Origin of the sequence: Nocardioides sp. URHA0020 (assembly GCF_000620705.1) — a bacterium.
Classification (GTDB): domain Bacteria; phylum Actinomycetota; class Actinomycetes; order Propionibacteriales; family Nocardioidaceae; genus Nocardioides.
Map to the genome: position 1 here is coordinate 256486 of NZ_KK211171.1, position 57671 is coordinate 314156.

The window sequence follows — 57671 nt, forward strand, 5'->3', positions numbered from 1 at the left end:
CCTGGCGGAGAGCGTCGACGTCAGCGGTCGATGACGGGCCAACCGCCCGCGGCCTCGATCGCCGCCACCTGCTCGAGCAGCCACGGGCTCAACGCCCACGGCGCGGCGGCGACGGCGGCGTGCAGCTCCGAGAGCTCCACCCAGCGGGACTCCGCGGCCTCCTCGGCGTTCAGGACCGGCTCGGCGTCGACCCGGACGGCGTACACCGGGCACACCTCGTTCTCCACGATGCCGCCCGCGTCGACGGCGCGGTAGCGGAACGACGGCACCAGGCTCACCGGGTCGGCCACCGTCAGTCCCAGCTCGTGCAGGCCGTAGCGCCGGATGGCCTCCGTCGTCTCCTCGCCGGGACGGGGGTGCCCGCAGAAGGAGTTCGTCCAGACCCCGGGCCAGGTCCGCTTCGTCACGGCTCGCCTGGTCAGCAGCAGCCGGTCGGCATCGTCGAAGACGTAGCAGGAGAAGGCGAGGTGGAGCGGGGTGTCGGAGGTGTGCACCGTCGCTCGGGGCGCCGTGCCACAGGGGCTGCCGTCCTCGTCGAGGAGCACGACGAGGTCTGCGGGTTCTGCCGGCATCTGGGGTCGATCTCACTTCCATGGGTTCGTCGCGAGGGCTGCGCCCAGCCTACGTCGGGCGCACGGCGCGGTCCGCAGTCCCCGGACGGGGCGGAGACCATGCTGCGGGATCGCTGCCGGGTCGGTCAGTCGAGGAGCTCACCGGCCGTGATCGGGATCGAGCGCACCCGCGTCCCCGTGGCGTGGAAGGCGGCGTTGGCGACCGCGGCAGCGGTGCCCACGATCCCGATCTCGCCGATGCCCCGGCCGCCCGCCGGCGTGAACACCTGGTCGGACTCCTCGAGCCACTCGGCGTCCACGTCGAGCACGTCGGCGTGCGAGGCGACGTGGTAGGTCGCCAGGTCCTGGGTGACCACGTGGCCGAAGCGGGCGTCGCGGTACGACGTCTCGAACAGCGCCGCCGACAGCCCCATCACCAGTCCCCCGACGAGCTGCGAGTGCGCCGTCATCGGATTGATCACCCGGCCGACCGAGTAGACGCCGAGCAGCCGCGGCACGCGGACCTCCCCGGTCCAGCGGTTGACCCGAGCCTCCGCGAAGACCGCACCGAAGGAGTGGAAGGCGAACTCCTCCTCGGCCGGGTTGTCGGCGGCCGAGGCGGTCGTCTCCACGCCCGCGTCGGGCGACGGGCCGTGGTCGGCGCGGAACCGCTGGGCGGCCGCCACGATCGCCGTACCCCACGAGCTGGTGCCGGAGGAGCCACCGGCGACCGAGGCCGCGGGCAGCCGGGTGTCGGCGATCGCCAGGTCGATCGCGGCCGGGGAGACGTCCAGCGCGTCGGCGGCGATCTGGGTGAGCACCGTGCGGGCGCCGGTGCCGATGTCGACGGCGCCGATGGAGACGGCGTACCGGCCCTTGCCCAGGGCCAGCACCCGAGCGGCGTTGCCCGGCGACCTCATCGCGGGGTACGTCGCGGACGCGACCCCGGTCCCGACCCACCAGTCGCCGTCGGCGGTCGTCCGTGGCTCCGGCGGCCTGTCCTCCCACCCGAACCGGTCGGCACCGCGGTGGAGGCACTCGACCAGGCGCCGCTGGTGGAAGGGCTTGCCGCTCTCCGGGTCGATGTCCGGCTCGTTGCGCTCGCGCAGCACGATCGGGTCGACCCCGCACGCGACCGCGAGCTCGTCCATGGCGACCTCGTGGGCGAACATGCCGGGCATCTCGCCGGGGGCGCGCATCCACGACGGGACCGCGACGTCCAGTCGCGCGAGCCGGTGGCTGGTGCGACGGTTCGGCGCGGCGTACATCATCCGGGTCGGGGCGGCCGTCTGCTCGGCGAACTCCCGGACCACCGAGGTCTGCTCCTGCACGGCGTGCTCGATCGCCACGAGCGTGCCGTCGGCCGCGGCGCCGAGCCGCACGTGCGAGATGGTCGCGGTGCGGTAGCCGGTGAGCGCGAACATCTGCTGCCGCGTCACCGCCAGCTTGACCGGTCGCCCGTGGGTCGTGCGGGCGGCAAGCGCCGCCGCCATCACGTGCGAGTGCGCCTCACCCTTGCTGCCGAACCCACCGCCGACGTACGGCGCCCGCACCCGCACCTGCTCGGGCTGCAGGCCCAGCATCGGCGCCAGGGCCTGGACGACGCCGTGCACGCCCTGCGTGGAGTCGAACATCGAGAGCACCTCCCGGTCGCCCTCCTGCCCCCACCACGCGAGCGTGGCGTGCGGCTCCAGCGGGTTGTTGTGCTCGTACGCCGTCCGGTAGTCCTGGTCGACGACCACGTCGGCGCTCGCCAGGGCCGCGTCCACGTCGCCCTCGTCGGTGTCGGTCTCCATGGCGGGGTTGACCTGGTCGGGCCGGTACGTCGCGTTGTCGACGCGCAGCTCGGCCTCGTGCGGCTCCTGGTCGTAGCCGACGGCGACGAGGGCCGCTCCCTCGCGGGCGGCCTCCGGGGTCTCGGCGAGCACCAGGGCCACGATCTGACCGCGGAAGCCGACGCGGTCGTCCTGGAGGATCGCCAGCTCGCCGTTGTCGGTGTCGTCGAGGCGGGGGGCGTTGGTGTGGTCGAGCACGGCCACCACCCCGGGGTGGGCCAGGGACGCCGCGCTGTCGACGCGCGTCACCCGCCCCTTGGCGACCGTCGACTGGACGAGCCAGACGTGCAGCGGGTCGATGACCCCGTCGGCCTCACCGTGCTCGACGGCGTACGCCGCCCGACCGGTGACCTTCTCCGGGCCGTCGACCCGGTCGTGGTGGCTGCCGATCGCGCGCGCCTCGACGGGTCGCGTGGCCTGCTCGGTCATCGGGCTGCCTCCTCGGCCAGACGCAGCAGGGTCATCGTGGTCGCGTTGCGCACCATCGGCACCTTGGAGGCCGTCTGGTCCGTGGTCGTCGCGTCGGCCAGCTCCTCGTCGATGGCCGCCCGCAAGGCGTCCTCGTCGAACGGCCGGTCGCGGAGCGCGGCCTCCGCACGGCGCGCGCGCCACGGCTTGTGCGCGACACCGCCCCAGGCGAGCCGCACGTCCTGCACCACGCCGCCGGCGAGGTCCAGGGAGGCGGCCACCGACACGAGCGCGAACGCGAACGAGGCTCGGTCGCGGACCTTCGTGTACGTCGCGTGCTCGTTCGCCGCCGCCGACGGCAGCTCGACCGCGGTCACGAGGTCGCTGGGCGCCAGGACCGTGTCGAGCTCGGGTCGGTCCCCGGGCAGCCGGTAGAGCTCCTCGATCGGGACCCGCCTCTCGCCCTCGGGCCCGAGGACCACCACCACGGCGTCCATCGCGGTGAGCGCGACGGCGAGGTCCGACGGGTGCGTCGTGACGCACTCGGGGCTCGCTCCGAGGATCGCGTTGTAGCGCCCGTAGCCCTCCAGCGCCGAGCAGCCGCTGCCGGGATCACGCTTGTTGCACGGGGTGGTGACGTCCTGGAAGTAGACGCAGCGGGTGCGCTGCAGGAGGTTGCCCCCGGTCGTCGCCTGGTTGCGGAGCTGGCCGGAGGCGCCGGCGAGGAGCGCCCGGGCGACCGCCGGGAACCGGGACCGCACGACCGGGTGCGCGGCGAGGTCGCTGTTGCGCACGTTGGTGCCGATGCGCAGCCAGCTGCCGTCGGGTCCGTCGTACGCCTCGACGTCGGTCAGGGGCAGCCGGCTGATGTCGACGAGGAGCTCGGGCGAGGCCACCCCGAGCTTGAGGTGGTCGACGAGGTTGGTCCCGCCGCCCAGGAAGCGGGCGCCGGGCCGGTCGGCCACCGCGGCCACCGCGGCGGCCGCGCTGTCGGGGCGGAGGTACTCCAGCTCCCTCATCCGCGCGCCGCCTCGCAGACAGCGGCGAGGATGCCCGGGTAGGCACCGCAGCGGCAGAGGTTGCCGCTCATCCGCTCGCGGACCTCGACCTCGCTCGGCTCGATCTCGCCGACGAGGTCCTCGGTGACGTGGCTGGGGTGGCCCTCCTTGAGCTCGTCGAGCATCCCGACGGCCGAGCAGACCTGTCCGGGAGTGCAGTAGCCGCACTGGTAGCCGTCCTGGTCCAGGAACGCCTGCTGCACCGGGTGCAGCCCGTCGGCGGCGAGGCCGTCAGCGGTGACGATCTCGGCGCCGTCGTAAGCCACCGCGAGCGCGAGACACGTGAGGTGGCGGCGGCCGTCGAGGAGGACCGTGCACGACCCGCACTGTCCGTGGTCACAGCCCTTCTTCGGCGAGATGACGCCCAGCCGCTCACGCAGCGCGTCGAGGAGGGTCGTCCGCGTGTCGACCGTGAGCGAGTGCACCGTCCCGTCGACGGTCAGCGAGAGTTGGGCGTCCATGGCGGGGGCGGTACCCACACCCGGTGCGGGCAACCGGTCGTCAGCGCCCGAATGACGTCCCGGCAGCCGGGTACCGGCAGGTCATGGGAGACCGACAGCACATCAGGAAGTCAGTCCAGGAGCACGGGCCGCTCTCGGTCGAGGGAGCGCCGGGCGAGGAGGACCTCTCGACTGCCGACGTGGCGGACCGCCTCGACCTCGACCCGGGCGAGCAGCTGAACCGTCCGGACCAGCCGGACGCGCGCCCCGACGAACGTGAGCGGTTCGAGCACCCGCCGCAGCGGTCGATCGCCGACTCCGACCACCCCGAGGATCGTTGACCCCAGCGGCGGGCGCGCGGTCGACGGCCTGAGCCGCGGGCCCGACCGCCGACCGGGTCCGGCACCCCACGCACAGACGCACCCGACGATCCGAGGAGATCCCATGCGCATCGGCTACTTCCTCTCGTGCGAGGAGTACTCACCCGCCGAGCTCGTCGCCCAGGCAGCGGCCGCCGAGCGGGCGGGCTTCACCGGTCTGTGGATCAGCGACCACTTCCACCCCTGGAACAACCAGCAGGGCAACAGTCCCCTGATCTGGAGCGTGATCGGCGCCATCAGCCAGGTCTGCGACCTGCACGTGACGACGGCGGTGACCTGTCCGACGACCCGGCTGCACCCCGCGATCATCGCCCAGGCCGCCGGCACCTGCGCGGAGCTGCTCGACGGGAGGTTCACCCTCGGCGTCGGCACCGGGGAGGCACTGAACGAGAGCATCCTCGGCGCACCGTGGCCACCGGCCGACGTACGCCTGGAGATGCTCGAGGAGGCGGTCGCCCTGATCCGCCAGCTGTGGACCGGTGACGTCGTGACCACGCGGGGCCGCCACTACTCCGTCGACCACGCCCGCATCTACAACGTCCCGGACACCCCGCCCGAGATCTTCGTGTCGGCGTTCGGCCCCAAGGCGCTGGAGGTCGCCGCCCGGATCGGCGACGGGTACATCGGGACGGCGCCCGACGCCGACCTGGTGACCGCCTTCAAGGACGCCTCGGGCGGCAGGCCCGCCCAGGCCGGCGCCAAGGTGGCCTTCGCCCCGACCCGGGAGGAGGGCTGGGAGCACGCCCATCGGCTGTGGCCGAACGCCGGCCTGCCCGGCGAGCTGGCCCAGGTCCTCCCCACCCCCGAGCACTTCCAGCAGGCCACCGAGCTGGTCACCATGGAGTCGACCCGGGAGTCGGTCGTCGCCGGCAGCGACCCCGAGGACCACCTGCGCCAGATCACGCAGTACGCCGACGCGGGCTACGACGAGCTCTACCTCGCGAACATGGGCCCGCACGCGCTGGAGATGATCGAGTTCTACGGCACCGACGTGCTGCCGAAGCTCGGCTGAGCCCGGGTCAGGGGTCGACGCGGCGCAGCGGCGAGGTCGCGGGACCTTCGAGGACCTCACCGGTGGCGCTGAAGCGCGAGCCGTGCAGCGGGCAGTCCCAGCTGGACTCGGCATCGTTCCAGTGCAGCACGCCGCCGAGATGGGTGCAGAGCGCACGACCGCACACACCTGGCCGTCGGTCTGCGCGGTCCCGACCGGCCGGACCCCGACCCGGCCGACGTCGGCCTGCCCCTCGTCGGGCGCCGTGTCAGGCGAGCCACGAAGCTCGGCGGCGGCCAGCCTCGCCGCGCCGGCCGCGACGACCTGCGCGTTGATCCGTCCGAGCTCCAGCGCGCCCCGCGCTCGGGTGACCCTGCGGTGGACCGGCTCGGCCCAGGAGGGCGCCTGCCCCAGGATCTGGCCGGAGAGGTCGAGGGCCGAGGCGACGGCGTTCGTCATGCCCCACTTGTCGTAGCCGGTGGCGAGGTAGATGTCGCCGCCTCCGCGCGGCAGTCGACCCACGAACGGAAGTGCGTCGTGCGAGGTGTAGTCCTGTGCCGACCAGGCATGGGTCTCGACGGCCTCCGGGTAGAACTCGTGGGTCCAGGCCCGCAGCCGTTCGACGTGGTCGGCCTCGCTGCGGACCCGTCCGACCGGGTGTCCCTCGCCGCCCACCAGCAGCTTGCGCGACGACCCGGGACCCGGAGCGTCTCGTACCGATCGGGTCGGTCCGCCGGCGGACAGCATCATGAGCCGGGGTGGCTCGGGGTGGTCGAAGGCCAGGGCGTAGGAGCGCTTGGGCTCGAGCTTGGCGAAGTACAGCCCCCGGTCGAGGGTGGGGGTGCCGGTGGCCAGCACGACGGTGCTGCTCTCGATGCGGCTGCCGTCGGACAGCGTGACGACGGGTGCCGGACCGTGGGAGACCTCCATGACCCGACGCCCCTGGACGACGTGGCCGCCGGCTGCCCGGAGCTCTCGCACCAGGGCGTCGAGGACGTCCATCGCATCGAGCTGGGCCTGGTCGGGCAGCACGACCGCTCCGACGTGCAGGAAGGGCACCGGCAGCCGTTCGTCCCACCTCACCTCGAGCCCGAGGGACGACGCCGCCTCCAGCTCCGCCCGTGCGTGGCGGATTCCCGGGCCGGCGTCGGGCGCGTAGGTGACGGCATCGCGGGTCTGCACGGGGACGCCGTGGCGCTCGCAGAAGCGGAGCAGCCACGCCTGGCCCTCACGGTTGGCCCGCACGTAGCTCTCGACCACGGGACGTGACTGGTAGCGCAGCAGCCGGGAGTACTTCGTCCCCTGCAGCAGCGAGACCTTGCCGGTGGTGTTGCCGGTGGCTCCCGCCCCGACATGGCGGGCCTCCACGACGGCGACGCCGCGGCCGGCCCGCGCCAGGAGCAGCGCCGTCGTGAGTCCCGTCAGGCCGGCACCCACCACCACGTCGTCGTAGCGCTCGGCGACCTCCTGGTCGGTGACGATGCGATCGCGGTCCAGCCACAACGACGACACGGGCGGCGCCTTCCGGGGAACTCTCAGCTGTCGGCGGTCGAGAACTGCGCGAGGAACTCGCGGTTGAAGGCAGGGATGTCGTCGGGCTTGCGGCTGGTGACCAGGTTGGTGTCGACGACGACCTCGCGGTCGACCCACGACCCACCCGCGTTGCGGACGTCGGTCTGCAGGCTCGGCCAGGAGGTGAGCTCACGACCCTTGACCACGTCGGCCTCGATCAGCGACCAGATGGCGTGACAGATGGCGGCGACCGGCTTGCCCGACTCGACGAACTCGCGCACGAACGTGACCGCCGCCTCGTTGGTCCGCAGGTCGTCACCGTTCGCCACACCGCCCGGAAGCACCAGCCCGTCGAACTCGGTGACGTCTGCGTCTCCGATCACCTGGTCGACCTTGAAGGTGTCGGCCGCGTCGAGGTGGTCGAAGGCCTGCACCGTGCCGGTCTCGATGCTGACCAGGACCGGCTTGCCGCCGGCCTCCTGGACGGCTTCCCACGGACCCGTGAGCTCGGCCTGCTCGATGCCTTCGGTGGCCACCAGGAATGCGATCGTCTTGTCGTTCAGGGTCGAAGTAGACATGGGTGAACCCTCCTTCTGTGTGCCTCTCCAGTGACCGATGAGGCAGCATCAGAAACCCACTCGTTGGGGTGGAGCGGCTGGAGCTCGCCCGCGCTCGGGCTCAGGCTCGCTCTCGATGAGCTGCGGGCCACGCCGCCATCGCCGTCTCGGCGATCCCCCGGAGGTCCTCGGTGGTGCCACCGTCGCGCGCACAGCCCGACATGCCCCGCATGACGGCCACCAGGAACGCCGCGAGCCGGTCGGTGTCGAGCGCGCTCGGCAGCTCGTGGTCCTGCACCCCACGGTCGAGCCGGTCCCTGATCCGCTGGTGCAGGACCTCGCGCTGCGCGTCGAGCCGAGGCTCGGTCAGCATCAGGCAGCCCGGCGGGGTCGCCGCGCCCGTGTGGGCACGGGCGGTGTCCTCGAGCATCCGCTCGATGGCCGCTCGTGCAGTCGGCAGCTCGACGGCACGATCCAGGCCCTCACAGGTGCGCGCGAAGTAGCGCGCCGACGCCTCCTCGAACAGGTGGTGCTTGTCGCCGAACGCCGCGTAGAGGCTGGGGGGCGAGACGCCCATCGCCGAGGTGAGCATCGCGACCGAGGTCCCCTCGTAGCCCGTGCGCCAGAACAGCTCGACGGCCGTCGCCAGCGCGGCATCGCGATCGAAGCTCCGGGGGCGGCCAGCCATGCCCGCCACCATACCGTATCGACCGCTACAGAAGTCTGGTACGGTCATCCCGCAATCAATAGCGGTCACTACACAATGGGGTTGGCATGGACATCAAGGACGCGGTGGTGCTGGTCACCGGGGCGAACCGAGGCATCGGAGCCGAGTTCGTCGAGCAGCTGAAGAAGCGGGGAGCGGGCAAGATCTACGCCGCCGCCCGCGACGTCACCACCCTCGAGGCCGAGGGCATCCACCCGCTGGAGCTCGACATCACCGATGCCGGTCAGGTCGCGGCGGCGGCCGCCGCGGCCGGGGACGTCCACGTGCTCATCAACAACGCCGGCATCTCGACCGGCACCTCGCTGGTGAGCGGTGACGAAGCGACGATCCGGCGCGAGATGGACACCAACTTCTACGGCCCGCTGCTCATGACGCGGGCGTTCGCTCCCATCCTCGGCTCCAACGGCGGCGGCGCGATCCTGAACGTCGTCTCGGCCCTGTCCTGGTTCACCGCCCCCGGCGTGGGCGCGTACGCCGCGTCGAAGGCCGCGGCCTGGATGCTGACCGACAGCACGCGACTCGAGCTCGCCGCCCAGGGCACCCACGTCGTCGGGGTGCACATGGGTCTGGTCGACACCGACATGGCCAGGGGCATGGAGGCGCCGAAGATCGCGCCGGCGGACCTGGCCGGCGCCGGTCTCGACGCCATCGAGTCCGGCGTCGAGGAGGTGCTCGCCGACGACTGGGCGAGGTTCATCAAGTCCGGCCTCGTCCTCAGCCCGCAGGAGCGCTACGAGCAGATCTTCTCCGCCCTGGGCACCTGATCGGTCCCCCTGGGTCGCGGGCGCGGCCGCCGGTGTTTCCACCGCGGTGACGCGGCTACCGGCGGAGGGCAGGGAGGTGCGGGGAGGTCCGGTCCGCCACCGGCCCGCCCGAGTCAGAGGAGCGCAGATGAAGCACCGAGCCGACGCCTCCGGCCCGAGTCTGCTCGTGGTGGGCGCCATGAAATGCGGGACGAGCGCCCTGCACGCGCTGCTGGATCGGCACCCCGAGGTGGCGATGGCCTCCGGCAAGGAGCTCAACTTCTTCTTCGGGCCCGATCGGCCGCCTCACGACGATCCCTCCGAGTGGTGGCGCGACGGCCAGTGGCACCGCGGATGGGGGTGGTACGTCGCGCAGCTCGACCCACGCGCACGGGTCCGCGGCGAGTCGTCGCCCGGGTACACGGATCCCTCCCACCCCGAGGTGCCCGCGCGGATCCACGCGCTGCTGCCGGAGGTCCGCCTGGTCTACCTCGTCCGCGACCCGCTCCAGCGGGCGGTGTCGCAGTGGCAGCACCACGTGCGCGACGGGACCGAGACCCGTCCGGTCGCGGACGCCCTGCTCGACCCGGGGAGCCAGTACGTCGCGCGCAGCCGCTACTGGGACCGGATCTCGCCGTACGCCGACCTCTTCGCGCCGGAGCAGCTGCTCGTGGTGATCCAGGAGCGCCTCCGCGCGCACACCGACCGAGAGGTCCGCCGGGTGCTCGCCCACGCCGGCGCCGACCCGGACCGGTGGGAGCCCGTGCGGCCGTCGCGGGCTCCGGGGAGGAGCGCCGTGCCACTGCCGGACGGGTGCGCCGAGCGGTTCGCCGAGCTGGTCGGCGACGACCTCGCGGAGCTCCGTCGATGTCTCGGCGACGAGCTGACCGAGTGGCCCACGTGCTCGCTGCTGGCCGCGACGCACCGCGAACGCGCATCACGGTGAGGTGCCCGCAGACAGCTGCTGGATCGCCGCCGAGCTAGCCGAGCTTGAGCACGATCGTGCGTCGAGCTGTCACGCCTCCGACGACCGTCGCCCGCGCCTGGGCGGAGAGGCGGGGCCCCTTGGTCTTCTTCACGAGCGCGCTGCCGGCCCTGGTGAGCCTGGTCCTGACGACCACGGAGGTCCCGCGGCTGGCCCGGTAGGCCCCGGTGGCGACCACCGTCCTGCCGCGGACGATCGTGATGGTTCCGCGGCACACGGTCGCCCCGGCGCAGCCGACGACGATCTTCGCCCGCCCGCCGGCGACTCTCGCCCGGGTGCTCCTGATCGTGACCCGTGCGGGGGTGATCGTGTAGGAGATCGACCTCGTGCGACTCAGACCGCTGGAGGACCGAGCCGTCACGGCGTACGTGTGGGCGCCGGCCGTGGTGGTGTCCAGGGTGCCGGTGCCACCGGCGAGCGTCGCGGCGCCGTGCGAGTCCTGGCACGACACCAGCCCCGGGCCGCCGCTGCTCTCCGCACACGAGAACGCGGTGCGCACCGGCATCCCCAACGGGTAGGTGTGGCCGGTGGACGGTGACGAGATGTGCGCCGACGGCGGCGAGTAGACGACCGTGTACGAGATCGAGTCGGTGCCGGTGTCCCCGCCCGACGACGCGGCGGTGACCGTGTAGGTGTGAGGTCCGACGGAGGACGTGTCGAGGGTCCCGGCACCACCGTCGACCGTGGCCGCGCCGTGGGAGTCGTCGCACGACGTCAGACCGGGGGCGCCGGTCCCCTCGGCGCAGGTGAACGCCGTCGCCACCGACTGCCCCAGCACGTAGGTGCCGCCGGTCGTCGGCAGGGAGATCTGCGCTGACGGCGGCGGGTAGACGACCGTGTAGGAGATCGAGTCGGTGCCGGTGTCCCCGCCCGACGACGTGGCGGTGACCGTGTAGGTGTGGGTGCCGGCCCACGACGTGTCCAGGGTTCCGGCGCCACCGTCGACGCTGGCAGTGCCGTGGGAGTCGTCGCACGAGGCCAGTCCGGGGCCATCGGTCGCCTCGGTGCAGGAGAACGCGGTGATCACCGACTCGTCCAGCAGGTAGGTGCCGCCGGTCGTCGGGGACGAGATCACCGCCCGGGGCAGGGGATACACGGGCGGGTAGGTGATCGTCACGGACGCGACGCTCGAGGTGGGCGCAGCCTCGCTGAGAATGTCGCCGGTGGGCGTCACATAGCTGGAGCCGCCGCCGCCGCCACCGGAGTAGTTCGTCGTACCCCCGCCGCCACCGCCGCCGAAGTAGCCACCACCGCCACCACCCCCGCCGCTGCCGTTGTTGGTGTCGCCGTGGCCGCCGGCGCCACCGAAGAAGGCCGACCCGTCGACCCCGCCCGTCGAGTTGCCGCCGAAGGGACTGCCACCGGCACCACCCGCGACCTGGGTCCCCGCGCCACCACCGCCGGCGTCTCCGTCCGCGCCCGGGGAGCCGGCATCTCCGCCGGCGATCCCATAGGCAGCGCCCCCACCGGCACCGGCGACGACCAGCGCGCTGGCCGACGTGGGAGCGCCGGTCCCGAGGCTGATCAGCGAGGCCCCACCGCCACCTGCACCACCGGTGGCACCGTGGTAGGGATCGCCGGGGCCGCCGGCGCCGCCGCCGCCGGGCGTCCCACCCGGTGTGCCGGCGCCCATGCAGGTCGCCTCGGCCGGACCGGCCTGGCCGACCCCGACGCGGAGCTGGGATCCGGCCGTCACCGAGACGACCGCTGTCACCGAGGCCCCGTGCCCGCCGTTCCCGCTGTAGCAGGTGCCGCCGGCAGCACCGACCGCTTCGACCTCGACCTCCGTCACGCCCGCGGGGACCGTGAACACGCTGACGCCCGGAGTGGTGAACACCTGGGTCGTCGGCGCAGCTGCGCCCAGCGCCGGTGGCGCGACGCCCAGGTCGACCCCCGTCAACCAGACGGTGAGCAGGAGCGCGGCGATCAGGGCGACGCTCCGTCGTGCGCGCGACGTACCCGGGTTGGCGAAGATCATCGGAGCTCGCTGCCTTTCACGACGGCACTGCTGCCGATGGCTGATGTGAGCTCCCGAAAACCCAGGTGATCATCTCGGGCCGCGCGGGCGATGGGAATAGCCCATCTGGAATCCCGGGACGTCGTGGCCGCACACCCGTCGACGGTGTTGCTTCCGGCGCCGCGGGTACTGGGAGCGCCTACCCAGGAGGCCGGATGGACCCGAGCACGCCCGCCCACTCGCTGACGGCGCCCGCGTCGACGGCCGCTCGGCTCGCCGCGTCGGCCGGCGGTGCACTCCTCGCCGCGGGCACCCAGGCCCTGGCCGCGTTGCGTACGGCGCGCAAGCCCCTCCACCCGGACGGGGATGTGCTCGCCGGCCGCGTCTACCGCACGGGGTCGGACGAGAAGACCGGCATCGCCTGGCTCGACGAACCGGGCGAGGACGACGTCATCGTGCGCCTCTCGCGGGCGATCGGTCTGCCCGACGGCCTGCCCGACGTCCACGGGCTCGCCCTCCGCGTCCCCGCCGGCCCCGACGGCGGCGACATCCTCTTCTCGACGACCGGCCGGGGACGGGTCACGCGCTTCGTGCTGACGGTGTGCCGCGACCCACGCGGGCGACCGCTGACGACCCTGCTGCCGTACGAGTCCGACACCGGTCCCCTCCTGCTCGCCGCAGACGGCGGTGGGCCGGGCGAGAGCTACGAGCTGTCCTGGGCGCGGCCCTCCGGTGACTGGCACCCGTTCGCGGTGCTGCGCCTGTCGACCCGGCTCAGCGACGATGCGAGCCTCTCCTTCGACCCGGTACGCCGCCAGGTCCCGGGCCTGCGCCAGTACGCCGCCGTCACCCGGCTGCGAGAGCCGGCGTACCGGCGCGCGCGCCGCTCACGCTCGGGCACCGCCGTGTCCCGTGGCTCGACGACGGAGCCGACATCCGGACGTTGACGTGGGCAACGCCGCCGCCGCCGGGGCATGACGGCGCCTCGGAGGGGTACCCAGGGACCGCTGTCAAGCAAGGGCAGCGCCGGGCATCTTGCCCTCAGTGTCGGAGTCGTACGTGTCTGCTCCCCCAGGGCCCCCGCACGCCGTGCCCCTGCGGCGGGCGACCCTGCCGTCGTTGGCCGGATCGGTCAGCGTGCCGTCGTACGACGCGCGTGACCTGCGTCCCGGCGTGATCCACCTCGGACTCGGCTCCTTCGCCCGAGCGCACGTGGCGGTCTACCTGGACCGGCTCGCCGAGAGCGGGGTGTCCCACGACTGGGGCCTCGTCGGGTCCGGCCTGCGCACCGCCGCCGCCGGGGCCGTCCTCCGCCGGCAGGACAACCTCTGGACGGTGGTCGATCCCGGGTCCGGACGAGCCAGGGTCGTGGGCGCGCTGCAGGACTACGTCGACGCCGCCACCGCCGCCACCCCGCTGCTCGACAGGCTCACCGACCCGCGCACGCAGCTCGTCACCCTCACGCTCACCGCCCCGGCGTACGAGGCCCACGGCGACACCGAGCACCGTGGCGCTCCGCCGGGATGGCGCGCCTTCCGCCTGGTCGCCGAGGCGCTCAGGCTCCGACGCGCCGCAGGGACGGCACCGTTCACCGTGCTCTCGTGCGACAACCTGGCCGACAACGGCCTGGCGACGCGTCGAGCCGTCGTCGCGGCCGCCGAGGCGATGTCACCGGGTCTCGCGAGCTGGGTGGACAGCAGCGTCGCGTTCCCCAGCTCCATGGTCGACCGGATCACCCCGGCCACCTCCGAGCTCCAGCGACGGATGCTCCGTCACAGCCATGGCGTCACCGACGACCTGGCGATCTTCCCCGAGCCGTTCAGCCAGTGGGTCGTGGCGGACGAGTTCTCGGGCGATCGCCCACCGTGGGAGGAGGTCGGTGTCCAGCTCGTCACCGACGTGCGGCCGTTCGTCCAGGCCAAGACCCGGATGCTCAACGGCGCCCACGTGATGCTGGGCTACCTCGGCGCACGGGCCGGCCACCACACGACCGCCGAGGCCATGGCGGACCCGCGAGTCGGCCGGCTCGTCGACCGGTTGATGCGCGACGAGGTCACGCCCACCCTCCGCGAGGCTCCCCTGGACGTCGGGAGCTACCGGCAGGCCGTTCGCGCCCGGCTCGCCGACGACCGCGTCGCCGACTCCCTGGAGAGGCTTCGCCGCCGAGGCTCGACCAGGATCGCCAACTACGTGGTCCCGACCCTGCGCGAGGCGCTCACGAGCGGCACGGAGTGCACCGTGCTGACCATGACGATCGCGGCCTGGATCGACCACCTCTGCGCCGTGGGCACGTCGCGCCCCGGGCTGGCCGCCCTCGTGGACCCCCTGGCCGAGGAGCTGGTGCCGTTGGCCCGGATCGCCGTGCTCGACCCACGCCCCCTGCTGGGCCGGTCCGAGATCTTCGGCGACCTGGGTCTTCACCCACGGTTCCCCAGCGCGCTCCGCGGCGCCGTGGCCGAGCTACGCGAAGGAGACCGCACCGTTGCGTCCTGACCATCACGACCCCTCTGCCCCGAACCTCGACGAGGTCACCACGCTCCTGTGCGACGCCGACGGCAACCTCTTCCCGTCGGAGGAGCCCGCGTTCGACGCCTCGGTGGGGGTGACCAACCGCTTCCTGTCGGCGCTGGGATCGAGTCGGGCCTACACGGCGGACGAGCTGCGGCGAGCATCGCTGGGGCGCAACTTCCGCAGGCTCGCGACGGACCTGTCCCACGAGCTGGGCACCAGGGTGTCGAGCGCCGAGCTGCAGGCCTGGGTCGACGAGGAGGCGGCGGTCGTGACCCGGCACCTCGCCACCGTCCTGGCACCCGACGAGGCAGTGACCTCGACGCTGTCCGCGCTCGCCTCGCGCTACCGGCTCGCGGTCGTCAGCTCGAGCGCGACGCCCCGGCTCGCCGCGTGCTTCACCGCCACCGGGCTCGACGACCTCTTCCCCGTGGCCGACCGGTTCAGCGCTCAGGACTCGCTGGCGACCCCCACCAGCAAGCCCGACCCCGCCGTCTACACGCACGCCCTGCGCTCCCTCGCTCTCGACGCCCGAGAGGCGGTCGCAGTGGAGGACGCGGTCGCGGGGGTCAGTGCCGCGGTCGGCGCCGGCATCGCGACCATCGGCAACCTGGCCTTCGTACCGGCCCTCGAGCGGCCCCGCCGGGAGCAGCAGCTGCTGGCCGCCGGTGCCTGGCAGGTCGTCACCGACTGGCAGGAGCTGCGGGACCTGATGACGTCCACGGCGGGCGCCGCGAGGTCCTGACCGCGCGGGCGGGGCGCTGACGCTGGATCGGTCGCGCAGCTCTCACGACGGCGTACCGGCGACCGGGTACTCCGGCCACTCGAACAGCTCCTGCTGGAACTCCACCAGCCAAGTGAGGACCCGCGGGTCGCGGTCCACGAGGTGCTGCCAGCCGCGAGCGAGGTCCGCGAAGAACCTCTCCGGCTCCGACTTGACCGCCGCCCCCTCGTCGTTGAACGCGCCGAACGACGTGTGCACCTGGCGACAGTCGAAGCGGTCCATGATGTGGTCCGACTCGTCCAGGACGCGCTTGGCGAGGTCGAGGTCCCTCATCCTGCCGACCGGACGGGTGTGCAGCACCGGCAGTGCGTCGATGACCCCGACGTTGCGGTATTCCAGGAGCTTGGGCCACAGGGAGTCCAGACCCCATCCCCAACCGGTCTCGCTGAGGTCCAGCGTGTGGACGAGCTGGTCGAGTGCCTGGCGGCTGAAGGCGGGGACCATGATCTCGACGAAGCCCGTCCAGCGCCCGAAGAAGCTGGTGTTGCGCATCGTGGAGAAGTGGGCGAAGTACGACGCCTCGTGCAACGCAGGCGCGAAGAGGTCGAGCCCGACGGTGCGCGCGACCTCGAACATCGCGGAGATGGTCCCCTGGGTGACGAAGATGTCGTCGTCCGGGATCCACACGTAGTCGTACTCGCGCCATCCGTCCCACGACCGCAGGTACTCGCGCACCCCCGCCCACTTCGGGCCGGGGATCACGTCGGCCACCACGACTCCCGGTCCCGAGGCGAAGGGCACCGGCTGGAACGGCACCAGGTGCAGGTCCCAGTCCCGAGGCACGCCGGCGGACAGCCAGGAGCCGTGCAACGAGGAGGCTCCGACACGGGCCAGCACCAGATTCCTGCTCATGCGGGTCTCCCTCCGATCGCAGCGCGACGAACGCCGTCGACTCCTGATGACGGGTGGCGGTACCCACGTGACCCCGCCATACGCCCCGTCGTCGGGCCGACGACCGAGCGCCGGTTGTTGGCTCGCCGGTGAGTGGGTACCACCCGGACGTGCGTGCACTCACCGTGGAACCGCAGGCCGCCGGCTCGGTCCGGGTCGAGGACGTGCCCGATCCGCGGCCGGGTGAGGGAGAGCTGCTGGTCCGCGGCGTCGCGGTCGGCCTGTGCGGGACCGACAAGGAGATCGTGCGCGGTGACTACGGCTGGTCGCCCCCGGACAGTGACCGGCTGGTGCTGGGTCATGAGTCCCTGGGACGTGTCGAGCAGTCGCCGGAGGGCAGCGGCTTCGAGCGCGGTGACCTCGTCGCCGGCGTCGTGCGACGCCCGGATCCGCAGCCGTGCGGAGCGTGCGCCCACGGCGAGTGGGACATGTGCCGCAACGGGCAGTACACCGAGCGGGGCATCAAGGAGCTGCACGGCTATGCCAGCGAGCTGTGGACGGTGCCGGCCGACTTCGCCGTCAAGATCGAGCCGCACCTGGGGATGAGCGGCGTGCTGATGGAGCCGACCAGCGTGGTGGCCAAGGCGTGGGAGCAGGTCGAGCGGGTGGGCGAGCGGGCGTGGTTCGAGCCGGCGACCGTGCTGGTGACCGGCGCCGGTCCGATCGGCCTGCTGGCCGCGATGCTCGGCGTCCAGCGCGGACTCGACGTGCACGTGCTGGACCGGGTCACCGAGGGCCCCAAGCCCGGACTGGTCGAGGCGCTCGGGGCGACGTACCACTCCACGAGCGTCGCGGAGGTGGCCCGGGAGCACCGTCCCGACGTGGTCATCGAGGCGACCGGCGTCGGGCAGCTGGTCTTCGACGCCATCGCCGCGACCGCGACGTACGGCATCGTCTGCCTGACCGGCGTCTCGTCGCGCGGGCACACGCTCGGCGTGGACGCGGGCGGGCTCAACCGGGAGATCGTGCTGGAGAACGACGCTCTCGTCGGCTCGGTCAACGCCAACCTGCGCCACTACCGGCAGGCCGCCGACGCGCTGGCGCGCGCCGACGCCGACTGGCTGGGGCGGCTCATCACGACCAGGGTGCCGCTCGAGGATGCGCCCGCCGCCTTCGACCAGCCGTCCGACGACGACGTCAAGGTCGTCATCACCCTTGACCGGGAGGACTCCCGGTGACCGGCAGCTCCTGCCACGGGTGCGGGTAGGCGACACGATGCCTGTCTGGCTCCAAGCCGGCCTGTGGGGCCTGCTCGCGGGTGGCGCCCTGGTGATCGGCGCGGCCGTCTCCTGGCTGGTCTCGGTCCCGCGCCACGTCATCGCCTCGGTGATGGCCTTCGGCGCGGGCGTCCTGATCTCTGCCCTCGCCTTCGACCTGGTCGACGAGGCCGAGACCACCGGCGGCCTGCTGCCCACGTGCATCGGCTTCCTGGTCGGCGCCGGGGCGTACGTCGCCGCCAACGTGCTGCTGGCCCGGCGCGGCGCCCGGCACCGCAAGCGCTCCGGCGACGAGCAGGTCTCCGACTCGCAGAAGTCCGGCAGCGGCTCCGCCATCGCCATCGGCGCCCTCCTCGACGGCATCCCGGAGTCGGTCGTGCTCGGGCTGTCCCTGTTGGGCGGCGGCGGGGTGGGAGTCCCGGTGCTCGCCGCGATCTTCATCTCCAACCTCCCCGAGGGCCTCTCCAGCGCGGCCGGCATGAAGCGGAGCGGGCGCAGCGCGAGCTACGTCTTCGGCGTGTGGGGTGGCATCGCCGTGGCCAGCGGTCTGGCCGGTGCGATCGGCTGCCTGCTGCTCCAAGGCGCCTCCGCCGGCGCGATCGCCCTGATCACGGCGGTCGCGGCCGGAGCGATCCTGGCCATGATCACCGACACGATGATCCCCGAGGCGTTCGAGAAGACCCACCTCTACGCAGGCCTGTTGGCCACCGTGGGCTTCCTGTGTGCCTTCGCGATCTCGCGTGCCGGCTGACCGTGCTACCCGGCGATCGGCAGCGGCCGTACGCCCCACCCTCCGAGGTGAGCGGCGGCCACGGCGGCGAGCTGGGACTGCAGGTTGAGCTTGGCGAGGATCGCCTTGACCTGGGTCCGCACCGTCGCCTCGGAGACGACCCGCACGACCGCGATCTCTCGGACGGTGCGCCCCGACATCAGGTGCCGAAGGATCTCCGCCTCCTGCGGCGACAACTTCTGCAGGCGCTCCTGTGCGTCTCGTCGCGTCATGTCCTGCTGGCGCGAGATCCCGATGAGTCGATCCCGTTCGGAGCGTTCGAGCACGGGCTGGTCCTGGCTGACGCGCCGCACGACGGAGAGGACGGACGCCATGGACTCGTTCTTCGACAGCACCAGCCGGGCCCCGCGTTCCAGGCACCAGCCCCACTGCGCCTCACTCGCGCTCTCGGTGATCACGACGACCGCGACGCCGGCACGCGTCATCGGTGCGATCAGCGCTCCTCCGTCGCAGACCTGCCCGAGCTCGGCGTTCAGCAGGAGCACATCGGGACGCACCGCCAGCAACCGGGCGAGGAGCCGGTTCGTCTGGCCGCAGCCCTCGGGCACCGGCACCACGCAGTGCGAGTAGTTCCGCCGATCCAGCACCAGCCCCAGACAGTCCGTGAACAGACGCTGCTCGTCGACTATCGCGACCTTGATCCGCCCGCTGCGATCCATCGTTCCCCCGAACGAGTTGAGCGCGCCACCCCGAGGTCGGGCCTCCCCCGAGGCCCGTGCCACTGCGAACGCCGGCCTGTCGAACAAGCCAGCACAGACCCGGAACGGGCCCCTAGTGCAAGTTGGGTCATCCGTGGGGGCAAATCGACCATCTGGTCCAGGTATCCCCAACATTGGGGACGCCGTTCCCCCCGAATGTCCCGCCTACGCGGTGCGAGCCTCAGCCGGTCGGGCGGAGCTCGCGCTTCATCAGCTCGGCCGCGTTCCGGAGCGAGATGATGTCTGCGACCAGCCGGTGCAGCTCACCTCTGCACTCGCGGATCGTGTCGCCGTCGTGTGCGGTCTGCAGATGTCCCTGCAGCTGTGAGGCGTGCTCGAGCGCTGTCGCCGCCGACGCGTCGACCAGTTCGATGATTCCCACGATCGTCCCCCGTTCGATTCCTCAGCGTCCGACCGGTCCCCCCGGACCCAGACGCTGCGTTTCATCCACGTTACGCACGTCAGCGGCAGCCCGATACGGCTGGCGCGCTTCTTGTGGAACCCTTGCGCAAGGGGCCGACGGGCTCGACTTGTCGGATGTCGCCGGCCGGGCGGGCGCCTGCGAGACCCACCGGGTGCCTACCGCCGGCAGGAGTCCTGCACAATCATGGGACTCATCGACTCGACTCGACAGATTCAGAGCGAGACCGACGCCTGCGCTCGGCGCTGCCCGGTTCGAGCTCCCGAGCTACCCAGAACGGACTCCCCGTGAGCCATCCCCATCCTGAACTCCAGGTCCCGCCGAAGCTGCCGCCGCGCGGTCTCCGGATCGTCCCGCTCGGCGGCCTCGGGGAGATCGGCCGCAACATGACCGTCTTCGAGTTCAACAAGAAGCTGCTCGTGGTCGACTGCGGCGTGCTCTTCCCCGAGGAGCACCAGCCCGGCGTCGACGTCATCCTCCCCGACTTCGGCTACATCCGAGATCGCATCGACTCCGTGGTCGGGATCGTGCTCACCCACGGGCACGAGGACCACATCGGCGGCGTGCCGTACCTGCTCCGCGAGCGCGCGGACATCCCGCTGATCGCCTCCAAGCTGACCCTCGCCCTGATCGTCGAGAAGCTCAAGGAGCACCGGATCCGTCCGGTGACCCGTGAGGTGAAGGAGGGCGACCGCGACAAGACGTCGTACGGCCCCTTCGACCTGGAGTTCCTGGCGGTCAACCACTCGATCCCCGACGGGCTCGCCGTCGCGATCCGCACCGGAGCCGGCACCGTCCTGCACACCGGCGACTTCAAGATGGACCAGTTCCCGCTCGACAAGCGGATCACGGACCTGCGCGGCTTCGCGCGGCTCGGCGAGGAGGGCGTCGACCTCTTCCTCACCGACTCCACGAACGCCGAGGTGCCCGGCTTCACGACGTCCGAGCGTGAGCTCGCCCCCGCCATCGAGCAGGTCTTCCGCACCGCGCCGCGACGGGTGATCGTGTCCAGCTTCGCCAGCCACGTGCACCGGATCCAGCAGGTGCTCGACACGGCGCACGCCCACGGCCGCAAGGTCTCCTTCGTCGGGCGCTCGATGGTGCGCAACATGGGTGTCGCCCAGGACCTGGGCTACCTCAACGTGCCGCCGAACCTGATCGTCCCCCTGGACCAGCTCGAGAAGATGGCGCCCAACAAGGTCACCCTGATCTGCACCGGCTCCCAGGGCGAGCCGCTGGCCGCGCTCTCGCGCATGGCCAGCCGCGACCACAAGATCCGGATCGGTGAGGGCGACACCATCCTGATGGCGAGCTCGGTGATTCCGGGCAACGAGAACGCCATCTCCAACGTCATCAACGGGCTCACGCGATGGGGCGCGAACGTCGTCCACAAGGGCAACGCCAAGGTGCACGTCTCGGGGCACGCCAGCGCCGGCGAGCTCGTCTACTGCTACAACATCGTGCAGCCCAAGAACGTCATGCCCGTCCACGGCGAGTACCGCCACCTCCGGGCGAACGCCGACCTGGCGATCAGCACGGGCCTGGCCAAGGATCGGGTGGTCCTCGCCGAGGACGGCGTCGTCGTCGACCTCATCGACGGCAAGGCCAAGATCGCCGGCAAGGTGCGGGCGGGCAACATCTACGTCGACGCCCAGACCGTCGGTGGCGTCACGGAGGCCAGCCTGAAGGACCGCCGCACCCTGGCCGAGGAGGGCGTCGTCACCGTGCTCGCCATCGTCGATGCGGACACCGGCAAGCTCGCCGACCCGCCGGACTTCCTGGTCCGTGGGTTCGTCCACGAGGACGGTGCCTTCGACCCAGCCGTCGCCGTCATCGAGAAGTGCCTGGCCCGCGCCGCCGCCGAAGGCATCGGCGACGCTCACCAGCTCGAGCAGCTCCTGGCTCGCGATGTCGCGCGGTGGGCGCACCGGACCTTCCGGCGCAACCCGCTGATCATCCCGCTCGTGATCGACGCCTGACGCGACGTCGCCTCAGCGGCCGTCGGCGTCGCCTCGGGTGTTGCTCGTCGGATCTTGCCGGCCGGCATCGGCCGCCGCTCAGGTGTCGTCCACTGACCGTCCCAGCCGGACCTGTCGACTCGCCGCGAGCGTCTTCTCACACTCGTCGCGGCGCAGGGTGGCGAGCATGCGGAGCTGAGCGCTGCATCGCCACAGCTCCTCGACGGCGGCAGCGTCCAACACGGCGCCCGAGAGTCGAGCGAGCCCCGGCGGCCGGCTGGGCCCCGCGACGGCGACCGGACCGTCACTCACCGTCCAGCTCGCTGTCCGCGGTCACCCGCGCGGCTCGAGCTGTCGACGAGAACAGCAGCAGCCGCACCACATAGGTTCGGAGAGTGCGGGTCATCTCGACAGGGCCAGGATGAGGATCACGGTGACGGCCGCTGACAACAGCAGCGAGCCGAGGCAGCCGAGTCGGTTGCTGAAGAAGAAGAACATGCCTGCAGGTCCCCCGTCGCCCGGCAGAGCACGCGTCCGACGGCCGTGGTGCTCGCCACGTCGTCACCGGCCGGGTCCGTAGCCCGACGGCCCGCGCAGCCGGCCGCCGTATGTCACGTCCTCGTCCGGTCGTTACACGCCCGTGTTGCGCTCTTCGCCACACGCGGGAGTCGGCATGCCGTCGCCGTGGCCCGGCTACCCATCGTGCCGCGCCAGCAGTGCGCCCAGCGCTGCCGTTCAGCCCTCACTGGAGGGCGACCAACGGGGTCGACGAACGGCCGCCACTACGAAAGGGAACCTCATGTCGAGCACCAGCACCCACGACAACGCCACCCACACCGCCACGCGCCGCATCAGCACCGAGACGAAGGCGTCGTTCAAGACCACCGAGCTCATCGCCTACGTCGTCGTCGCCATCGCGGTCCTGGTGGCTTCGGCCGTCGTCGACGGCGAGGACTTCGGCGCCCAGAACGCATGGTTCCTCGTCACGCTGCTGACCATCGGCTACATGATCAGCCGCGGGCTGGCGAAGTCCGGCAGCCGCGACTACTACGACGACAACGTCACCAAGCACGACCACCGCTGACACCGCGTCTCGGAGCGCCCCGCCACCCCGTAGGTGGCGGGGCGCCCGCGTCCGCCAGGCATCCGGGCGCCGTGGCGTCGTGGTGTCCGTAGACTGCGGGCGACCGGGGAGGCGACGTGGCAGGCAAGGACGAGGCGGTGGACGCCGATGCAGCTGTCGTCGAAGGTCAGGCGCCTCCGTCAGCGCGGGTGCCGCTGTCGCGAGAGCGCATCGTCGACGCCGCGGTCGCGTTCATCGACGAGCACGGACTCCCGAGCCTGACGATGCGTCGCCTCGGCGAGGAGCTCGGCGTGGAAGCCATGGCGCTCTACCGCTACGTCCCTGGTCGCGAGGACCTGCTCGACGCGGTGGTGGGTCAGATCATCGAGCAGATGCAGCGGGACGACGACGTCGTCGACGCTCCTCAGCACGGCTGGCAGGACTTCCTCCAGCGCATGGCCCACGGCGTGCGCCGCATCGCCCTGGACCATCCCCGGGTCTTCCCGCTGGTGGCCTCGCGACCGCCCGAGGCGCCGTGGCTGCGGCCGCCGCTGCGCAGCCTGGTGTGGGTCGAGACCTTCCTCCAGGGTCTGCGGCAGGAGGGGTTCTCGAACGACGCGGCGGTCGCGGCGTACCGCGCGTTCACCAGCTTCCTGCTGGGGCATCTGTTGCTCGAGGTCGCGGTCCACGGTGCCGACGTCGGTCCGCTCGACGTCCTCGAGGACGCCGAGGTCCCGGCAGGCTCGGAGCTGGCGCTCTACCCGGCCGTCGAGGAGCTGCGCAGCGCGCTGTCCGAGGACCGCTCGGCGGTCGAGTTCGAGGACTCCCTCGAAGAGCTCCTGAACCGGATCGCGCTCATCGCCTCCGAGAACCCGTCTGACTGACGAGGGCGGCCGCCGGCGCGGCGACCGCCCTCGATCCTGCGTGACGAGGAGGTGTCAGCGGCGGTTCTGCACGTCGCCCTCAGCCTCCACGTGCTCCTTGCGGACCTCCTCGGAGACCTGCTGCTCCTCGGTCGCGGCCTCGGTGGAGAGCCGGACGCGCTCGACGGGCTCGACGGTCGTGTCGACGACGGGGCGCTCCTCGTGGAGGACCACCTCGTGCTCCTCCTCGGAGATGGCCGGGCCGTCGGTCGCCCGGTCCACGTTCGCGTCGGTGACGGGCTCGCGCTCGAGCACGGCCCTCTCCTTGCGCACCGGCACCGTCTGGGTCTCCATCTCGGTGGTCACGTACTTGCGCAACCGGGCCCGACCGGCCTCCTGCGTGGTGGTGGAGACGTCGAGTCGCTCCTCCGAGCGCGTCATCGCGTCATCGGTCTCGGGACCCGAGGTGTCGTGTCCCACCGATGCGTCGGCGAAGGACTCGCGGCCGGCGGCAGAGGAGTCCTCGCCGTCGTCCCGACCGTGGCGGTCGTCGCCGGCACCGGCGTCGTAGCTGCGGCCGTAGTACCCGTAGAGCCGCCGCTCCTCGGCCTCATCGAGATGGTCCCCGTCGAGGTCGACGCTCGGGGCATCCTTGATCTTGTCCTTGCTATACGGCAGGACCACGCGATCGCCGTCCATCGAGGCGTTCTCCACCGGCACGAACGTCTCGCTCTTGCCGAACAGGCCGGTGTTGACGGTGATGAACTCCGGCTGTCCGGTCTGGTCATCGAGGTAGAGCTGACCGACCTTACCGATCTTGCTGCCGTCGCTGCCGTACGCCGTGTTCCCGATCATTCGACCGGCTTCTGCTTCGCTCAACATGCGCTTCCCTCCCGAGTACGTGTGGGTGCTTTGCGGTCTGGCGGTCCCCGTCGGAAGTGCGCCCATGCGTGCGAGCGGAGCATTTGTTTACACCGTAAGCCGGGCGGATCCCGTCTCGCCGCCGACCCGTTTACCTCGTAAACCATCGGGTACCCGAGTGCCGATGCACGGCGAACCAGCGACATCGAGGAGCAAGCCATGGCAACGCGGAGCAAACGGACCGGCGCCCACCCGGCTCACCCGACGTCCGGCGACGAACGGCCAGACACCCTGGGAAACGACACGGCCCGCGAGGACCACCTCGTCCGCCGGGACCGCGTCGACGACAGCGCGGCCCGCGACAAGTTCGGCGGTCTCAACATCGGGGCCGCGTTCTTCGGGTGGCTGGTCGCGATCGCGATCGCGATCCTGCTGACCAGCATCCTCGGCGCCATCCTGGCAGCGGTCGGCTCGAGCGCGAACATCACCCAGTCCGACGCGCAGCGCTCCGCCGGCACGATCGGGGTCGCCGCCGGCGTCGTCCTTGTCGTCGTGCTGACCCTGGCGTACTTCACCGGCGGGTACGTCGCCGGCAGGATGTCGCGCTACGACGGGGCCCGCCAGGGCGTCGGAGTCTGGGTCATCGGCCTGCTCGTGACGCTGGTCGCCTTGGCCCTCGGCGCGACCTTCGGCTCGCAGTACAACATCCTCGACCGCGTCGACCTCCCCCGCATCCCGGTCTCCACCGACGAGCTGGGCTGGGGCGGCATCATCACCGGGGTGCTGGTCCTCGCCCTCACCCTGCTGGGCGCCGTTCTCGGCGGTGTCGTCGGGCACCGCTACCACAACCGGGTCGACCGCGCCGCCTACCGCTGATTGCTCCTGGGAACCGGACCGCTGTCTCAGGTGTCGCCGCGCAGCCCCTGCTTCTCGAGCCATTCGAGGCAAGCGGTCGCGACGTCGCGCCATCCGCTGTCGACGACCAGCGAGTGACCTCGGTCCTCGAACTCGAGCAGGTCGGTGACCGCCAGGGAGTCGCGGTACTGCTTGAGCGTCGACTTCGTGATCACCTCGGGCACGGTGTGGTCCTTGCCGCCCATGATCAGGAGAAGCGGCCCACGGTCGTCGTTGTGCGTGTTGACGGCGGCGGGCGAGTGGAGCGAGAAGTTCGCGGCTGCCGCCTCGAAGAGCGGCTTGCCCGGCGCGGGGATCGTCCACGCGTCGTACAGCCGATCGGACTCCTCCGCGCTCACGGCGTTGCCGAAGCTGTAGCGGAACTGCTCCTGGGTCAGCGAGACGGCCTTGTGCTTGTTGGCCGGGTTCTTGAAGACCGGCAGGGTGGCCCGCAGCGACGACAGGGGCAGGGGCAGCACACCCTTGATCTGGGCGGCGTCGATGGCGATGGCGGCGTCCGCCACGTCCATACCGAGCAGCTTCTCCGCGATCATGCCGCCGAAGGAGTGTCCGACCAGGATCGGCTTGCGGTCCAGTCCCTCGAAGACTCGTAGGTAGCTGTCAACGACGTCGTCGATGCCCTTGTCGGCGATGGCATCGGGGGCGGCGCGCGATGACTCGACGGTCGTCCCGTCGCCGGGCCAACCGGGCGCGATGGCGGCGTAGCCGGCCTGGTCGAAGAGCTCGACCCACTGCTGCCACGAGCTCGCGTGCAGCCAGAGACCGTGGATGAAGACCACAGGGCGGGGTGTGTCGGACACGAGTGCTCCTTCGTTGGGGGTGATGCCGCGATCATGGCCGTCCTGTCGCGCAGTGCGCTTCAGTCAGTTGACTGTCGATCACCGCGGTCGCGCGCCGATGACGACGATTCAGTCATCTGACCCAAGACGGGAGTGCGTCGCGGCTCCTAGCGTTCCCGTCATGGAGCTGCAGCTGGAAGGACTGACGGTCGTGGTCACGGGCGCGGGCCGGGGCATCGGACTGGCGACGGTCCGGGCCTTCGCCAGGGAGGGCGCTCGCGTCGTGGCCGGGTCCCTGTCGACCACGGACGAGCTGGCCGCCCTCGCGGGCGACGGCGTGGAGGTCGTCGAGGTGGACCTCGCGACGCCGGACGGGCCCTCGAGGCTGGTGGCGGCCGCGGGACCGGACCTGGCGGTCCTCGTGAACAATGTCGGCTTCGTCCATCCACGCCCCGGCGGCTTCGAGAGCGTCACGGACGCGATGTGGCAGCAGACGATCGAGCTCGACCTGCTCGCGCACGTGCGCGCCCTCCGCGCCGCCCTGCCCGTGCTCGTCGCACGCGGAGGCGGCAGCATCGTCACGATCGGCTCGGTCAACGCCGCACTGCCCGATCCGCTCGTCATCGACTACTCGGCCGCCAAGGCGGCCCTGGTGAACCTCACCAAGTCCGTCTCCAAGGAGTACGGCGCGCGAGGTGTCCGTGCCAACACCATCAACCCCGGACCGGTGGCGACCGACCTCTGGCTCGGCTCGGGCGGGGTAGCGGAGGTCGTCGGGACCGCCACCGGCCAGGACCCGGCGGCGGTACGGCAGGAGGCGGCCGCGGCCATGGTGACGAACCGGTTCACCCGGCCCGAGGAGGTCGCCGACCTCGCCGTGGTCCTGGCGAGCGGCCGGTGGCCCAACCTGACCGGCGCCGACATCACCCTCGACGGCGGGCTCGTCCCGACGCTCTGACCACCCACCCGACGAGGACGACGCGATCCGGCCCACGGGCCAGCAGCGGATGATCCCCTCCCTTGCCGGGGACGGCCCTCAGCCGCGACGGGCGAGCGCGCCGGCGAGCTGGTTGCGGCTGGTGATCCCGAGCTTCGGGAAGATGCGGTACAGGTGGGACCCGACCGTTCGGTGCGACACGAACAGTCGCTGCCCGATCTCGCGGTTGGAGAGCCCCTGCGCGGCGAGCTCCGCGATCTGCGCCTCCTGTGCGGACAGGTCCTCCCGCGGGCTCGTCACCGGCTGCCACCCCAGCTCGCCCGCCGCTCGCAGCTCATGATCCGCTCGCGCCGCCCAGGTCGCGGCGCCCAGCGCAGCGAACGTCCCTCGGGCAGCCCGGAGCGGGTCTCGCGACTCAACGACCCTGCGCTGGCGACGCAGCCACGAACCGTGGGCGAGCTGCAGACGGGCCCGGTGCCAGGGATACGAGCGAGCGGCGCCCGCCAGGGCATCCGCGAACGCAGCCTCAGCCGACGCGTCGTCGGCGAGCACCGCGTCGGCGTACTCGAGCGCGATGGCGTACCCGGACGCAGGCGTGGCGCCGGCGAGCCGGACCGGCACCTCGAGCAGCTCTCGCGCCTCGTCGCGACGACCGGTCCGGACGGCGGCGTCCGCGAGGTAGCCGACGGCCCAGAGCTGCTGGACGCGTTGGAACGCCGGGTCGTCGGGCACGAAGATGCGCTGCAGCTCACCGAACGCCTGCTCCGGCCTGTCGGCCCCGAGCTCGGCCATGCCACGTGCTTGCTGGACACCAGCCAGGAGTGACGAGCTCGCGTTGGGCGTGCGCACGGCGGTGTGCTCGGCCTCGGCAAGCAGGACGTGCCGCGGGACCCACCGGCCGGACACGCCGTCGGCGACCGCGACGGCGATGCGTGCGGTCGCAGCCCACACGGCCTGTCCGGTCTCGTCTCCCAGCCGCACCGCCTCCTCGGCTGAACGGGCCGGCTCGAAGATCCCGAGGTTCACCTCGGTCCACGAGCGGATCGCGAGAGCCTCCGCCAGCAGGCTCAGGCGCCCCTGGGCGCGCAGCTCCTGGATGGCGAGGGTCAGGAACGTGTCCGCGCGTTCGAACTCCCCGACGCAGAACGCCGCGATGCCGAGCAGTCCGGCGAGGTCCGGGCTTCCACCCGCGTCCGGCGGCCACTGCCGGAGCTGGTCGATGACGATCGGGCTGAGATCGAAGGACTCGGCCAGTGCCATCGCCGCGAGGATCCTCGGATCCTGGGCCGGCACCGGCACGTTGCGCACCGCATCGACGATCTCCGCCCGCACCCCGTCGCCGGGATCGCGCCACCACACCCGGCGTGCGGCGCCGAACAGCAGCTGGAGGGCGAGGTCGACGTCGCCGTCCGTGGTGGCCCTGCGCGCCAGGCCGACCAGGCGACTCACCTCGGACGGCTCGCTCGACGAGCCGTCGTGGAAGGCCCCTTCGAGCCACGCGAGCCGGGACCGGTCGCGCACGTCGAGCTCGGCGCCCGCCACCCGCGCCTTGATCTGCTCCACCTGCTCGAAGCGGCCCAGCTCGAAGGCGAGCTCGGCGGAGCCCAGCAGTCGTGACGTGCGCGCTGCCGGATCGAGGCTCAGTGCGGCCGCGCGCTCCAGCCACCCCGCCGCGGTCGCCACCGCGCCACGTCGACGTGCGTCGGCGGCAGCGCGCTCGAGGTCCGCGGCGACCTGCTCGTCGCGGCCGTCCACCGCGGCGGCGCGGTGCCACATCGCTCGGTCCCGATCGGCGACCAGGACCTCGGCGAGCGCCGCGTGCGCCTGTCTCCGCCTCGCCGCCGACATCGTCTGGCGGAGCGCAGAGCCGACCAGTGGGCTGGCGATCCGGCAGTGGTCACCCGACACCACGAGCAGCCCCAGCACCTGCGCCGGTGCGGCCGCCTCGGCATCGACGGCGGCGCCGTGCAGGATCGTGGCAGCGGCGAGGACGTCGCGGAGGATGCTGCCGTCGTCGACCGCGGCCACGTCGACGACCGCCCGTCCGGCATGGTCGAGCTCGCCGGCGCGTACGGCGAAGGCCGCCTCGAGGCGGGCGGTCATCGGGAGATCGTCGTCGAGGTCGGTCCACGCCTGCCGGCCCGCCTCGAGCGCCGTCGCAAACTCGAGCAGCGCCAGGGGGTTGCCGCCGGACTCCCGAACGACGCGCTGCTCGAGCGCCGGCGAGAGCCTCGTCGAGCGGGAGTGGAGGAGCTCGGTCGAGGCGTCCGCGTCCAGGCCCTGAAGCACGGTCCACTCGTCGGTCGACCGGTCGCCGAGCTCCGTCCCCGGTGATCGCGACGTGCACACGACGACCACGCGCTCGCCGCGGAGCCGGCGCGCGACGAAGCCGAGTGCATCGACCGAGGGTCGGTCCATCCGGTCGAGATCGTCCAGGCAGACCAGGACCGGAGCACTCACGGCGTGCTCGACGAGCAGCTCGAGCGTCGCCAGCGAGACGAAGAGCGGATTGACGTCGTCCGCCTCGCCCATCCCGAAGCACGCCAGCAGCGCGCCACGCTGCCGGCTGGATAGCTGGTCGACCTTGGGCAACAACGGTCGGAGGAGCTGATGGAGCGCCGCGAACGGGAGGCTCGCCTCCGCCGCGCTGCCCCGGGCGGTGAGGACCGCGAACCCACGCGAGCGCGCCACGTCCGCAGCCGCAGCCACCAGTGCCGTCTTGCCCGCGCCGGGCTCACCGACCAATCCCGTCACGACGGGGCCGTCGCCGACCGCATCGAGGCGCCGACGCAGCAGGCGGGCCTCGGCCTCCCGCCCCACGAGGAAGCGACTCGCCGCCGTGGTCACGCCGCAAGCATCGCGGTCCGAGCGCCGCGCCGTCCACCACTGCTGCGTACCGTCTCATCGGTCCGGTACGTCCCTCGTCGTACCCAACCCTGGTGAGTAGGAAGAGGCGAGCGGGACACCGCCCGGTGATCAGGGGATGCTCCTGATCTGAACTGGGGGGTTCCAATGTTCACCAGAGCTTTCGCTCTGCTGCTGATGTTCGTCAGATCCGCCGTGACGCGCGCGCACGGTCTCGGGGGGCGCACCACCTTGTGGCGCTGGGCCGCGTCGACCTGGCGCCGGACGAGGCGGGTCATGGTTGCTGCAACCGTGTCAGCCGGCGTCGCGGTCTGCCTCCCGGCTGCGGCATCCACTCCGGACACCGTCGGTCAGGTGCCATCCAGCTCGACGCCGTACCTGCTCCGCCATCCCGTGAACCAGAGGATCGAGGAGCTCGCGCCCTGTGGGGGCGTGATGTACGCCGTCGGCAGCATGACCGCCGTCCGCCGTGGGTCGGTGACCTATGCCCGCTCCAACGCGTTCAGCTTCTCCGCCACGACAGGTGCGATGACCAGGTGGGCACCGAGGATCAACGGCCCGGTTCGCTCGATCGCGCTCTCGCGGGATTGTTCGACTGCCTACCTCGGGGGGAGGTTCACCCGCGTGAACGGCGTCGCCGCTGGCCACCTGGTCGCGGTCGACGCGGTCACCGGGAAGGTCAGGAAGCACTTCAGGGGCCGGGCCAACGGACCGGTGCAGACGGTGCGCTTCGCCCATCGGCGGGTGCTGATCGGTGGCTCCTTCACCGCGGTCAACGGGGTGGGACGCAGCCTGATGGCGAGCCTGAAACCTACGACGGGCGCGGTCACTCGCTACCTCGATGTCCGCATCAGCGGCACCTATCCAGGGACGGCCGGCCAGGTGTACAACTCCCAGCTCAGCAACGCCGGTGACCGGCTGCTCATCGAGGGTGTCTTCACCTCGATCGAGGGACGCCCCCGGCAACAGGCGGCGGTCCTCGACCTCGACAGGAGGAAGGTGCGTGTCAACCCGTGGCGCTCGGCCGAGCTCCTCCAGACCTGCAAGCTGCACTGGTACGTACGCGCCGGGAACTGGTCGCCTGACGACCGCACGATCTACCTGGCGTCGACGGGTCTCATGCCTGAATCCGGCCGCGGCTCGACTCGGAAGGGGCCACGTGCCGGGCTGTGCGACGCTGTCGCGTCATTCCCAGCGTCGTCCGGAGCGGTGAGCCACCGCTGGATCAACTACGCCGGCTGCGACAGCTACTACTCAGTCGTCGCCGACCGTCACAACGTCTACGTGAGCGGGCACGCTCGCTGGGCCAACAACCGGCACGGGTGCGACTCTGCCGGCCGAGGAGCAGTCAGGCGCCCCGGCATCGCGTCGATCAACCCTCGGACCGGACGGGTCACCGGGTGGAACCCGACTCGCTCGCGCGGTATGGGCTCCCACCAGCTGTTGTTGACCGCGGCCGGACTCTGGGTCGCCAGCGACACGTGGAAGAACGGCTCCGCACAGTCGTGCGGTGGCATCTCGCGCCACGGAGGCCTCTGCTTCCTCCCCTACTGAGTCACCGAGGGGTCCTCATCGGGAGCCACGTTCCTCGCGATAGCCCAGGACCGTCCAGGGCCGGATGCGCCACCTCCAGGAGCTGGCCGGTGTGCAGAGCCGCATCCAGCTCGGGTTGCATTGCGCCCGCCACGGCTGGGCCTGAGCTTCCGCCGCTGGATGCGCCGAGGCCCTGCGGAGTCTTGCCGACCGACGACGCGGCATGACTGGCACTGACTCGACGACTCGTGCCGATTGCGGGGTGAGACCCCAACGTCGCCGAGCACGGATCGCGGGAGATCCGGTCATGGGCGCTGGCGACGCCACCTATCCCCGGAGGGCTGTCAGGTTGCGGGTGAGGAGGAAGTAGTCCCCGATGACGTCCCCGAGCAGTGCACCAGCGGCGATGTCGCCGGGGAAGTGGCCGGCCATGTAGATGCGGGAGTAGTCGATCTGGGCTTCCATTGCGCGATACTCGGCCTCCCGCGCGGGCATCAGAGTGCCGAGCAAGGTCTCGGATGCAGCGGCAGCGGTGGCGTGTCGAGACGGGTAGGAGCACGGGCACTTCTGGCCTGCCGCGACCTTGTGGTCGGTGCGCAGTGAGGGCATGCGAACGTAGGGTGCGGCGGAGCCGTAGCGGGTGCCGAGGTCGTCAGCGATCTTCTTTGCCATCTTGAGCACGGCCTTCTCCTGGGCCTTGCGGTCTCTACCTGGGCTTCCACCCAGCAGTTCCGCCTGATCGTGGGCGTACAGCTTCCAGATGTCCTTCTTGCCGTAGGACTCGAGCCAGGTGGCCGCGGCTATGCCGGACGTCGTGCGTTGCTTGCTGAGCTTGACCACGACGGGCATCTGTCCGGCGAGATCGGCCGGAGGCGGGGGGAAGGTCTGCTCGACCCAGGCGATGAATGCCTGGTCGTCGGCCTTGGCGCCGTGGGTGGTGGCCCAGGTCCGGACCATGGCGTCGGCCTGTCTCCTCTGGGCTGCGACGCTGCTGTCGGTGGCGGCGACGGCGCTGTCTGCGAAGAGGGTCGGGGGTGGGTTGGCGGCGATCCTGTCCTTGGCCGAGAGGTTGTTGCTGCTCGTGGACTTCTTCGTGCTGCTGGTCCATGCCGTTGGTCCGACGAGTCCGATGAGGATGGCCAGCGCGGCGAGTGCGGCGACGACGACGAAGCGTCGGCTCGGGCGACGTCTGACGGGTGGCTTGGTCGGGTTGCTCATGCGGACCTCCGAAGGTCGTGATGGGGCGTGGTGTCCAGGTGCAGGGTGTGCCCGACGAGGTGGCGTACGTCGTTGTCGGGGATGCGGGAGTCGAGCAGCGACACCGTCGCGGCGTACTTGCTGAACGACACCGGTCGGGCACCGAGGCCCATGAGGAGCCGGTCGGCGGCGCCGGGGGTCTGACCGCCCTTGGTCTCGACGATCGCGCAGCCGGCGTCGAGGCTCATGGTGCGTCGATGGCGTGTGCCGGTGAGCCCGAGGTCGACGGTGACCCGGGCACCAGTGTCGACGTCGGCCAGGGTGGTGCGGCGGTACCCGATGTCGGCCGATGCTTCGAGCGCCGGAGCCGGTGGCAGGCCGAGGTCGAGAAGGAGACCCTGGAAGAACGCGGCCGAGGTTTGATCCAGGTGGCCCTGCGCGCGTGTTGAGGTCGGATGGAAGTACTTTCGAGTCAGTCCACTGCCGTCACGGACCTTCAGCTCGAGTCGACACAGCCCGTCCTCGACGTACAGGCGACTGCGGGCCTTCCACCGACGACGGCGCTGCTGGATATGGGCTCGGCACGTCATCAGATCCGGGGTGTCGAAGTAGGTGCTGCGATAGGCGGTCGACAGGCGCCCACCGATGGCCAGGACCCGCAATGACGGGGGAAGTGAGGTGACGAGCTCCTCCGCGATCGCACGGGGCACCACGTACTTCCGGTCGACCCGGGTGGTGGCCGGCGCGCACGCAAGAACCTCCTCCAGGGAGATGGTGCGGCGACCAGCGACAGAGGTCAGCTCGGCTGCATCAGGCACGGGAATCGATCTCCTCGGGACCGGTGGAGGGCATCAGGGTCGCCCACCCCTCTTCGACCTCATGGCGAACGGCGACCACGGTCGTGTCGCGAACGAAGTCGACCTGCTCGACGACCACCGCGATGGGTGCACGCCCAAGCCGGGCGGTGACCTCGCTGCGAACAGCGTCGGCATCGACCAGCGCACGGTCCAGCGTCATCCGCAGCACCCGGGTCGGACGCCTGGTCTTCGAGTCGTCGACCAACCACACCGCGGCAAGGACCAGCACGTTGAGCACAACGACGAGTCCCAGGTGGCGGTCGGGAAGGCCGTTGACCAACGCAAGCACCAGAGCACAGAACGTGTACGAGACATCCTTGACGCTGAAAGCAGCGCTGCGAAGCCGGACGAGGCTCAGCAGACCGAACAGACCGAACCCCACCCCAGCAGGGAAGTGACCTGCGGTGATGGCGGTGAGCGCCGCGAGCAGGCCGATGTTCAACGTCACGAACACCATCGTCATCTCAGGTGCAGCGGCACGCCGCCGGTAGAGCCAGCCGACGAGCACGAACAGTGCGAGGACGTCGATACCCAGTCCAATGAGCGCTGTGGATGTCACGTGCGTTGCTCCTGCCGAATTGAGGCGGCCTGTGGGCCGGTCCTCACGACGCTAGGCATCGAGCATGAAGAAGAGATGAATCCTTGCGTCCAGCCGGTCGAGGTCCGTGGGCCGCATGTCGCCAGGCGGAGTTGGTTCGTTTGCACCCGTGCAGCAGGCTTCAGCCATGTCGGAGAAGCAGACGCGTCGGCGTGGGCCGGTGCTCGAGCAGGCCATCCTCGACGCGGCTTGGAGCGAAGTGGCAGAACGGGGTTGGTCCGACTTCACCATTGCCGGCATCGCGGAACGCAGCGGGACTGCGAAGGCGGTCATCTACCGTCGCTGGCGCAACCGGGTCGACGTGGCGGAGGAGATGCTTCGGCGAGCCAGGAGTGCGGCTGCTCCGGAGTTCGTCTCGTCCGGCGCTCTGCGCGCCGACCTGGTGGACTTCTTGGAGGGCATGGCGGCCTTTCTCGCTGGTCCGTTCGGCGAGGTGGCGCGTGGAGTGATCTGCGAGACCGACGGCCCGAGCCAGACCAGCCTGTTCGCTGTGGACCCCGTCATCGCCCAGGTCGCCGAGGTCGTGTCCCGGGCTGTCGGGCGCGGCGAACTGTGCCGTCCGCCTTCGGCCCTGGCCATGAATGTCGGTCACGCCGTGCTGATGGCGGAGTTCCTTCAGTCGGGGAACCTTCCGGGCTCCGAGGACATCGCCGCGCTGGTCGACGACGTGTGGCTCCCGGCGCTGGGTGCCACGCGCGCCGACTGAGCGCGGTGTCTCGCACCAGAGAGGGGCGCTGGGCTGCACGGTCTCAGCGCCCCTACCTGGTGCTTCGGTGTGTCCCGGTCAGCGTCGCTTGCGGACGACCTTGATGGTGACCACCTCCGACTTGGACGCCTTCAGCAGGGTCGAGCCGTTGAACGTGGCTCCGATGCGGTGCTTGCCGACCTTCAGCTTCGGCAGCTTCACGACCGCTCGACCGTTGGTCACCTTGACCGTCCGGAAGGGCTTCCGGTCGACGGTGACGCGGACCGTGCCGACGACCTTGGCTCTGGAGGACACAGTCACGACCGCGGTGGCTCGCTTTCCTGCCTTCATCGTGGTCGGCGAGACCTTGAGCTTCGTCGTGGTCGCCACCTTCACCGGGACCGGGGTCGGGTCGGCTGCGGTCTTCAGCACCGTGTCGCGGTACGGCGTGAGCACGATCGGACCCATGAGCCCGGTGTTCTGCCAGGCCGGCATCTGGTAGTTCCCGTCACCGGACTTGCGGACCGCGTTGAACATCGTGGTCGCGACGCGCACCTCGATGGTGTTCTCGCCGGGCTCGAGGTTCGTGCCGAGGTCGATGCGGCCACGGTCGGCCTGGTTGACCGCCACTTCGGTGCCGTTGACGGTCACCGTGGCGGAGTCGAGGACGTCCCCGAGCGCCAGGTACGCACCGTCAGTGCTGGTCCAGGTCGACGGGAGGGTCACCGTGGTGGTGTACGTCCCGACGCCGGAGGCCTGCGAGAGGTCCACCGGTGCGGTGATGTCGCGCCACGACGGCAGCTTGCCGTTCTCCCCTGCGGTGATGTCGATCGCAGGCTGGTCGGTCTTGGTCGTCGTGTACTGGTTCGCGCCCGGTGTCCAGGTCTGGGCGTTCAGCGTCCACGAGCTCAGGTTCTGACTTGCGGCCAGACCGCTGACTGCGGTGTTGCGCTGAACTCCGTTGCTGAACGTCGTGGCGTACGAGCCGTCGGCGGTGGCACGCAGCGCGAGCCCCTGCCCGCCGGTTGCCACGATCTCGCCGGTGCTTGCCACGGCGTGCACCGCGAGCGCAGGTGCAGGAGCGGTCGTGCTGCTCGCCAGGGCGAGGACGACGGCGTCGTGCGCCCCGACCTTCACATGCACCGTGACGCCGGAGTTGTCGCTGGTGTACTCGGCGATCGGCTCGATCTTGCCCGTCCAGGTGTCCAGTTGGAACGGGACACCGGTACCGGCGAGCGTGAGGTCCTGTTCGACGGGCGTGTTGGACCGGTTGTAGACGAAGTCGTAGCTGACCCCGTCGGCTTCACGGCGTACCAGGCCCAGTGCCGAGGTCGGCTCGGCCGGCTCTACGGCCGGTCGGACGTTGGCGGCCTCGAGGGCTGCGGGCAGGTCGGCCTCGGCGGCCACCTGCGTCACGCTCGGCTGGTCCAGGAGGTCCTCGACGACACCGGCCAGGTCACCGGAGCCGGGCTTGGCGCCGGGGCTGGTGGACGGTGCGTCGCCGATGACGAAGAGCTTCAGGCCGTCTTCGGCGAGCTCGAGGAGCCGCTGGGCGTCGGGTACCGACATGGTCGTCTGGTTGTTCAGCACCAGCGCCTGCTGGTCGGAGGTGTCACCGAACAGGCCGCCGTCTGCCTCGACCGACACGTCGGAGAGGAAGTCGGGTGCGACGTAGTCGTAGGTGTACCCGGCCTGAGAGGTGGCGGAGTCGTTGCCGAGCATGTGTTGCACCGGACCCTGGCTGCCGACACCGTTGCCGAGCAGGCCGTACTCGGCGTAGTACACGCCGAGGTCGACGGTCGCACGGCCCTGTCGAAGTACCAGTTGGGTGCGGGCGAGTGCGTCGTTGACGTTCTTGTAGTCGGGCCAGCTTGCCTGCCTTGGACCGAACTCGTCGTTGACGCTGATGACGCCGAAGATGTCCCACGGGTGGTAACCGGGCCATGAGCCACCGTCACGGCCTGCGGAGCCGACCCCGGCGGGCGCGTCACGGTACGCGTAGCCGTGCCAGACGAGCTGGTTCACGCCCCCGGCGTAGGACTTGTAGATGCTGTCCAGCAGGCCCTGGGAGTACTTGCCGCCGACGGCGGTGCCGTCGCCGCCCTGCCCGAACTGGCCGGGGACGCTCGGGCCGGCGAGGCTGGAGCGGTAGCCGCCCTGGAAGATCGCGCAGCACTCCACGGACACGACGTTGCGGCCGGCGACGTGGGCTCCTCCGGCGACGACGCGGTAGTCCTGCTCGGCGCCGAGGGTGTTGTTGCCGGCACCGAAGTTGAGCGACTCGCCCTCGGGGATGCCGGTCCTGGTCGCTGCGACTCCGGACTGGATGGGGGTTCCGTACGCCTGGGCCCGGAAGTTGAGGTTGTGGCTGGCTGCCCACCGCTGCATCGTGGTGACGTACCGGCCCGCGTAGAGGTCGCTGAGGGTCTCGCGGTAGTCCTCGCGGAACTTCGCTCCGACACCGGCCAGTTCGAACGCCGGGGTCCCGGTGCCCTGGAGACCGGAGCCGGCGAGGGCCGGTAGCAAGGTCGTCGGGTCGTAGCCGCGCAGGTTCGCGAAGTCCTGCAGGAGGTTCCACGTCCACTTCTGCGTGGATCCGAGTTCGAGGGAGTCCTCGAACACCGAACCCCCGCCGACCTTGTCGAGGTTCTTCTGCACTGCGTCAGTGAGGATGTTCTCGTCCCAGAAGCTGCCCTGGATGCGCGCACCACCGCGGCTCCAGTGGTCGACCACGTAGTTGGGCTGCGTGGCTGTGTAGCCGCCGCTCTGCGCGACGAGGCCGGAGGCGGTCTGGAGGAAGTCGATGACGACCCACGGGTTGCCGTTGCCGACCGGGAACGTGAAGTCGAGCTTCCCGCCGGTGACGTGACCGGTGACATCGGCGACCGAGTCCGGAACCAGACCGACCGAGCCGGTCGTGCTGGTGCCGCAAGCGGCGGCGCACTGTGCCACGAGCGTCTTGATGCGGGTGGTCTTCGCTACGTTGAGGACGGCGTCGTTGACGTCGTGGGGATTCTTGACCGCCGAGACGGACAGTTCGCCACACGCAGCGGTGCGGTCCCCGAGGCCGGTCACGACGACCTTCTCCGCGACCCCGCCCGTGCCGACCGTGACGGTGTCGCCAGCGGCTAGGCCTCCGAGCTTCTCGACATTGAGGACGTCGTCACCTGGGGCGGCAGCGGCGCACAGTTTCGTCGTGACCGACGGCACCGCCGTGGTCGGCGACGGCAGCACGCCCGTGCGCGACGTTCCGGCGTCGTTGAACTCCCGGCCGTAGACGAGCTGCTGCTCGGCCTCCGGCTGGTTGAAGCTGTTCAGGCTCGGCACCGTGGCCGGGTACTGCGGACCGAGGTTCTGATCGACCACCAACCCGAGCTTGGCCGCCTCAGCAGTGATGACCTCGATCTTGTGCGCCCACAGCGGCGTACCCCACCCGTACTGGGCAGTGAACGCGTTGGACTGGTTGCCCGATCCCGGGACGATGAACGGGGAGACCTCTACCCCGCCAGCACCCGAGGCCGCGATGTCGTGGAGCTCGTCACGCAGGACGTCGTCATCGGTGTACGCCAACGGCATCCACCACCGGTACATCGGACGGACACTCTTCGGCGGGCTTGCGAACGCTTCAGCAGTCAGGCTCGTCGGTGCGTGTGCCGGGGCGGCCGACGCAGGGCTGCTGCCCGCGACGGTGGTCAGCGCAAGCGCCGGCACTACGGAGGCGGCGACAGCGAGGGCAGCCGCGGCCGCGACTGCTGCGCGTCGTCGACCTCGCAGACGAACAGGTAGAGCTCGGGTCATGGGACTACCTCAGCATGATTGAAAGGTTTCAAGTGACGCCGGTCACGCTAAGCCGTCGAATGTCGCCCGTCAACAAGAAACTAGGAGTGTCTTATTTCGTCACACCTGGAATGGCCCGAGGCGCCGGCGTGCGGCGAAGCGCGAAGCCGTACCGATGGGCACGGATCGCGTCGTCGCGGCGGTGAATCAGCCGACCTGCGCGCCGTCGGCGAGACGCATGCCGGACTTCGAGGCTGCCAGCAGGGCGGCTCCGAGAGCCTCGGCTCGCGCGCCGAGCTCGGCGCGGACGATCCGGATGTCGTGGTTGGCGACGGGCGGCAGGGCGAGCGCGAGGGCCTGGCGCGCGGCCTCGAGCAGCGTCTCGCTCGAGTGCGGGCGCGCGGTCAGGTCCCCGCCGATCACGACCAAGCTCGGGTCGGCGATCGTGCAAACGCCGGCCAACGCGTTGCCGAGGACCTGGCCGGCGTCGGCGAGCAGACGCAGGGCCCCGCGGTCACCGGCGTCCGCGAGGTCGAGCAGGTCGCCGACCCTGGCCTCGGGTCCGACCGTGTGCGCCAGAGCACTGAGCAGGGCACGTTTGCTGACGACCGTCTCGAGGCATCCTCGAGCCCCGCACCGACAGATCTTGCCGTCGGCGACCACGGGAAGGTGGCCGAGCTCCCCGGCGGTGCCTGACGCCCCCACGTGCACCCGGCCTCCGAGCACGAGGCCGCAACCAACGCCCTCACCCAGCATCACGTAGACGAGGTCGTCGACTGCCGTGCCGGCGCCGAGGCGCCACTCAGCGAGCGCTCCCAGGGTCGCGTCGTTGCCCAGGTAGACCGGCAGTCCGGTCCGCTCGCCCAGGATGCCGGCGATGTCGACACCGCCCCAGTCCAGCAGCATCGGCGGAGACGCGAGCGCGCGTGAGCCGACCACCGGCGCCGAGACGGCGACGCCGACAGCGAGCACCCCGTCTCGGGGGACCTCGCTCGCCTCCAGCAGGTCAGCGGTGCTGCGAGCGAGGTGATCGAGCGAGGCCGCCGGCTCGTGGTCGACGTCGAGGAAGTGGCGCTGCTGCATGAGGACCGTGCCGTCCAGCGACGTGAGCACCACCCTGAGGTCGGCGTGGCCCAGGTGGATCCCGATCAGGGACCCGGCTCGGGGCGCAAGCCCGAGGGCCATGGCCGGCCGCCCGCCCGCCGCTGCCGGCTTGATGCCGAGCTCGACCAGCACCCCCGCGTCGATCAGGCTGGCGACCAGGATGGAGACGGCGGAGGTGGACAGGCCGGTCAACCGGGCCACGTCGGCTCTGCTGCAACGCGGGCGCGCCTGGACAGCAGCGACCACTGCGCGGCCATTGCGGCTGCGCAGCGACTCCAGACCGACCATGCTCACGGCAGCAGCCTAGGCGACTTAGTTCATCCATATGTGGACAAACAACAAAAAACCTTCCTTCGGTTTGTCCTTGACCTGGACAATATCCACGCCTACCGTCTGAGAGCCACGTCACGTCCCTCTCGGGCCTGAACTGGCTCTCTACTCGGCGCGCACTCGGGTGCGCACTATCTCGGAGCACACACATGGTCAGCAGCAATCGCCGACGCCTCGGCACCCTCCTCGGCCTCTCCCTCTCAGCGAACGCTCTCGGCGCCGCCGGCGTCGCGGCTGGTACGGCGTCCGCCTCACCACCCACGGCCCCATTGGCGTCCGCGGCGGCCGCCGCGGGTCGTCCGGTCTACCTCGACCGCTCGTACACCCCGGCGGAGCGCGCCGCCGACCTGGTGTCGCGGATGTCGCTGGCGGAGAAGGCCCAGCAGATGAACAGCAGCCAAGCCCCGGCCCTGCCGCGTCTCGGGATCGCCGCTTGGGGCTGGTGGAACGAGTCCAACCACGGGGTCAACGCGTCGACCATCACGCCGACCGGCAACGCCACGACGCTGACCAACACCACGTCGTACCCGTCGGACCTGTCGATGGGCAGCACCTGGGACCCGGAGCTCGTCTACCGCGAGGCCTCCCTGATCGGTGACGAGGCCCGCGACACGGCGCCCGACAACCGGCTCAACCTCGACTTCTACGCCCCGACGGTCAACCTCGCCCGCGACCCGCGGTGGGGGCGCAACGACGAGGCCTGGAGCGAGGACCCGACGCTGACCGCGCAGCTGGCGGGGCAGTACGTCAACGGCCTCCAGGGTCAGACCACCGACGGCACCCTGCCGGCCTCCGCCCACGGCTACTACAAGGCGATCGCCACGCTGAAGCACTACGCGGCGAACAACAGCGAGGTCAACCGGCGCAACGGCTCGTCCGACATGGATCAGCGCACGCTGCGCGAGTATTACACCAAGCAGTTCGCCGACATCGTGAAGTCGGCCCACCCCGGCTCGATCATGAGCTCCTACAACGAGGTCAACGGGGTGCCGGCTGCAGCGAGCGTGCAGCTGATGAGCGACCTGGCGCGCGACACCTACGGGTTCGACGGCTACTTCACCTCGGACTGCGACGCGGTCTACGAGATCCAGGCCGGGCACCACTGGCAGCCGCCGGGTGCCAGCGCGCCCCTCGACCAGTACTCCCGCTCGGCGTGGGCCATCGCCGCAGGCGAAGACCTCGACTGCAACTGGGGCTACCACGACCAGTACAGCTACGGGAACACCGTTCCCACGGCGATCGCGCAGCAGATCAAGACCGAGACCGACACCTTCAACGTCGGCGACGTCGACACCTCGCTGACCCGCCTGTTCACCGCTCGGATCGAGACCGGCGAGTTCGACAAGGAGAACACGGTCCCGTGGGTCCGCGCGGCCCGCAAGCGCCTCGGTGGCGCCACCTGGACCACCTCGCCGGACAACAACGCGGTCACCGAGACGCCCGAGCGGCTCTCGCAGGCGCGGCAGAGCGCCGAGCAGGCCCTCGTGCTGCTGAAGAACGACAAGGTCGGCGGGACCTCTCTGCTGCCGTTGAGCGTCCCGAAGAACAAGGCCTTCAAGGTTGCCGTGGTCGGCTACTTCGCGCACCCGGCGCAGCTCTTCACCGGCGGCTACTCCAGCCGCCAGGTCAACGCCGGTGCCGCCAACAACATCGACGCCTACACCGGCATCAAGGACGCCGTCGAGGCTCGGAACCCGAACGCCCAGGTCGACTTCCTGCCCGGCGTCACCGGCGGGACCAGCGCATCGCAGCTCACCACCGTCGACCCCGACACCCTTGCCAAGGTCGGCGGGTACGACGCGGTCGTGGTCGTCGCCGGCACCGACGGGAGCACCGCCTCGGAGGACCACGACCGTACGACGACCGCTCTGCCCGGCGCCCAGGCCTCGATGATCAGCCAGGTCGAGGCCGCCAACCCGCGCACGGTCGTCTATCTCCAGACCGTCGGCTCGGTCGACGTGCGCAGCTTCGAGCAGACCAGCCCCGCCCTCCTGTGGAGCTCCTACCTCGGGCAGCGCCAGGGCCCGGCGATCGCCGACGTCCTGCTCGGCAAGGTCAACCCCAGCGGGCACCTGCCCTTCACCTGGTACACCGACGACAGCCAGCTGCCGGCGATCACCGACTACGCGATCCGGCCCAGCCAGTCGGCTCCCGGTCGCACGTACATGTACTACACGGGCTCCCCGAGCTTCGCCTTCGGTCACGGCCTCAGCTACAGCAGCTTCCGGTTCTCGGACCTGAAGGTGACCGGCCGGTCCGTCGACGCCTCGGGCACCGTGACCGCCACCGCCAAGGTCACCAACACCGGCGACGTCGCCGGCGCGGCGACCCCGCAGCTGTACGTGACGACCCCCTTCGCCTCAGCCGCGGCTGAACGACCGGCCAAGCGGCTGCTCGCCTTCGACCGCGTCGTGGTGAAGCCCGGCAAGACCGTGAAGGTCAGCTTCTCCGCGCCTGCCTCCCAGCTGGCTTTCCTCGACGAAGACAGCGAGACCATGCACGTCGACCGGGGGACCTACGGCCTTCAGCTGGCAGCCTCGGTCTCCGATGTGCGCCAGCGCGCGTCGGTGCAGGTGACGGGTCGACTGGGTCGCACGCCCACGACCGTGTCGGTGCGGCCCGTGCAGTCCGGTGACGCTGCCGCGGACGTTGCCCAGCGGGTCGCGTTCGACGCCGGCGCCCGGATCGACCCACAGGTCACCGTCGCGACCGACGACGAGGCGCTGCACGGCTACATCAGCAAGGGTCGCAGCACGCCGCTCCCGGCGGGCACCAAGATCCGCTACCACTCCAACCGGCGCGACGTGGTCGCCGTCGAGCAGGGCGGCACGGTGCTTCGCGCCGTCGGACCGGGCGTGGCGACGGTGACGGTCGACGCGAAGCTGCACGGCACCACGGTGAGCACGACCTTCGTGGTGAACGTGGCTCCGCTGCAGATCACCTCCGAGCCGACGGCGGCGTTCACGGCCGGCACGGCAGGGAGCTTCACCGTGTCCACGGCCACCACGCAGTCGCCGACGGCCCAGGAGGTGCCGAGCCTCTCGGTGAAGGGCAAGCTGCCGGCGGGGCTGGCGTTCGTCGACAACGGCGACGGCACCGGGACCATCTCCGGGACCCCGACCACCGCGGGGACCGTCGTGGTGCGGGTACGCGCAGCCAACGAGGTCAGTCCCCCGGTCGCCCAGGACCTCACGGTCACGGTGGGCTGAGACGGCGAGCCGGCGCGGTCGTGGGCTTCGGCCCACGGCCGCGCCGCTCTGCGCTGCCGAGGTGGGGCTCCAGGTCGGCACTGTCTCCTCAGGTTCCGGGATCGGAGGCCGAAGTAGTGCTTGTGTGACATGAGGGTCGACGAAATCCTGCGAGGAACGATCGCAGGGAGTCCTCCCCCGACCCTCGGCGCACCAACAACGGTACGTGGAGCCTGTGAGCTCGCTAGGAGGCCCAGGCTCGTGTCGCTCGCTCAGCAGATCACCCGAGTGACCCGCACCGGGTTGGTGGCCGTCGGCCTGGTCGCGGCAGTGAATCTCGGACTGCTCACCTACATCGCATTCGTGCTCGATGTCCAGGCCGGGCACGCCAACAGCGCAGCACGGTCGGTACGTCTTGCTCACCTCGCGATGGTCGACCAGGAGACTGGCCTGCGTGCTTACCTGCTGACCGGAGACGACGACTTCCTCGAGCCCTACGAGGCCGGAGTCCTGAAGCTGGGCGCAAGTCTGAAGGCCACCGCGAACGAAGTGGGTGCCAACGAGCGGATCGAGGTCCTGCTCGAAGCCCAACAGGCCGCCGTCAAGACCTGGACGGACCAGTGGGCCCTCCCCGCCCGTCGCACCGGCCAGCACTTCGTTGTCAGTCGCAACGCGGCGGAGCGGGACGAGTTCCTGCAGCAGGGCAAGACGCTGTTCGACGCCTACCGGGCAGCACACGAGGATCTTGAGCAGGCGGTGGACGAGCTGCGCGCGGATCGCGACCGCCGGCAGTGGAACGTGCTCGTCAGCGCCTTGGGGGTCGAGCTCGCACTCCTTGCGACGGGAATGCTGGTGATGCGCCGCCAGAGGCGCCGTCTGCGGGACGCGGTGGTAGACCCGGTCAAGGAGCTCCTGGGAACGATCCGACGCATCCGCGACGGCGACCTCGCTGCGCGATCGACGGTGACCGAGCCGTTGGAGCTCTCCGAGGTCGGCGCCGGCTTGGACGAGATGGCTGGTGCGCTGGAGACCGAGGAACGCCACACGAAGGAGCGCGAGACAGCGTTGCTCAACGCCCGCCGGGACGCGGAAGCCGCGAACAAGGCGAAGTCGGCGTTCCTGGCCACGATGTCCCACGAGATCCGCACGCCCATGAACGCCGTCATCGGGATGACCGGCTTGCTGCTGGACACCTCCATGGACCAGGAGCAACGGGAGTACGCCGAGACCGTTCGCGCGTCCGGGGAGGCACTGCTCAGTCTCATCAACGACGTGCTCGACTACTCCAAGATCGAGGCGGGAGAGCTCGCCCTCGAGCGCCACCCGTTCAGCCTGCGCGACTGTGTCGAGGGCGCCGTGGATCTTCTGGCCGCCCAAGCCGCGACGAAGGGGCTCGATCTGATTGCGCAGATCGACCCGGACGTGCCTGCGGTGGTCGAAGGCGACGTGACCCGTGTGCGTCAGATCCTCGTCAACCTGCTCAGCAACGCGGTCAAGTTCACCAGCCACGGCGAGGTCCATGTGCACCTCCGGGTCCTGTCCGAGGAAAGTGAGCCGACCGGACGACCACTGACCACGCTGGCGTTCTCCGTCCGCGACACCGGGATCGGGATCCCCTCCGAGCGACGCGATCGGCTCTTCCGGTCCTTCAGCCAGGTCGATGACAGCACCACCCGGATCTACGGGGGCACGGGGCTCGGGCTGGCCATCTGCAAGCACCTCAGCACTGCCATGGGCGGGCGCGTGGAGGTCGAGAGCGAACCCGGCCGCGGCTCCACCTTCACCGTCGTCGTCCCGCTGGCGCCCTGTCAGGCACCGGACGAGGCGCAGGTGGTCCCCGCCGAGCTCTCCGGCCGTTCCGCCCTGGTCGTGGACGACAACGACACCAACCGACGGATCCTGCGGGGCCAGCTCGAGGCCTGGGGGATGCACGTCGTTGACTACGCCGACCCGATCGAGGCGCTGGCCGCCGTACGGGCGGGCGAGCACGAGTTCGATGTCGTCGTCCTCGACATGCACATGCCGGGCCTCGACGGCCTCGGGCTGACCCGGGGTCTACGCGCCGTCCATGGGCTCGCCGAGACCCCGATGGTGCTCCTGACCTCGCTGGGTGAGCGCCCCGAACAGGCCCAGGCGCTCGGACTGGTCCACCTCACGAAACCGGTGAAGGCCGCTGCGCTCCAGCAGACCGTCGCCCGGGCGCTGGGCGCGAGGACGGGAGGCGACCAACCTGTCAGCTCCCGGACGCCGATCGGTCCGCTGCGCATCCTCCTGGCCGAGGACAACGTGGTGAACCAGCAGGTGGCCACGCTGATGCTGCGCAAGCTGGGGCAGCGTGCTGACGTCGTGGCGAACGGTCAGGAGGCGCTCAACACCATCCGCGTCACGCCGTACGACGTGCTGCTCATGGACGTGCAGATGCCGGTCATGGACGGGCACGAGGCGACGCGACGCATCCGTGCCGAGCTGCCACCCGAGCGTCAACCACGCATCATCGCCATGACCGCGAGCGCGCTCGTGGAGGATGTCGAGGCGAGTCTGGCCGCGGGCATGGACGGCCACCTGGCCAAGCCCGTGCGCCACGAAGACCTCGAGTCGGTGCTCCGGCGCGTCCGACCGATGCGTCCCCTGCACCCGTCCGAACCACAGGTCCGGGTCGATCGCAGCGAGCGAGTCTTGACCGAGGTCACTCCGCCGGTCTTCGACGCGAACGTGCTCGACACCTTGGTCGGATACCTCGGCCCCGACGGCGAGACCCTTCGCACGAAGCTGCTGTCGGCCTGGCGTCTTGAGAGTGCCTTTTTGGTCGACGGGCTGTCTGAGACCGTCGGCGCCGACGACATCGCCCAGGCTCAGGAGATCGCGCACTCCTTGAAGTCCGCCAGCGCAGCCGTAGGGGCCATGGCGCTCTCGCAGGCGTGCGCCGAGCTCGAGCTCGCTCCCGTCGACGAGGTCTCCGACGAGCAGCTGGCCCAGCACGTCAGCGCCATCAGCACAGCCCTGTCGAGCCTGAACCAGGCACTCGCTGCATCAACGGTGGGCGAGCAGTCGTTGTCACTCGCGCGGTAGTCGACGGCGCTTGGGACGCGAGACGGTGACGACCGGCGGTCGCTCTTGGGACTGCCGCACGGATAGGTGTCAACCCGTCACCTGATCGTGCAGCAGACCCTGGTCGGTGTCGGTGAGACTGACACCCGACGGGCTGTACCCCTGCGCTCAGGCACCGACGCTGTAGGTGCTCGGTGTCGTCGCGCGTCACAGCGCCGTTCTCGACGCCGCCGTCCGAGACGGCGTGGAGCACGTCGTCTACACGAGCCTGACCGGTGCCGGGGACCACCTGGGCTTCGCGCTCGACCACCGCGTCACCGAACGGCTGGTCGAGGGCAGCGGCCCGGGTCGGACCGTCCTGCGCAACGGTCTGTACGCCGAGCTCGTCGGCGTCCTGCTCTTGTGGGCGCCCGACTCGGTGGAGTCCGCCAGTGGGGTCATGGCTTCGGGCTCAGCCGAACTCGGCTCACCCAGGCGCGCCAGCAGCAGAACGCTAGACACGGCAGCAACACCAGGGCAACGCTCAGCACGGCCTGCACTCCCGCGTAGGTGGCCACGAACCAGCACGTTGCGACAGCGAGAACCAGAAGCACGATCGTGAGGGTCAACGCGAGGCGGTATCGGGAGCGATCAGTCATGGGTTCCTTCGGGGCTTCGGAGCGACCCACGTCGACAGCGGGGAGGCCGTTGCGCAGAGGATGGCCCACGCGAGTCGAACTGTCACGGCAAGACATTCATGCAGGCGACACACACGGCCTGACGAATGTCGTGGACGTCTCGGACCAACTGCGACTGTCAGACCTGCTCGTCGTGGTCATCGAGCCGTTCGTACCTCAGGTCCAGGGCTTGACCTGGACCTGCCGAGCCAAGGTGCGTGACGAATGGGTCGACGTGGCCGCGACCGGCTCAGTCGACGGGCCGCGACGGCCGGCTCAATCACTAGAACCAACCCCACCTACGGACGACTCGCGGCGCTATGACGCGACCCCATGAGGCACTCAGTTGCGCATCAGGCGCGCTCGCAGAATTGCCAGGGAGAGTGGCTCACCGTTCAGCAGCTTGCCGTGTACCTCCAGATCCTGATCGGGTTTGAGCAGCTTGGCGACCGAAGGGTACGAACGCGGAAAGCAGACGCACGGGAGGGATCCGGCGCTCCCTTCTAGTACAAACTCGACCCAGGGCAGACCAGCCGAGTTGATGCTCTTCGAGAGATTGGCAATCCGGCCGCGGGCGCATGTGTCGGGTTCGATCGGCGCACTGTTCGCATCGGGCACCCTTCAGTTCTAGCCAACTCCACCGACAAGAACCGAGAAAGGCAGTCCCTGTCCGCCGACTGGGGCCTCCGTCAGCCTGTTCCCGGGGCAGATCAAGACGGCTGCAGCGCTGCAGTTTTTTGGTCCCCACTCACTCGAGCCAGGTGCTGATCCTCGGTGGGTCGGGCATGGTGTCCGCTATGTCCTTCAAGCTACCGCCGTCATTAGCAACGGACAGTGACGCTAGCGCGATTCGAGCGCTCCAGAAGTACTACTTCACGCCCAAGGAGGGGCCAGGCTTCTTCACGGGTTCCTTGTTCGATTCCTGGGACCCATCAGGCTGGCGAGCGCGAGACCGCAACCGCTTCACCGCAGACGACGTCGTAGCTGTCACTCTGCTATCGGTCTCGCTGCCAGGCGAAGCGGCGCACGACCTCCTCGTCGCGCGCACGGACGAGTTCCAGGAGTTGCTCATTGACCTAGGCGACGATCGAGACTTGGTTGACATCGACGACCTGCCCGAGGGATGGACGGGCTGGGATCTCATGCTGGCGTTACGTTCGCTGCCTGGCGTTGGTCCGACGACCGCCAGCAAGCTCCTCGCGCGGAAGCGGCCGCGCTTGAGGCCGATTTGGGACTCGGTTGTTGCGCAAGCCACCGGAACAACAGAGCAACTTTGGATCCCACTCTGGGAAGCATTGCGACGGGAAGACCGCGAACTGCACGCGAGGCTCCTGCGACTCCGCGACGAAGCCGGCCTCTCGGACAACGTGAGCGCCCTGCGAGTCTTCGACGTCATCGCGTGGATGGACGGCAAGGGGTACTAGGCACCTACGCGCTCCGTCAGACGCGGCGGAAAGCCGCACCTTCGAACCGAGCGGTACGCGGCATGAGCGGATGTTCAGGCAGCGGGCGGCCGTGCCACGTCGTACGGGTCCCAGTCCAACTTCCAGAACGCCTCGAGGCCGTGCTTGGAAATGAATTGGCGCTCGCTGGCATAGGTCGGGTACATCCCGACGATGTGAATCGGAAGTTCGTCGCCGACATCGACATGGGCGTCCGTCGCGTCGAGTGCGATGGGCGCGAACACGACAAAGCCGTCCATCTGCGATCCAGCCGCGATCGGCTCACCGAAGTTGATCGTGTTCCCGTAGCTGAATGGGCAGTCGTGGCGTAGTCGTTCGGCTAGGTGCGCGAGCGCTAAGACCCAGGCGGCGTCGCCCGACTTCACGCAGATGGAGAGTTCTGGCCTCCCGTGCCGCCACACGTCCTGATGCGCCAGCGACAGGCCATAGGTCAAGCCAAAAAGCAGCCCGTCCTCGGGCATGTCCTGGTAGCCGATTGCCGTCACGCCGTGATGCCCGGCCCAAGTCGACTCCACCGGCCAGAACTGCGCCTCTTTACCCCCGCTGAGAACGTCCAGATGGCTCAGGTACCTCTCGACCCGAGAAGGGTTGTCGCTCATGCCAACATTCTGCCTGGAACCGGTGACCGCTCATCGGCAATTCCGAGCTCGGACAGCGGCATGAGAGTGCGATCAGAAGAGCCTGCACGGGACTCGCGGGCCTGGCACCATTCGGGCATGGCAGACGTAGTGGTCGATGCTGAGGTCGGCACGGACGGCGGCACCGTAGCGTGCGCCAAGATCGCCAACGGCGAGTGGGAAGTCAACGTCAGGGCAACGCCGTTTGAGTTCGCGGCGTTGAGGACAATCCGCGATGCCACCTGGACTTCTCGTCACTCAATCGCGGTGGGCACGTCCGCGGGAGCCGCCGTGTTCTGGTCGTGCGACGGACCCACTGCTTCGATTCTGATCGGCTCCGATGACGAGACCTGGGATGTCGCCGTAACGATCCCTGTCGAGGACGTCGATCGGGTCATCGAACTCGTCGCAGACCTCTGACGCGAAGTCCGCTCATCGGCATGAGAGTGCGTTCCGATGTCACCGATAGGCGGCGGGTAGACGCACCTCGCCACTGGGTCAGCTCTGGTGAGCTCGCCGCAGAGTCAGCGTCGACGAAGGGGGTTGAGCACGCCGCCCGGTGGTCAGGCGCCGTTGCTGGCTTCGTGCCAGTCCCAATGGATGCCAGCGTAGGGACCCTCGGGCAGGACGAGCGCCCCACAGACCCGACACGCGAGCTGTCCGTCGGACATCGTGTCGAAGATCTGCGGCACCGCTTGCTGCGGGTCCGGAGGCTCAGGCGAGTTCATGCGCTCTGCCCCAGCGGCTCGATCTGACCGGAACAGCGGCCGCGAGCGGCGATCGAGCCATGCTGGTGCAGTTCAGGGTCGAACGGGTACGACGGGCTCATGTTAAGCAGGTACCCAGTCGAGGGCGTTTCACCTGAACCTCGGTGACCGAGGCGTGATGACGCGGCCTGGAGACTCAGGACCGTGTCGACTGGGCACCGTTCCACAGCAGCTGATGGGCCGGGTGTCCGGCACCATCGGGGCCCTGAGGCTCTGCGTGCTGCCTGCCCGCTCGTGACGTCAGCGGGTGTGCACCCTCTCTCGTCTGCCTCGACTCCCTACTGCCTGGTGGTGAACCGGCCCCGGCGTGGAAGGAGTTCCGGTGCTCACAGGAGCAGCAGGACGGGCTGCATGCCCCTTGGTCATCCTGGTGGCCCCGCGACAAGAGTTGCGCGGTCGTTGGAGAGCACTGGGCTCTGTTCTCCGACGACGAGCCTCGGGCGCCGTTGAGGCTGCTGCTCGAGGAGCCCACCCGCTCCGCCGGACTGGCTTGCCCGTCGCTCAGGCTACGTCGCCTTCGGCCGCGAATATGCCGAGCAAGCGTCGATGGTGGATGCCCATGGCTTGGGAGGTACGCATCCGAGGCGCAACTGGCTTGCTTCCTAGAAGACGGGACCCTGGCAAAGCAACGTGCAGAGACCTGGGCCGTTGTCCGGCAACAATTCGCGACGAAGGCACGCTCGGTCGCTGGACACGTGTCGTCCTTGTCTCAGCGTGGTGCGGCGCAGCGCCCTAGGCTCGCGATGGCGCCGCTGTCCGCAACGCGAAGCCGATCAAGGCCATGACGATCCCGACGGCAGTAGCCATCAGGGCGACCCCGAAGGCGACCACCGATGTGAACAACGACGCCTGCAGGAACGATGAGGTCATGGCGGTCTCACGGTTCGGGTCATCCTGCTCAAGTTCGGCGTAGGTCTTTCCGCCGGTGATCTTGAGAGTGTGATGGTCGATGATGTCCGCTTGGCAGTACGCCGAGATCGGACCGTTGACGTTGTCGCCGGCGGCACAGTTGGCATCGTCGGACACAGTGATCTTCTGGTCTGCCAGCGTGCTGGAGATGACCACCCAGGTGACGACTCCGGCGATCGCCATGATGCTCCCGACAACGATGGCCGTCAGCGATGCAATTCTGCGCATGTTTCTGCTCCGTCCTGCCGACCTCACGGTCGGCGTTCGTCTACATGTTGCTGTCACGCGCACAGCGATCCTGAGTTCGGACTGGGCGGTCCTTCTCCCCATGCGGGCTCAATGCGTCCACTAGCGTCCTCCGGATCACTGGCCAGCGCCAGCATCTGCCTTCGGCTACGGCACGCCGCTGCAACCCCAGCGGACGCGCCGAAGGACCGAACCCACAGTCGCTCGACCGTTGCGCTCAACGTCGGCCATGCGGGTGCGTCCGGGTTCGTGCGATTGGAAGATGGGTCTTCGTCGGCACAAACGGCTGCTCGGGACCAGGTTCCTCGCCGCACCGGACCGGTTGCTGTGGGCCGGCCCGTGGGTTGGATCTCTTGGCGTCGCAGGCCGAGCTCTTTGCTGGAGGTCATCTCGAGGGCTTGGGTGAGTCCGATGTAGCGCTCGAGAGGGGTCGCGAGGCGTTCGTGACGGATCCGGGTGGCGATCCGGTCGAGGGGAACGCCGGGGCGAGGGCTGATGTCGCTCAGGTGCAGCGCGGCGGGTGGGGAGCGGCGCATCTCGACGGTCGAAGATGGTCGGGCTCGGCGTCGGGGCGTGGTGACGAACAGGCGCCGCAGCCCGCGGGGGACCGCTCGGGTTGCACCGGCCGCTCCCCCACCCGCCCGCAGAGTCCTTCCCCACGCGTCGTGGTCCGAGGACCAGGCACCAACAGGCGCGGCCACTGGCCTGGATGCTGGTGGGCGCTGGCCACGCAGTCGGTGGCCGGGGATCAGGGCTCACATGACTTCAGGCCCGGAGGACAACGTCCTCCGGGCCTGAATCTTGTAGCGGGGGGAGTTCGCAGATCTGCGCTCCACCTGTTGAAGCTCGCCACTCCCCCGCCCCGCAAGGTGACTGCCAGGGCAAATGCCACCCGTTGCTCATGGCCGGATCGAAACACACAACGCCGACAGAGCGACTGGGTCTGCGAACGAGCGTGTGTCACTTCGCCGCGTCCGGGCCGGGCCAGCTGCTCTCTGAGTACCAGGTCTCCTGGATGCTCCGGCGCATGGCGGACCGCTGCCGGAGCTGGATGACGATGCCGATGATCGCGAGCACCAGCAGGAGCAGGCTCCAACCGAAGCTGTCCGAGACGTGGTTAGTGAAGTCGCCCTCAGTGAAGTCGGAGGAGTTCAGCGAGCCGACCAGCAGCATGAGACCGCCGGTCACGCCGACAGCACCCGCGATCGAGCCGATGAGGACGAGCACGATCATCGGAACGTTCGCGAAAGCCGACACGAGACCGAAGACGATGCCGAGAGCCAGGCCCACCAAGGCGGCCACCCAGTCCCAGTCGAACCCGAAGGCAAGGATGATGCCCGAGCCGATCGCGAAGCCGGCCGCGCCCATGGCAATGACGATGCCAAACCAATAGAAGAGGTAGGCCAGGACCGCGAATATCACGGCGAAGAGCAGGCCCAACGCCCAGCCGAGAACGGTGCCCAGAAAATGCTCGTCGGCGAACTCGGCGACGATTCCGGCACCGAAGGCAAAACCCGCGAAAAAGCCCCAGATGGGGATCACGAGGCGCAGCACAAACTGCCCGGTGAGAAGCATGGCGCCGCCAGCAATGATCGCGAGGACGCCCAGAATGATGTCGGCCATGCCTGCAATGTAGGGCTCTTGGGCCCGTTCGTTCCCGGGCGACACGTCCAAGGGCTGCGTCATTCCACCGCCATAGGGCGCGGTTCAGGACTGGATCCGTTACTGATCGGGTCGCGCTGCTTGTCACATGTCGCGATAGCGGGTTGCCTGTTCCAAGCTTTCCTGAAGCATCGCGGCGGTGACGGGGCGTGCCGTCCAGGTGGGGTAGTCGGTTCCCGGCGTGGCGTAGGGCTGCACGTAGGCGGCGGTGTCGCGCTGGTAGCGCCAACCCTCGGCGAGCGCTCCGACGTCGAGAGCGTCATAGCCGATCGAGTCGAGGAAGTCGGTGACCGTGACCTTGGCCGTCTCGTCGTTCCCCGCGATCGCGAGGACCGAGCGCTCCGGGTCGCCTGTGGGGCGATGCAGGACGGCGAGGTGATCGAAGTAGATGTTGTTGAAGGCTTTGACGACCGAGGAGTCGGGCAAGTGGACCTGCAACAACTCACTGGTCGTTGTCGACTCGTCATCGAGCTCGGCGATGTGGCCATCGCGGTCGGGGTAGTAGTTGTTGGTATCGATCACGACCTTGCCCCGCAGCGGCTCGACCGGGACATCGCGGTACGCCTTCAGCGGCACCGTGACCACGACGAGGTCGCCTGCCGCTGCGGCCTCGGCCGAGGTGGCCGCCCTCGCCCGGGGGCCAAGCTCGGCGACCAGGTCGGCGAGGGTGTCGGGACCCCGACGATTGCTCAGCACTACGTCGTGGTCTGCGGCCACTGCTAGCCGAGCAATCGTGCTGCCGATGTTTCCACTGCCGATGAGTCCAAGGATCATGACACGGCAACCAGCACCAGTCGGGCAGCATTCCCCCGCCTCTTGCCCGAGGAGCGGTACGGCAGACGAGCCTTCCCGCCGCGTGCCGGGCACCGCTTTGTACGCTCAACCTCGCCAATTCGAGTAGCCGTGGCTGGACAAGCGCTCAACTGTCACGCCGACGGCCCAACCACCGCCATGAGAACCAGCGCCCGATCTGCCGCGATCAGTGCATTGTCCCTGAGGATGGTTGCGCAAATGCGAAGGGCCCTCACAGTCAGACTGTGAGGGCCCTTCGGCTTCTGTAGCGGGGGCAGGATTTGAACCTGCGACCTCTGGGTTATGAGCCCAGCGAGCTACCGAGCTGCTCCACCCCGCGCCGGTGAAACCAACCTTACAGACCGGCCGCGGGCCGGCCAAATCGGGGTCGCCGATGCGGGGTGGAGAGGCTCAGGAGGACGGGCTCGCTGACGCCGACGGGCTGGCCGAGGGCGAGCTCTTGGACCCGGAGCCGGCCTTGCTGCTCGAGCTCAACCTGACGGCGTCCGTGACCAGCTGCTGTGCCAGGCCGACCTGCTTCTGGTACTCGCCCAGATCACCGGAGTCGAGGGCCTTCTGAGCGTCGCTGAAGGCCTTCTCGGCGCCCGCGAGCTTGGCCTCGATCTGGGAGCTGATGCTGCCCGTCCCGCCGGTGCCCGGGTCGGTCGGCGTACCGTCGTCGCCCGGGTCGGTGACGACCCCACCGGACGCGCCGAGGAGATCGCGCAGGGCGCTCACGAGCGTGTTGCCGTAGCCGATGTTGTTGCCGTACTTCACGAGCACGTAGCGCAGGATCGGGTAGCTCGACTCGGACGCCGCCCGGCTCGCGTAGACGGGCTGGACGTACATCAGCCCCTCCCCGATGGGCAGGGTGAGCAGGTTGCCGTAGCGAGGCTCGGCACCGCTGCGGTTGAACTGCGCGATCAGGTCGGCGATGCCGGGATCGGAAGCGAAGGTGTTGGCCACCTGTCCCGGTCCGTCGACCGGGTTGCCCGTCGTCGGCAGCTGGAGCACCCGGATCTTGCCGTAGTCGGCGCTCGTGGCGTCGGAGTCCACGGAGACGAAGGACGCCAGGTTGTTCTTCTTGTACGGCACGTAGACCGAGGTCACCGAGAAGCGCGCGTCGTCGGAGCCCCCCGCGTTGTCGACGAACAGCCGGTACGGCGGCTGGAACTTGCCCGCCTTGTACGGGTCCTCGGGGACCTCCCAGCGGTTGTTGCCCTGGTAGAAGTCGCCCGGGTCCGTCACGTGGTAGCGCGCGTACTGGTAGCGCTGCACCTGGAAGAGGTCCTTGGGGTAGCGCACGTGCTGGAGCAGGTCGTCCGAGATCTCCGACTTCGGCAGCACCGTGCCGGGGAACGCCGACTCCCACGTCTTCAGGATCGGGTCGGTCTCGTCCCAGGCGTAGAGCGTGACCTCGCCGGTGTAGGCGTCGACGGTCGCCTTGACCGCGTTGCGCATGTAGTTGATCTCGTCGGTCGGCAGCGTCTGCAGGCCGGTCGTGGTCTGCAGCGAGTCGTCCGTCATCTCGTCGAAGGAGTCCTTCTTCGAGTTCGGGTAGCGGTCGGTGGTGGTGTAGCCGTCGAGGATCCACTGGATCTTGCCGTCCACGATCGCCGGGTAGGGGTCGCTGTCGACGGTGAGCCAGGGTGCGACCTTCTCGACCCGCTCGCGCGGGGTGCGGTTGAAGAGGACCCGGCTGTTGCTGTAGACCCGCCCGGAGAGCAGGAAATTCGGCTCGCCGTACTTGACCGCGAACATCAGCTGGTTGAACGTGCTGCCCACGCTGGCGTCGCCCTTGCCGTCGAAGGTCGTGCTGTTCTGGTCGTCCTCCTCACCGGTCGGGAGGTTGAGCTCGACGTCCTTCGCGCCAGCACTCGGCTTGCCCACGATGGAGTACTGCGGGCTCTGCTCGCCGTAGTAGATGCGGTCCTCGAACTTGCCCGGCAGCGAGCGCGCCAGACCGTCCTGGTCCGACGCCAGCCCCTGGGCCCACACGATGCCGGCGTCCGGGTCGGACGTGTCGGCGTTGGTGTCGATCTGCGCGCTGTTGTCCTCGGGCCGCTGGTTGGCGTACGCCGCGATGACCCCGTTGCCGTGGGTGTAGACGGTGTGCAGGTTGGACCAGTTGCGGTCCGACTCCGGGATGCCGGTCTGGTCGAGCTCGCGAGCGCCGATCACCAGGGCACGGTCGTTGCCGGCGATCGGGTAGCGGTCGACGTCGAGCACGCCGTTCACGGAGTAGTAGGCGCGCCCCTGCTGGATCTGCTCGAACGCCGGAGGGACCAGCTGCGGGTCCACCAGCGGGATCGACGAGGTCGTCTTGTCCAGGGCGGCGAGGGTCCCGGAGAGGCCGGCCGTCGGGTTGAAGTCCGTCAGCTCGACGTCACCGATGTCGTACGCCGCCCGCGTGGCGTCGATGTTGGCCTTGATGTACGGCGCCTCCCTGTCGGCCTCGGACGGCTTGACCTGGAACTGCTGCACGATGCCGGGCCAGATCAGGCCGAGCAGGATCGCCGACACGGCGAGCAGCGCCAGCCCGACCGACGGCAGCAGCCAGGTGCGACGCCAGACGTTGACGAAGAAGAGCACCGCGCAGATCACCGCGATGCCGACCAGGATGTTCTTGGCCGGCAGGATCGCGTTGTGCCCCGTGTAGTTCATGCCGGTGCCCAGCCCGCCCGAGCGGCTGACCAGGTCGAAGCGGTCCAGCCAGTAGTCCGCGGCCTTGGCCAACACGAAGAGCCCGAGGAGCACGGACAGCTGCACCTGCGCCGCTCCGGAGAGACGGTCACGGGTGGCCTGCAGCCGGATCCCGCCGTACAGGTAGTGGACGACCGCGGCGGCGATCAGCGCGACGACGAGCACCGCCATCGCGAAGTCGACGAGGTAGTGCAGCCAGGGCAGGTCGAAGACGTAGAAGCCGATGTCCTTGTGGAACCACTTGTCCTTCTGGTCGAAGGGCACGCCGTGGCGCCACAGCAGGAAGTCGCGCCACTCCCCGATCGCCGAGCTGCCGGCGAAGGCACCGAGCACGACCGAGACACCGACGACCAGCCAGGTGCGGATCGGCGTCACCGCCTCGCGGTAGCGGTCGAGCCCGCTCTGCTCGGGTGAGCTCGGCCGGAAGAACGGCCGGAACCGGAAGGCGAGGTACATGTTCAGGCCGACGACCAGGCCCATCACCGCACCGAAGACGAGGAAGAGGCCGGCCTTGGTCCAGAAGAGCGTGGTGAAGACCTCGCCGTACCCGCCGTTCTTGTACCAGAGCCGGTCGGTGTAGAGCGACGCGAAGGTGGACAGGCCGAGGAACGCGAGCACCAGCACCACCGCGGTGATGACCAGGGCGCGCGAGCGCCGCGAACCGCGCTGCGGCGGCGGAGCCCCCTGGGACTCCTCGTCGAACAGCTCACTCATGCGTTGCCTCTCCCTGCTCCGGCTCGTCCTCGAGCGTCGCGCTCAACAGCTCCAGCAGCCCGGGCACCAGGTCGGCGCCGCCGACCACGGACTGGTCATCGTCGTGGGCCCGCAACCGCAGGGCGCAGTACGTCGCGCCGTCGCGGGTGACCCCGGCGACGATGCGCACCTCCTGACGGTCCGGGTGGTCGCGGGCGAACTCCTCGGCCGACGTCGGGTCCTCGGGGATCTGGTCGTCGACGCCCGGCGGCAGCACCAGCCGCTCGACCACCGCGGCACAGCCGGCCACGCCGGGCGGCCACACGATCGATCCGAGCGACTCCTCGAGCGTCTGCCCGGGGGCGACCAGCTCCTGCTCGACCGGCGTCATCGAGCCGGCGGCGGACGCCTCGTCCAGGCCCATCATGGCCGCGAGCGCGGGCTCCTTGGCGACCAGCGCCGCGGTGTCGACCAGCGCATAGAGCCGCGAGGGCTGGTCCCAGCCGTCGGCGGCGATGTGGCTCTCGATCTCCAGGACGGCCGCGGCCAGGGCCGGATCCACGTCGTTGAAGCCGGGCAGCTCGGAGTCGTACTCGCTCATCTGGACTCACTCATGAGGCATCGTCCCCACAGGTGGGGAGCTTGGCGTCGGGGTCCTTGACCCACTTCTTGATCGACTCGAGGGCGCTGTGGGTGGTCGGAGCCTCCACGAGACGCATGTCGCCGTTGGGTGCACCGACCGCCTCGTCGCAGTTGTCCGGCGGCACCATGAAGAGCTGCGCGCCGTCGTTGCGGGCACCCGCGATCTTCTGCTGGATGCCGCCGATCGGGCCGACGTGGCCGGCCGCGTCGATGGTCCCGGTGCCCGCGATCGTGCGGCCGTCGGTCAACGAGCCCTTGGTCAGGGTGTCGTAGATGCCGAGGCTGAACATCAGGCCGGCGCTCGGACCGCCGATGTTGGGGTCGATGGCGATCGTCACGTCGACGGGGAACTTGGTGGTCGTGGTCCCGACCTGGATGCCGACCTGCGGGTGTCCGTCGACCTGGCGTGGCGTGACGCTCACCGTGACCGGCTTGCCCTTGCGGCGGACGCCGAGCTCGACCGGCTGGCCGGGGGTGGCCGCGGTCACGGCGGCGACGAGCTCGTCGGAG

At 70.0% G+C, this 57671-nt stretch carries 48 protein-coding genes, 1 tRNA gene and 1 pseudogene (2 of these 50 only partly in view); 21 read left to right on the forward strand and 29 right to left on the reverse strand.

Annotation, left to right across the window (positions count from 1 at the left end):
• Window positions 1–34 carry the final stretch of a phosphatase PAP2 family protein gene (locus N542_RS25925; RefSeq protein WP_051552169.1) on the forward strand. 797 nt of this gene lie to the left of the window's left edge, so 34 of the gene's 831 nt are visible here — the last part of the coding sequence; its start codon lies beyond the left edge, outside the window; the stop codon is at window positions 32–34.
• Here the strand turns inward: N542_RS25925 and idi are convergent.
• The 4 genes from idi to N542_RS0120645 all read right to left on the reverse strand — a co-directional run bounded on the left by idi (window position 21) and on the right by N542_RS0120645 (window position 4313).
• Complete coding sequence (gene idi / locus N542_RS0120630; protein ID WP_028645543.1) at window positions 21–572, reverse strand: isopentenyl-diphosphate Delta-isomerase; 552 nt, start codon at window positions 570–572, stop codon at window positions 21–23. The two genes, N542_RS25925 and idi, sit on opposite strands and share 14 nt — an antisense overlap.
• A gap of 125 nt (window positions 573–697) precedes the next feature.
• On the reverse strand, window positions 698–2815 hold the full coding sequence (locus tag N542_RS0120635) for a xanthine dehydrogenase family protein molybdopterin-binding subunit (protein WP_028645544.1): 2118 nt from the start codon (window positions 2813–2815) through the stop codon (window positions 698–700).
• A complete protein-coding gene (locus N542_RS0120640; protein ID WP_028645545.1) occupies window positions 2812–3813 on the reverse strand; it encodes an FAD binding domain-containing protein in 1002 nt (333 codons plus the stop codon). The genes N542_RS0120635 and N542_RS0120640 overlap by 4 nt, the downstream gene beginning before the upstream one ends.
• Window positions 3810–4313 carry a 2Fe-2S iron-sulfur cluster-binding protein gene (locus N542_RS0120645; protein ID WP_028645546.1) on the reverse strand — a complete coding sequence of 168 codons (504 nt, stop codon included), beginning with the start codon at window positions 4311–4313 and terminating at the stop codon, window positions 3810–3812. Before N542_RS0120645 ends, N542_RS0120640 begins: the two co-directional genes overlap by 4 nt.
• Before the next feature lie 83 nt (window positions 4314–4396).
• On the opposite strand from N542_RS0120645, the gene N542_RS0120650 reads away from it, so the two are divergent.
• Window positions 4397–4633 carry a hypothetical protein gene (locus N542_RS0120650; protein ID WP_028645547.1) on the forward strand — a complete coding sequence of 79 codons (237 nt, stop codon included), beginning with the start codon at window positions 4397–4399 and terminating at the stop codon, window positions 4631–4633.
• Window positions 4634–4736: 103 nt separating this feature from the next.
• Window positions 4737–5684 (forward strand): TIGR03557 family F420-dependent LLM class oxidoreductase, encoded by a 948-nt coding sequence (locus tag N542_RS0120655; RefSeq protein ID WP_028645548.1) that lies wholly within the window; start codon window positions 4737–4739, stop codon window positions 5682–5684.
• A 7-nt stretch (window positions 5685–5691) separates the two neighbouring features.
• Here N542_RS0120655 and N542_RS27960 read toward each other — a convergent pair whose 3' ends face one another.
• The 4 genes and pseudogenes from N542_RS27960 to N542_RS0120680 form a co-directional block, all read right to left on the reverse strand.
• Window positions 5692–5850 carry a Rieske 2Fe-2S domain-containing protein gene (locus N542_RS27960; protein WP_197026042.1) on the reverse strand — a complete coding sequence of 53 codons (159 nt, stop codon included), beginning with the start codon at window positions 5848–5850 and terminating at the stop codon, window positions 5692–5694.
• Window positions 5851–6155: 305 nt separating this feature from the next.
• A pseudogene (locus N542_RS28460) lies at window positions 6156–7313 on the reverse strand (NAD(P)/FAD-dependent oxidoreductase); the annotation flags it as partial.
• Entirely contained in the window at window positions 7199–7753 is a 555-nt protein-coding gene (locus tag N542_RS0120675) for a type 1 glutamine amidotransferase domain-containing protein (RefSeq protein WP_028645550.1), read from the reverse strand. The pseudogene N542_RS28460 and the gene N542_RS0120675, both read right to left, overlap by 115 nt.
• A 100-nt stretch (window positions 7754–7853) precedes the next feature.
• Window positions 7854–8420, reverse strand: a complete 567-nt coding sequence (locus tag N542_RS0120680; RefSeq protein WP_051552203.1) for a TetR/AcrR family transcriptional regulator — start codon at window positions 8418–8420, stop codon at window positions 7854–7856.
• A gap of 86 nt (window positions 8421–8506) precedes the next feature.
• Here N542_RS0120680 and N542_RS0120685 point away from each other — a divergent pair, with 86 nt between their 5' ends.
• Complete coding sequence (locus N542_RS0120685) at window positions 8507–9223, forward strand: SDR family oxidoreductase (RefSeq protein ID WP_028645552.1); 717 nt, start codon at window positions 8507–8509, stop codon at window positions 9221–9223.
• A 127-nt stretch (window positions 9224–9350) separates the two neighbouring features.
• Window positions 9351–10148 (forward strand): sulfotransferase family protein, encoded by a 798-nt coding sequence (locus N542_RS0120690; protein ID WP_028645553.1) that lies wholly within the window; start codon window positions 9351–9353, stop codon window positions 10146–10148.
• 34 nt (window positions 10149–10182) lie between these two features.
• Here the strand turns inward: N542_RS0120690 and N542_RS26875 are convergent, their stop codons facing one another.
• Window positions 10183–12165 (reverse strand): glycine-rich protein, encoded by a 1983-nt coding sequence (locus N542_RS26875; protein ID WP_051552173.1) that lies wholly within the window; start codon window positions 12163–12165, stop codon window positions 10183–10185.
• A 194-nt stretch (window positions 12166–12359) separates the two neighbouring features.
• Between N542_RS26875 and N542_RS25940 the strand changes: the two genes are divergently transcribed.
• The 3 genes from N542_RS25940 to N542_RS0120710 all read left to right on the forward strand — a co-directional run bounded on the left by N542_RS25940 (window position 12360) and on the right by N542_RS0120710 (window position 15397).
• The gene (locus N542_RS25940; RefSeq protein ID WP_051552175.1) at window positions 12360–13091 is read left to right on the forward strand and encodes a hypothetical protein; all 732 of its coding nucleotides are present in this window, start codon (window positions 12360–12362) and stop codon (window positions 13089–13091) included.
• A gap of 112 nt (window positions 13092–13203) precedes the next feature.
• Window positions 13204–14637, forward strand: a complete 1434-nt coding sequence (locus N542_RS25945) for a mannitol dehydrogenase family protein (RefSeq protein ID WP_036509261.1) — start codon at window positions 13204–13206, stop codon at window positions 14635–14637.
• Window positions 14627–15397 carry an HAD family hydrolase gene (locus N542_RS0120710; protein ID WP_028645554.1) on the forward strand — a complete coding sequence of 257 codons (771 nt, stop codon included), beginning with the start codon at window positions 14627–14629 and terminating at the stop codon, window positions 15395–15397. The genes N542_RS25945 and N542_RS0120710 overlap by 11 nt, the downstream gene beginning before the upstream one ends.
• 42 nt (window positions 15398–15439) lie before the next feature.
• Here the strand turns inward: N542_RS0120710 and N542_RS25950 are convergent, their stop codons facing one another.
• Window positions 15440–16288, reverse strand: a complete 849-nt coding sequence (locus N542_RS25950; RefSeq protein WP_155993261.1) for a DUF707 domain-containing protein — start codon at window positions 16286–16288, stop codon at window positions 15440–15442.
• A gap of 149 nt (window positions 16289–16437) precedes the next feature.
• Here N542_RS25950 and N542_RS0120720 point away from each other — a divergent pair, with 149 nt between their 5' ends.
• The gene (locus N542_RS0120720; protein ID WP_028645555.1) at window positions 16438–17505 is read left to right on the forward strand and encodes a glucose 1-dehydrogenase; all 1068 of its coding nucleotides are present in this window, start codon (window positions 16438–16440) and stop codon (window positions 17503–17505) included.
• A 37-nt stretch (window positions 17506–17542) separates the two neighbouring features.
• Window positions 17543–18295, forward strand: coding sequence for a ZIP family metal transporter (locus N542_RS27965; protein ID WP_028645556.1), 753 nt, complete (start codon window positions 17543–17545; stop codon window positions 18293–18295).
• A 5-nt stretch (window positions 18296–18300) separates the two neighbouring features.
• Here the strand turns inward: N542_RS27965 and N542_RS0120730 are convergent, their stop codons facing one another.
• Both N542_RS0120730 and N542_RS0120735 read right to left on the reverse strand, forming a co-directional pair.
• A complete protein-coding gene (locus N542_RS0120730) occupies window positions 18301–18993 on the reverse strand; it encodes a helix-turn-helix transcriptional regulator (protein ID WP_036509074.1) in 693 nt (230 codons plus the stop codon).
• A gap of 220 nt (window positions 18994–19213) precedes the next feature.
• Window positions 19214–19414, reverse strand: a complete 201-nt coding sequence (locus N542_RS0120735; protein WP_028645558.1) for a hypothetical protein — start codon at window positions 19412–19414, stop codon at window positions 19214–19216.
• 326 nt (window positions 19415–19740) lie between these two features.
• Here N542_RS0120735 and N542_RS0120740 point away from each other — a divergent pair, with 326 nt between their 5' ends.
• The 3 genes from N542_RS0120740 (at window position 19741) to N542_RS0120760 (ending at window position 23358) form a co-directional block, all read left to right on the forward strand.
• A complete protein-coding gene (locus N542_RS0120740) occupies window positions 19741–21432 on the forward strand; it encodes a ribonuclease J (protein WP_028645559.1) in 1692 nt (563 codons plus the stop codon).
• A gap of 778 nt (window positions 21433–22210) precedes the next feature.
• Window positions 22211–22495 carry a hypothetical protein gene (locus tag N542_RS0120755; protein WP_028645560.1) on the forward strand — a complete coding sequence of 95 codons (285 nt, stop codon included), beginning with the start codon at window positions 22211–22213 and terminating at the stop codon, window positions 22493–22495.
• Window positions 22496–22611: 116 nt separating this feature from the next.
• Window positions 22612–23358 carry a TetR/AcrR family transcriptional regulator C-terminal domain-containing protein gene (locus N542_RS0120760; protein WP_197026043.1) on the forward strand — a complete coding sequence of 249 codons (747 nt, stop codon included), beginning with the start codon at window positions 22612–22614 and terminating at the stop codon, window positions 23356–23358.
• Window positions 23359–23412: 54 nt separating this feature from the next.
• Here the strand turns inward: N542_RS0120760 and N542_RS0120765 are convergent, their stop codons facing one another.
• Window positions 23413–24192, reverse strand: a complete 780-nt coding sequence (locus N542_RS0120765) for a PRC and DUF2382 domain-containing protein (RefSeq protein ID WP_231482793.1) — start codon at window positions 24190–24192, stop codon at window positions 23413–23415.
• 225 nt (window positions 24193–24417) lie between these two features.
• On the opposite strand from N542_RS0120765, the gene N542_RS0120770 reads away from it, so the two are divergent.
• Window positions 24418–25074 (forward strand): hypothetical protein, encoded by a 657-nt coding sequence (locus tag N542_RS0120770; RefSeq protein ID WP_028645563.1) that lies wholly within the window; start codon window positions 24418–24420, stop codon window positions 25072–25074.
• 26 nt (window positions 25075–25100) lie between these two features.
• Here the strand turns inward: N542_RS0120770 and N542_RS0120775 are convergent, their stop codons facing one another.
• Window positions 25101–25913 (reverse strand): alpha/beta hydrolase, encoded by an 813-nt coding sequence (locus tag N542_RS0120775; protein WP_028645564.1) that lies wholly within the window; start codon window positions 25911–25913, stop codon window positions 25101–25103.
• Window positions 25914–26073: 160 nt separating this feature from the next.
• Here N542_RS0120775 and N542_RS0120780 point away from each other — a divergent pair, with 160 nt between their 5' ends.
• Window positions 26074–26850: an SDR family NAD(P)-dependent oxidoreductase gene (locus tag N542_RS0120780; protein WP_028645565.1), complete on the forward strand. Its 777-nt coding sequence runs from the start codon at window positions 26074–26076 to the stop codon at window positions 26848–26850.
• A 78-nt stretch (window positions 26851–26928) separates the two neighbouring features.
• On the opposite strand, the gene N542_RS0120785 is transcribed toward N542_RS0120780, so the two are convergent.
• Entirely contained in the window at window positions 26929–29676 is a 2748-nt protein-coding gene (locus tag N542_RS0120785) for a helix-turn-helix transcriptional regulator (RefSeq protein ID WP_028645566.1), read from the reverse strand.
• A gap of 642 nt (window positions 29677–30318) precedes the next feature.
• Here N542_RS0120785 and N542_RS0120795 point away from each other — a divergent pair.
• Window positions 30319–31248, forward strand: a complete 930-nt coding sequence (locus N542_RS0120795; protein ID WP_028645567.1) for a hypothetical protein — start codon at window positions 30319–30321, stop codon at window positions 31246–31248.
• Window positions 31249–31554: 306 nt separating this feature from the next.
• Here the strand turns inward: N542_RS0120795 and N542_RS0120805 are convergent, their stop codons facing one another.
• From N542_RS0120805 to N542_RS25955, 3 genes are read right to left on the reverse strand one after another with little or no spacing between them, the layout of a single operon-like run.
• The gene (locus N542_RS0120805) at window positions 31555–32445 is read right to left on the reverse strand and encodes a phosphatase PAP2 family protein (protein ID WP_028645568.1); all 891 of its coding nucleotides are present in this window, start codon (window positions 32443–32445) and stop codon (window positions 31555–31557) included.
• Window positions 32442–33242, reverse strand: coding sequence for a VTC domain-containing protein (locus N542_RS0120810; protein WP_051552181.1), 801 nt, complete (start codon window positions 33240–33242; stop codon window positions 32442–32444). Before N542_RS0120810 ends, N542_RS0120805 begins: the two co-directional genes overlap by 4 nt.
• On the reverse strand, window positions 33235–33840 hold the full coding sequence (locus N542_RS25955) for a DUF4956 domain-containing protein (RefSeq protein WP_051552183.1): 606 nt from the start codon (window positions 33838–33840) through the stop codon (window positions 33235–33237). Before N542_RS25955 ends, N542_RS0120810 begins: the two co-directional genes overlap by 8 nt.
• A 166-nt stretch (window positions 33841–34006) precedes the next feature.
• Between N542_RS25955 and N542_RS0120820 the strand changes: the two genes are divergently transcribed.
• Window positions 34007–34585: a TetR/AcrR family transcriptional regulator gene (locus tag N542_RS0120820; protein ID WP_197026044.1), complete on the forward strand. Its 579-nt coding sequence runs from the start codon at window positions 34007–34009 to the stop codon at window positions 34583–34585.
• A gap of 78 nt (window positions 34586–34663) precedes the next feature.
• Here the strand turns inward: N542_RS0120820 and N542_RS0120825 are convergent, their stop codons facing one another.
• Entirely contained in the window at window positions 34664–38362 is a 3699-nt protein-coding gene (locus tag N542_RS0120825; RefSeq protein ID WP_036509081.1) for a glycosyl hydrolase, read from the reverse strand.
• A gap of 186 nt (window positions 38363–38548) precedes the next feature.
• Window positions 38549–39733 (reverse strand): ROK family protein, encoded by a 1185-nt coding sequence (locus N542_RS25960; protein ID WP_081795423.1) that lies wholly within the window; start codon window positions 39731–39733, stop codon window positions 38549–38551.
• A 191-nt stretch (window positions 39734–39924) separates the two neighbouring features.
• On the opposite strand from N542_RS25960, the gene N542_RS0120835 reads away from it, so the two are divergent.
• Both N542_RS0120835 and N542_RS25965 read left to right on the forward strand, forming a co-directional pair.
• Window positions 39925–42984, forward strand: coding sequence for a glycoside hydrolase family 3 C-terminal domain-containing protein (locus tag N542_RS0120835; RefSeq protein ID WP_028645572.1), 3060 nt, complete (start codon window positions 39925–39927; stop codon window positions 42982–42984).
• A 240-nt stretch (window positions 42985–43224) separates the two neighbouring features.
• Window positions 43225–46032, forward strand: a complete 2808-nt coding sequence (locus N542_RS25965) for a response regulator (protein WP_051552186.1) — start codon at window positions 43225–43227, stop codon at window positions 46030–46032.
• 977 nt (window positions 46033–47009) lie between these two features.
• On the opposite strand, the gene N542_RS27680 is transcribed toward N542_RS25965, so the two are convergent.
• On the reverse strand, window positions 47010–47285 hold the full coding sequence (locus N542_RS27680; protein WP_155993265.1) for an OB-fold nucleic acid binding domain-containing protein: 276 nt from the start codon (window positions 47283–47285) through the stop codon (window positions 47010–47012).
• Between the two features lie 143 nt (window positions 47286–47428).
• On the opposite strand from N542_RS27680, the gene N542_RS0120850 reads away from it, so the two are divergent.
• Window positions 47429–48091, forward strand: coding sequence for a DUF6308 family protein (locus N542_RS0120850; protein WP_197026045.1), 663 nt, complete (start codon window positions 47429–47431; stop codon window positions 48089–48091).
• A gap of 74 nt (window positions 48092–48165) precedes the next feature.
• On the opposite strand, the gene N542_RS0120855 is transcribed toward N542_RS0120850, so the two are convergent.
• Window positions 48166–48729, reverse strand: coding sequence for a suppressor of fused domain protein (locus N542_RS0120855; RefSeq protein WP_028645575.1), 564 nt, complete (start codon window positions 48727–48729; stop codon window positions 48166–48168).
• A 117-nt stretch (window positions 48730–48846) separates the two neighbouring features.
• Here N542_RS0120855 and N542_RS0120860 point away from each other — a divergent pair, with 117 nt between their 5' ends.
• Window positions 48847–49167, forward strand: coding sequence for a hypothetical protein (locus tag N542_RS0120860; RefSeq protein WP_028645576.1), 321 nt, complete (start codon window positions 48847–48849; stop codon window positions 49165–49167).
• A 1079-nt stretch (window positions 49168–50246) separates the two neighbouring features.
• Here the strand turns inward: N542_RS0120860 and N542_RS0120870 are convergent.
• The 7 genes from N542_RS0120870 to N542_RS0120900 all read right to left on the reverse strand — a co-directional run.
• Complete coding sequence (locus N542_RS0120870; RefSeq protein WP_051552188.1) at window positions 50247–50651, reverse strand: hypothetical protein; 405 nt, start codon at window positions 50649–50651, stop codon at window positions 50247–50249.
• A 978-nt stretch (window positions 50652–51629) separates the two neighbouring features.
• The gene (locus tag N542_RS0120875; protein ID WP_028645578.1) at window positions 51630–52292 is read right to left on the reverse strand and encodes a membrane protein; all 663 of its coding nucleotides are present in this window, start codon (window positions 52290–52292) and stop codon (window positions 51630–51632) included.
• Window positions 52293–52415: 123 nt separating this feature from the next.
• Complete coding sequence (locus N542_RS0120880; RefSeq protein ID WP_036509086.1) at window positions 52416–53105, reverse strand: NADPH-dependent F420 reductase; 690 nt, start codon at window positions 53103–53105, stop codon at window positions 52416–52418.
• A gap of 284 nt (window positions 53106–53389) precedes the next feature.
• A tRNA-Met gene (locus tag N542_RS0120885) sits at window positions 53390–53463 on the reverse strand.
• Window positions 53464–53534: 71 nt separating this feature from the next.
• On the reverse strand, window positions 53535–56540 hold the full coding sequence (locus tag N542_RS0120890) for a UPF0182 family membrane protein (RefSeq protein ID WP_028645580.1): 3006 nt from the start codon (window positions 56538–56540) through the stop codon (window positions 53535–53537).
• Window positions 56533–57120, reverse strand: coding sequence for a PPA1309 family protein (locus tag N542_RS0120895; RefSeq protein WP_051552190.1), 588 nt, complete (start codon window positions 57118–57120; stop codon window positions 56533–56535). The genes N542_RS0120890 and N542_RS0120895 overlap by 8 nt, the downstream gene beginning before the upstream one ends.
• Before the next feature lie 10 nt (window positions 57121–57130).
• Window positions 57131–57671, reverse strand: partial view of a YlbL family protein gene (locus N542_RS0120900; RefSeq protein ID WP_028645582.1) — the 3' portion only. It continues 515 nt past the right edge of the window; the window shows 541 of its 1056 coding nt (coding positions 516–1056); its start codon lies beyond the right edge, outside the window; it ends in the stop codon at window positions 57131–57133.

What these genes read in the sequence shown, in the direction of transcription:
- idi (WP_028645543.1), bottom strand. Translation starts at nt 572, where the DNA reads ATGCCGGCAGAACCCGCAGACCTCGTCGTGCTCCTCGACGAGGACGGC.
- N542_RS0120635 (WP_028645544.1), bottom strand. Translation starts at nt 2,815, where the DNA reads ATGACCGAGCAGGCCACGCGACCCGTCGAGGCGCGCGCGATCGGCAGC.
- N542_RS0120640 (WP_028645545.1), bottom strand. Translation starts at nt 3,813, where the DNA reads ATGAGGGAGCTGGAGTACCTCCGCCCCGACAGCGCGGCCGCCGCGGTG.
- N542_RS0120645 (WP_028645546.1), bottom strand. Translation starts at nt 4,313, where the DNA reads ATGGACGCCCAACTCTCGCTGACCGTCGACGGGACGGTGCACTCGCTC.
- N542_RS0120650 (WP_028645547.1), top strand. Translation starts at nt 4,397, where the DNA reads ATGGGAGACCGACAGCACATCAGGAAGTCAGTCCAGGAGCACGGGCCG.
- N542_RS0120655 (WP_028645548.1), top strand. Translation starts at nt 4,737, where the DNA reads ATGCGCATCGGCTACTTCCTCTCGTGCGAGGAGTACTCACCCGCCGAG.
- N542_RS0120675 (WP_028645550.1), bottom strand. Translation starts at nt 7,753, where the DNA reads ATGTCTACTTCGACCCTGAACGACAAGACGATCGCATTCCTGGTGGCC.
- N542_RS0120680 (WP_051552203.1), bottom strand. Translation starts at nt 8,420, where the DNA reads ATGGCTGGCCGCCCCCGGAGCTTCGATCGCGATGCCGCGCTGGCGACG.
- N542_RS0120685 (WP_028645552.1), top strand. Translation starts at nt 8,507, where the DNA reads ATGGACATCAAGGACGCGGTGGTGCTGGTCACCGGGGCGAACCGAGGC.
- N542_RS0120690 (WP_028645553.1), top strand. Translation starts at nt 9,351, where the DNA reads ATGAAGCACCGAGCCGACGCCTCCGGCCCGAGTCTGCTCGTGGTGGGC.
- N542_RS26875 (WP_051552173.1), bottom strand. Translation starts at nt 12,165, where the DNA reads ATGATCTTCGCCAACCCGGGTACGTCGCGCGCACGACGGAGCGTCGCC.
- N542_RS25940 (WP_051552175.1), top strand. Translation starts at nt 12,360, where the DNA reads ATGGACCCGAGCACGCCCGCCCACTCGCTGACGGCGCCCGCGTCGACG.
- N542_RS25950 (WP_155993261.1), bottom strand. Translation starts at nt 16,288, where the DNA reads ATGAGCAGGAATCTGGTGCTGGCCCGTGTCGGAGCCTCCTCGTTGCAC.
- N542_RS27965 (WP_028645556.1), top strand. Translation starts at nt 17,543, where the DNA reads ATGCCTGTCTGGCTCCAAGCCGGCCTGTGGGGCCTGCTCGCGGGTGGC.
- N542_RS0120730 (WP_036509074.1), bottom strand. Translation starts at nt 18,993, where the DNA reads ATGGATCGCAGCGGGCGGATCAAGGTCGCGATAGTCGACGAGCAGCGT.
- N542_RS0120755 (WP_028645560.1), top strand. Translation starts at nt 22,211, where the DNA reads ATGTCGAGCACCAGCACCCACGACAACGCCACCCACACCGCCACGCGC.
- N542_RS0120765 (WP_231482793.1), bottom strand. Translation starts at nt 24,192, where the DNA reads ATGATCGGGAACACGGCGTACGGCAGCGACGGCAGCAAGATCGGTAAG.
- N542_RS0120770 (WP_028645563.1), top strand. Translation starts at nt 24,418, where the DNA reads ATGGCAACGCGGAGCAAACGGACCGGCGCCCACCCGGCTCACCCGACG.
- N542_RS0120780 (WP_028645565.1), top strand. Translation starts at nt 26,074, where the DNA reads ATGGAGCTGCAGCTGGAAGGACTGACGGTCGTGGTCACGGGCGCGGGC.
- N542_RS0120805 (WP_028645568.1), bottom strand. Translation starts at nt 32,445, where the DNA reads ATGAGCAACCCGACCAAGCCACCCGTCAGACGTCGCCCGAGCCGACGC.
- N542_RS0120820 (WP_197026044.1), top strand. Translation starts at nt 34,007, where the DNA reads ATGTCGGAGAAGCAGACGCGTCGGCGTGGGCCGGTGCTCGAGCAGGCC.
- N542_RS0120825 (WP_036509081.1), bottom strand. Translation starts at nt 38,362, where the DNA reads ATGACCCGAGCTCTACCTGTTCGTCTGCGAGGTCGACGACGCGCAGCA.
- N542_RS25960 (WP_081795423.1), bottom strand. Translation starts at nt 39,733, where the DNA reads ATGGTCGGTCTGGAGTCGCTGCGCAGCCGCAATGGCCGCGCAGTGGTC.
- N542_RS0120835 (WP_028645572.1), top strand. Translation starts at nt 39,925, where the DNA reads ATGGTCAGCAGCAATCGCCGACGCCTCGGCACCCTCCTCGGCCTCTCC.
- N542_RS0120855 (WP_028645575.1), bottom strand. Translation starts at nt 48,729, where the DNA reads ATGAGCGACAACCCTTCTCGGGTCGAGAGGTACCTGAGCCATCTGGAC.
- N542_RS0120860 (WP_028645576.1), top strand. Translation starts at nt 48,847, where the DNA reads ATGGCAGACGTAGTGGTCGATGCTGAGGTCGGCACGGACGGCGGCACC.
- N542_RS0120870 (WP_051552188.1), bottom strand. Translation starts at nt 50,651, where the DNA reads ATGCGCAGAATTGCATCGCTGACGGCCATCGTTGTCGGGAGCATCATG.
- N542_RS0120875 (WP_028645578.1), bottom strand. Translation starts at nt 52,292, where the DNA reads ATGGCCGACATCATTCTGGGCGTCCTCGCGATCATTGCTGGCGGCGCC.
- N542_RS0120880 (WP_036509086.1), bottom strand. Translation starts at nt 53,105, where the DNA reads ATGATCCTTGGACTCATCGGCAGTGGAAACATCGGCAGCACGATTGCT.
- N542_RS0120890 (WP_028645580.1), bottom strand. Translation starts at nt 56,540, where the DNA reads ATGAGTGAGCTGTTCGACGAGGAGTCCCAGGGGGCTCCGCCGCCGCAG.
- N542_RS0120895 (WP_051552190.1), bottom strand. Translation starts at nt 57,120, where the DNA reads ATGAGCGAGTACGACTCCGAGCTGCCCGGCTTCAACGACGTGGATCCG.